The sequence below is a fragment of the Streptomyces viridiviolaceus genome, assembly GCF_014650995.1.
In the GTDB taxonomy this organism is placed as follows: domain Bacteria; phylum Actinomycetota; class Actinomycetes; order Streptomycetales; family Streptomycetaceae; genus Streptomyces; species Streptomyces viridiviolaceus.
In genome coordinates this window covers 170,516-227,768 of the sequence record NZ_BMWA01000014.1, presented here as the reverse complement: position 1 = coordinate 227,768, position 57,253 = coordinate 170,516, and the positions used below count along the sequence as shown (strand labels likewise).

The following is a 57,253-nucleotide window of genomic DNA, read 5'->3' as shown; positions in this document are numbered from 1 at the left end:
GCAGCCGGACCGTGCGCCCGTCGTCGGCGAGTGTCGCCGAGCGAACGGTGAGGCGCTCCTCGGCGATCTTCGGTCCGCCGTAGTCCGACGTCGGGGTGTAGCGCCACTGTTCGGCCTGGTAGCGGGAGGCCAGTTGCTCAGCGGTGGCCTGCGACAGCGGTTGGGTGTACTCCAGATCGAATCCGCCGGGTACGGCCCGCATCTGGTGGATGTCGAAGGTGTTGCCGCCGTTGGGGGTCAGCTTCTGCAGACCGAACTTCAGCTTTCCTTCCTGGCCCCAGTTGCCGTCGGCACCGAGTCCGCCCGCATAGATCGCACCGTCAGGGCCCATGGTGATGCGGTTGACGCCGGCTTCGAGTCCCTGGGTGTAGCGGAACACGGCACCCTGGTACTGACCCTTCACCTTTTCCAGGTAGGCGCGTTGGAGTCCGCCGTAGGTGACGTCACCGATGAGCATCTGCCCGGCGAATCGGCCCTTGGTCAAGTAGAGCGGTGTGCTGGGAGAGTTGGCGATCTCGTTCTGGGGCAGCCACAGCACCGGCTGGGTGACCGGACGGTCGTCGAAGGGACCGGCGGGCTCCGTGTAGTGGTTGAAGAAGCGGTCCTGCTTGATCTGGACGAGCTTCGATGCGGGCAGCCAGCCTCCTTGGTTGTCGGTGGTGAAGATGTCGCCGCCGGGGCCCCAGCCGATGCCGTTCGGGGTGCGCAGTCCGCCCGCGACCGGGTGGATCTTGCCCGTCCGCTTGTTGATCTTGTACGTGGTGCCGCGGCCCGGCGCGGGTTGGGGAGTCGTGGTCGCCCCGCCGTAGTTGATCGCGACGGACAGGTTCACGTAGAAGTGGCCGTCGCGGTAGAGCAGCCCGAAGGCGAACTCGTGGAAGTTGCCGCCGTACGGCCACGTGGCGACCGTACGGTACTCGTCGGTGACGAGGTCCCGGTCCTTGTCGACCAGTTGGGTCAGCTCGTGCTTCTGTGAGACGTACAGCGAGCCGTCCACGTACTTGATGCCCATGGGTTCGCGCAGTCCGCTCGCCACCTTCTTCACCGTCACCTGCTGGCGACTGGTGTCTCCGGTCACGTTGTCCAGGACGTACACCTCGCCGGCCGTGTTCTGGGAGCCGCCCCAGGTGGTGATCGCCAGGCGTCCGTCGGGCAGCCAGTCCATGCCGCTGACCTGAGGCTCGAAGCCGTCCGGGCGCAGGTCGGTGAGGTCGAGATCGGGGCGTACGCCGGTCAGCGGAAGGCCGTCGCCCGGACTGTCCGAACCCCCCTCGCACTCCTTGCGTCCCGGGGCGGTGACCCGGACGACCCCGGCGTCGGTGCTCAGCGCCTCGCTCGGCACGACACCGAAGCCGTCCGCGCCCGGCGGTTTCCACTCCAGCACGAGGCGCTGCTCGCCGGTCCGCTCGAAGTAGTCGATGCGGAACGGGTGTGATCCGGCGGTGAGCTGGACGGTGCCGTCCTTCGGTTCGGCGGCGTGCAGTCCGTCGTGGTCGATGACCGTCCGGTCGTCGACGGTGAGCCGCGAGCCGTCATCGCTGGTGAGCCGGAAGGTGTACGTCCCTTCGCTGGGGACGACGAGGTATCCGGAGGCCTCGGCCACGAAGTTGTCGGCGAAGCCGCCGAAGTCCTCGGCCGCGGACCAGTCCACGGCCGGCATCAGCTTGTCGTGGTTGGGCGTCTGGCCCGGCTTGAGCGTGCACAGCTTGCTGAGCGGGACCTGGGTGTCGAAGACCCGCAGGGTGACGCCCGGTTCCTGGGGCGGGATGTCGTCGAGGGCGACGGCGGGTGGTGGCGCCGCCCACGCACCGCCGGTGAGGAAGGCTCCGACGAGCAGGGGGATGAGCCGTCTTCGGGCACGCTGGAACAGCCGTTGATGCATCGGTCCTCCAGAACGGGACCGGAGGCCGCCGGATCGCACTCCGGTCGAGCTACGCCCCTTCGCGGGTGCGCGCAGAGGCGGTACTCCTGCGGTTTCGCCGACACGCTAGGCGACTTCTCCCGAGTGCGTCCATACTTTGTCATCGATGAGTTCAAAGTCCGGTGGGCGGAGCCTCCGTCGGAACTCCGGCGCCTCCTGCGCTTCTTGCGCGCACCTGGCCACTCCCGCGAGGCGTCGCCGGCAGCGGCCGACCGGGCGGTGGCCGGCGTGAAGCACGCGGCCGGAGCGAACGTGACATCCTCCGGGTCACGGGCCGAGTCGGGTCAGCGCGGCCAGTACGGGAGCCGCTCCGTCCTCGGTGGCGAGGCGGTCGGCGATCCGGCCGGTACGAGCCCGGTAGGACGGGTCGCCGACGGCGCGGCGCAGTGCGTCGGCCAGGAGGGGAGCGGTCAGCCGCTGGTGCGGGACACAGGTGGGCGCGCTTCCCATGGCGACGAGCCGGTCGGCCCAGAAGTACTGGTCGAGCTGGCCGGGCACGGGTACGGCCGGCACTCCCGCACGCAGGCCGGCTGCGGTGGTGCCCGCGCCCGCGTGGTGCACAACGGCGGCCGTGCGAGGAAGGATCCAGTCGTGCGGCACCTCGGAGACGGTGAGGATGTCGTCGCCCTCGACGTGCAGCCCGCTCCAGCCCGATTGCACGATGCCGCGCATCCCCGCGGTGCGCAGGGCCTCGGCGACCAGAGCACTCAGTTCCGTCGCCTCCGCGCCGGCGAAGCTGCCGAAACTGATGAACACCGGCGCGGGGCCCGCCCGCAGGAAGTCGACGATCCGGCTGTCGGGACGCCATCCGGTGGGCCTCGGTGGCCACCAGTAGCCGCACACCTGCAGTTCCGCGGGCCAGTCACGCGGTCGCGGCACCACCACGGGGCTGAAGCCGTGGTAGATCACCTTGCTGCGCGGGGCACGGCCGGTGGCGCCCCGGTGCCGCAGCGGCAGGTCCAGCTGCCGGCGCAGCCTGGTCACGGCGGGTGCAAAGGCATGGCTGGTGAGCGAGCGCAGGGCGTGGGCGGCGAGCAGGTTGCCCCGTGGCCCGAGGGAGCGGCAGCCGCTCAGGGCAAGCGGTGCGAACGCCCCGGTGGGTGCCGTCGGCTGGAGGTAGGCACCCAGGCAGGGCACGCGCAGGGCCTCGGCGACGGGTCTGCACAGGGGGTCGGCGAGGGACGAGGCCAGCAGGACGTCCGCGCCCTGCCGCACCGCTTCCAGGACCCCGTCCGTCAGGCGGGGCAGGAACGACTGGAAGTGCCGCAGCGCCCGGCCCAGCTTCACCGGTGCGGTCGCGGCGCGTGCGAGTCGCCTGCCGTGGGGTGACCTGATCTCATGCCAGGGATCGGCCGGGAGGGGGTGGTGGTGCAGCCCGTGCGTCAGGACGGCTTCGGCGAACCGGAGATGGGTGGTCAGGGCCACCTCGTGACCGGCTGCCTGCAGCCGCAGTCCCAGACCGAGGTAGGGAGCCACATCGCCCCAGGTCCCCACCGTGACAATCAGTACGCGCATGGAACGGAGTATGTCGACGCGGCGGCCTTCCTCGGTGTTGCCGCGTCGACACGAACGCCCGGGAATGCACCGGACAGCCCGACGCGTGCCGTCGAATCCGGGCGGGGCGCGCCGTAGAGGGTCCTGATGACGCCGACGCTTCCCTCACGCGTTCGGATGATGAACCCGCTCGGCCCTCCTCCTCGCCGGAAGCGAGAGGAGGGCATGGCTCCTGCCGCGCGCCCCGTATGTCCCTTATCGTCGACTTCGACATGGAGCCATCGCGGACGGGACGGAGTTGGGGCTGTGGCGTTCGCGGAGTCCGCCGACAGCGGTGAGTCCGACCCTTCTCCCGAGCCCGAGCCGCGGTCCTGGGCGCCGCTGCTGGCGGTGTGCGCCGGGTATTTCATGGTGATCCTGGATGTGACGGTCATCAACGTCGCCGTGCCGGTGATCGGCCGGGAGCTGTCGGCCTCGCTCACCGGCATCCAGTGGATCACCGACGGCTACACCCTTGTCTTCGCCGGGTTCCTGCTGACCGGCGGCGCGCTGGGCGACCGGCTGGGAAACCGGCGAGTCTTCTGCTCGGGCGTGGCGGTGTTCACGGTTTCCTCGGCCGCGTGCGCGCTCGCACCGAGCGCCGCCTTCCTCGTCGCGGCCCGACTGGTGGAAGGGCTGGGGGCGGCACTGATCGTGCCCGGTTCGCTGGCCCTGCTCCAACAGGCCTACCCGGCGCAGGCCGCACGCTCGCGGGCCTTCGGGCTCTGGGGTTCGATGGCGGGCGTCGCGGCTTCCGCCGGGCCGCTCCTGGGCGGGCTGCTCGTCTCCACGGTGGGCTGGCGCTGGGTGTTCCTCATCAACCTGCCCGTCGGTGCGGCCTGCATGGCGCTGACGTTGCGGCACGTCGCGCGCTCGCCCCGGCGCGCCGACCGGGCCCTGGACTGGCCCGCGCAGTGCGCGGTCGTGGCTGCGGTGGCGCTGCTGACCGCGGCGCTCAACGAGGCCGGACGGCGAGGCTGGTCCGATCCGGCCGTCCTCTCCGGGCTGGGCCTGGCCGTGCTGGCCGCCGTGGCGTTCACGGTGCGCGAGCGGCTGGCCCGGTCTCCCGCGCTTCCGCTGAGCCTGCTGCGGTCTCGCGCGATGAGCGGCGGAGCCGCCATCGGCCTGCTGTTCAACTTCGGTTTCTACGGCATGGTGTTCACCGCCAGCCTGAACTTCCAGCACCAGCGCGGGTTCAGCGCCCTCGACACCGGTCTGGCGCTGTTCCCGGCGGTGGCGATGACCATGTTCGCCTCCGCCCTGTCCGGGCGACTGACCCGTCGCACCGGCGATCGCCCCCTGGTGACCTCCGGCATGGTGCTGGCGGCGCTGGGACTGGCCGGCTGGGCCGCGGCGGGAGCCGACCCCGCCTACTCGCTGCTGGTGGCCCCGATGGCGGCCGCCGGGTTCGGCACCTCCTTCGCCCTCACCGGGTCGACCGCCTCCGTGATGGGCGCCGCTCCCCCGGCGTACTCAGGGGCCGCCTCCGCGCTGTTCAACACCACCCGGCAGATCGGCAGCGCCGCCGGCGTGGCGCTCGGCGGCAGCCTGCTGGCCACAGCCACCGACTACAGCACCGGGCTGCGCACCAGCATGGCCATCGGCGCACTCGCCTACCTGACCGCCGCGGTGCTCGCGTGGCTGTGCGTGCCGGCGAAGCCCCGCAGGACATAGGGCGGCGTGCCGGTGCTCCAGGCCGGCCGTGACGACGTGTCCGGTCACAGGGCGACCGGAGAGCGTTGGCCAGAGTAAAGGCATCAGGGTCGAGAGGTCTAGACCCCATACCCCTTACACCTCCAGGCCACAGCCCGCATCATCTTCGGAACAAGGCGACTTATTGGTCCAGACCATGATGGGAGGGCTCATGGGAAGATGCGCGAGAATCGCCCTGACGGCCGGCGTATGCTTCGCACTAGCAAGCACTGTGACGCTGGAGGCGCGACCGGCGGCCGCCGTCGCGGACACCGTTCCCCGCGCGGCGTCCGCGCCGCCGCCGGTCTCACCGACCCCGCAGTCCCTCGCCCGCGCAGGCCGCGACGCCGTCGTGACCGGCCGGGTGATCGTCGTGGCCGACGAGGACACGGACGCCGGTGCCCGCGCCCGCCTCGTCCGGGAGTTGACGGCACACGGGGCCCACCGGGTGGACGTCGTCGCCCCCGGACAGGTCCCCCGGGCAGCGGCCGGCCTGCTTACCGTACGGCTCGGCCCGGCCACGCGTCCCGACGTCGAGGCCGCACTCGGAGACACAGCGGTACCGGACCACGCCGAGGGCTACGCCCTGCGCGTCTCGGGCGACAGGCCGGGCGCGCAGATCGTCCTCGGTGGCAAGGACGCCGCGGGCCAGTTCTACGCGGTGCAGACCCTGCGTCAGCTCTTCGTCCGTGACGGTCGCCAGGGCTGGAAGGCGGCGGGCGTGCGAGTCAGCGACTTCCCGTCGATGCCGCTGCGGGGCACCATCGAAGGCTTCTACGGACAACCGTGGACGCACGCCGAACGCCTCGACCAGATGGACTTCTACGGAGACGTCAAGGCCAACACCTACATCTACGCGCCCAAGGACGACCCGTACCACCGGAGCAAGTGGCGTGAGCCCTACCCGGCGGACAAACAGGCAGAGCTGGGCGAGCTGGTCCGGCGGGCCACGGCGAACCATGTCCGCTTCACCTTCGCCGTCTCCCCCGGGGAGTCGATCTGCTACTCCGACGCCGCCGACCGCAAGGCGCTCAAGGCCAAGCTCCAGGCCCTGTACGACCTGGGGACCCGCGCCTTCTCCATCCCGCTCGACGACATCAGCTACACGCGCTGGAACTGCGAGGCCGACAGGGCCGCGTTCGGCGAGCCCGGCCGTGGAGCGGCCGCGAGGGCACAGGTCGACCTGCTCAACGACGTGCAGCGCACCTTCATCGCCACGCACGAGGGTTCGCAGCCGTTGCAGATGGTGCCCACCGAGTACGGTGACCTCACCGACACGGCCTACAAGCAGACACTGCGGGAGACCTTGGACCCGGCGGTCGAGGTGATGTGGACCGGCACGGACGTCGTGCCGCCGAAGATCACCAATGAGGAGGCCGACAAGGCGTCGGGGCTCTTCGGCCGCAAGGTCTTCGTGTGGGACAACTACCCGGTCAACGACTTCGGCAACACCAGCGGACGGCTGCTGCTCGCGCCGTACGACAAGCGTGAGGCCGGCCTGTCCGCCCACCTCTCCGGCATCGTGGCCAACCCCATGAACCAGCCGTACGCCAGCAAGGTCGCCGTGTTCGGCGTCGCGGACTTCACCTGGAACGACCGCGCGTACGACGCGGGGAGGAGCTGGCCCCGTGCCATGGCCCACCTCGCCGGCGGCGACCGCGAGGCCACCGACGCCCTGCTCGTCCTCGGGGACCTCGAACACCTGGCCCCGACCTTCGGCGCCACGCCCTGGCAGCCCCAGGCACCCGACCTCACCCGGAGGGTGGAGCGCTTCTGGGAGGCGTGGGACGACGGGAGCCGCACCGAGGCGGTCGAGGCCCTGCGCGCTCACGCGACCGCCGTCGAGCAGGCTCCGGCCACCATCCGCGGCGGATCCGTGCAGGAGGGATTCGTGAACGACGCGGGTCCCTGGCTGGACGCCACCGAACTGTGGGGCAAGGCGATGGTGACGATGCTCGACGCGCTCGCGGCGCGGCAGGCGGGGGACAGGGAAGCCTCGGACCGACTGCGGGCCGAATCGAACGACCTGCAGCAGCGGGCCCGTGCCGTGCGGGTCGATCCGCCGCGCAACTCCTGGGGCAGGGTTCAACCCAAGGTCGGTGACGGGGTGCTCGACTCCTTCCTCGTACAGGCCGATGTCCGGCTGGAGCTGTGGGATGCCGCGGGCGGCGGCGAGAACCTGGCCCTGAGGGGGACGGCGACGGCGTCCAGCGTGGAGCAGAACCTCGACAGGCTGGCACCCCGGTATGTCAACGACGGCCGCATGGGCACCCGTTGGGCATCGGGCTATTCGGACGACGAGTGGGTGCAGGTGAAGCTCGCCGCCCCGGCGAAGGTCGCGGCCGTGACGCTGGCCTGGGAGAACGCCTGCGCGACGGAGTACACCGTCCAGACCTCCCAGGACGGGGTGAACTGGAGGACGGCGTCGACCCAGCGCCCCGACGGCTGCGGCAACGACGTCATCCGGCTCACCGCCGGGGAGACGGTGCAGTACGTCCGCATGCAGGGCGTCTCACGGAAGACCACCTGGGGCTACTCCCTCTACGAGATGGGCGTTTACGGAGCACCCGCGTCCTGACGGACGGGGTGTGCAGCCGTCCTCGGGTCCACAGGGCGCCGGCCCCTCCTCGAAGCTTCTCGGGGACGGGGCCGGCTTCCCCGTGCGGGCTCACCGCGTCGGCGTCGAGGCACCGGCCAAGGCCCGCCGGAGGGCGACGGCGGGGAAGGGGGTGCGTTTGCTGTGCGTGAGCAGTCGATGATGGAAGTCATCCAGGATGACCGCGTGCGGAGCGTGCCGGTCGATGATCGCGCTGATGTCGGGCGGAACGCCGTCAGGTCGGTGGCCGTCGGTCCATGCCCGCAGGAAGGTCCCGAGTTCGGTGCCACCGCGCACGCCGTCGGGCAGGTGATGGCGCAACAGGTGGCTCGGCGCGTAGGAGCGGTCGTACACGAGGTGATCGGTGAGGAAGGCGTCCTCCTCCGCCGATAGGTCGAAGGCGCGGCTCAGCGCGAGCCCGAAGTCCGCGAAGTAGATGCGGCGGCCGTCGGTGAGGACGTTGGCGAAGTGCGCGTCGAAGTGGACCAGTCCGCGGGCACTCATGAACTCCGTCCCCCGCAGCAGCGCTTCGTCGGCCCATCGGTAGGCCGACTCGCCCCTTACGTCCGCACGGGCCGTGCAGCGGGCGTCGCTGAGCCAGGCGGCGAGCGTCCGAGGCACATGTTCCAGGAAGAGTACGAGGCTGGAGGAAGACCTCCCGATCGCCTCCAGCCGGCGGCGCACGGCCGGCGAGCCCTCCCAGTGCGCGACGGCTTGTCCGACGCCTCCGAACACGTCGACGAAGCCGGTGGGAGCACGGTCCGGCAAGACCCGCCAGTGGTACAGCAGCGGGAAGCCCTCGTACTCGTTCTCCAGTACCCAGCCCGTGGCCATGATGTGCGCGGCCAGCTCACGCCAGGCGCCGAATCCCGTCGACCCCACACCGTACTGGTAGAAGAGGGGAAGGCCGAACAGGTTGGCTGTCGACCGCACATGCTCCGGTTGCAGCTCGAGGTCCGTCAGCGGAACCCGCTTGACGAAGACGCGGACCCCCTCGACTTCCATCTCCGCCGACCTGCCGCCCATGCCGGACCCCAGGCTCGGCGCGGCCGCCACAGCCCGCGCGAGCCTGCGGTCGCTGAGCAGGGACAGCCGTGCCCCTACGGCGGCATGCGCGGACACCCTCTCGGCATGTCCCGATCCGGTCACGTCCATCGGCGGCTCCAGCCTGTCGTCTCGAAGCCCGGCCGCCATCGATCATGTCAGGGATCCGAGCGCGGCTCCAGAAGCCGGCGTCGAGGGCGCCCGAGGAGCCGCGTGTGCCCGGCTCACCCGCCCGGGGCGACGACCGCTCAGCTCCGAGGGCGGTGAGGACCCTCGCTTCCGGTGCCGGCGTCCCGGTTGGTTCCGGGGAGGCTGACGGGTGGTGCGAACAGTGACCGGACGTCGGCCAGCTCCAGGAGCCGTTCGACGGCCGGGCCGGCGGCACGGATCGTGACGGTCTTGCCGCACTGGTGTGCCCGCCGCCGCAGTGTGAGGAGGACGTTCAGTCCGGAGCAGTCCATGAAGGCGACGTCCTCGAGATCCAGGTCGACGCCTCGTCCGGCATGCCGCAGGAGATCGCCCAGGGCGCGCTCGAGTATCTGCTCGGCGTCCCGGTCGATCTCGCCCCGCAGCGTGGCGACGGTGGTGTCCACCTCATGACGGACGCCGAGGCTCAGGGCATAGGGCAGCTCCGCGCCGAGACTGATCGTTGCGTCGACCTGCTCCAGCCGTGCGTGTGGGGTCGGCTCCGGCACCGCGGCATCCCTCCCAGGCATGCGTCAGCCCTCCTCACAGGTCGACCCCTCACGAGAACGCGTCATAAGATACAGGAAAAGTATGTCGTGTTTATAGCCCTCTCCAGGCGCCCCGGGTAAAGTCACTCGTCATGGAAGGAGCACCCGAGCCCCACAGTGGATGGACGTTCATCACCAATCACGCCCGCGTGCTGGCCGCCGTCGCCGACGACTCCCACGCACGTATCCGGGACATCGCCGCCCATTGCAGGCTCACCGAGCGCGCGGTGCAGCGGATCATCGCCGATCTGGAGCAGGACGGCTACCTCTCGCGGAGCCGAGAAGGGCGCACGAACATCTACCGCATCGAACCGGACAAAGTGCTGCGGCATCCCGCCGAAGCCGGGTTGTCCGTCGCTTCCCTGCTTTCCCTCCTCGTGAAGGACGAAGCCGACCGCGGCAAGCAAACACCTGCCGCGGCCACCGGTACGGAGCCGTAAGCCGTCGGCCACGTCCGGCGACCGCACCGCTGTCCGGCGGACCCGTTCACCTGCTCACGGCCTGCGCGCGGCCATGGCGAAGAGGCCCTCCGGGTCGTACACGGCCCGGGTGCGCTCCAGTCGTTCCTCGTGCGGGCCGAAGACCGCGCCCCGCAACTCGCCCGCGTCCTCGCCGAGCCCGGCGAAGTTGACGTACGTCCCGCCGCTGGAGAACGGCTTCATGGCGTCCCACGCCGAGCGAGCCCACCCGATCGCGGTCTCGTCCAGGGCCGGATCCCGCCAGCCCGCGTCGATGCTCACGTTGTAGCGCGCGGACCGATACGCGAACGCGCTGTCCTCGGGGCCGACGCGCGCCACGGCGCCGCCCAGGGTGCGGACGACGATCAGGCTTTCCGGAGTCGGTCGCCGGGAGTACCAGTCGACCAGCGTCCGGATGGCCTCGTCGCTCAGCTCGTCCGCGAAGTGCGACTTCATGAAGTAGCGTTCGCCGTCGGGAAACCGCCAGGTATTGGCGCTCTGCAACGCGACGTAGGGCAGGGTCCCGCTCAGGTCGACGAGCGGCGGCCCCAGTTCGCGTTGCGGGGCCAGCGCGGAGACGGCACCGTCTCCCGTCGGCCCCCCGTACACCGCGCCGATCATCACGCAGTTCGACCGGTGCAGTTCCTGAGGGATCGCGGGATCCGCGGGCACGCTCCACAGCAGGAGTTCCGGCGTGACCGTGTCCGGCGCGGTGTACGTCGCGTCGCGCCAAGCCCGCATCACCTCCTCGGCACGCTCGTACGGGTGGAGGGCCAACACGCCTGCCACCTCGGGGCCGAGCCGGTGGAGACCGAACTCGAAGGACGTGACGACTCCGAGTCCCCGGCCGCCGCCGCGAGCCGCCCAGAAGAGTTCGGGCTCCTCCTCCCGGCTCACCGTGCGGACGACACCGTCCGCGGTCACGATCTCGAGTGAGCGGACGCTGTCGCAACTCAGACCGAACGTCCGCATCACGAAGCCGAATCCGCCGCCGAGCGTGAGGCCCGCGATCCCGGTGGCCGAGATCTCGCCGCCCGGTGTGGCCAGTCCGAACAACTGGGTCTCGGCATCGAGCTCGCCCCAGGTCACACCGGCCTGGGCGCGCGCGGTGCGGGCGGCAGGGTCCACGTGCACGCCCTTCATCCGCGACAGGTCGATCACCAGACCGTCGTCGCAGACCGCGCTGCCCGCCACCTGGTGCCCGCCACCGCGGATGCTGACCGCCGGACGGTACTCGCGCGCGACCCGCACCGCTTGCACCACGTCCGCCGTGCCGGCGCACCGGGCGACGAGAGCGGGCCGGCGGTCGATCAGGCCGTTCCAGACGGCCCTGGCTTCGTCGTAGCGGGGGTGCCCGCGGTCGATCACCTCGCCCCGGAGCCAGCTGCGAAGCTCGTCCGCCATCGCCTGTTCCGTGGCGACTGTCAGTGGGGCGCCCTGCTCTGCCGGCATTGGCGTCACCTTCCCCGGTGCACGCTGATGGCTGCCATCCTCTCTCCACGCTAGTCCGTGGTCGTCGCGCCCGCATGCGGGCGCGGGTGCCGCTGGTGGGCGGCGTCGACGAAGCGGGCCCTCGCCCTCGCTTCGCATCCCTCTTCCGGCTGACGGGAGTGGCCCGGTCGGCGTCACTGGGGCACCTTCCAGGACTGCGCTCGGATACAAGGAATGCCGATCATCTCACTGAGGGGAAGGAAAGTTCATGTGCTGTCGCGCTGTTGCCGTGGCCGCTTGCACCACCGCCCTGCTCGCGGTCCTCGCCCCTGGCGCCTCGGCCCACGCCGACGCCGACGGGCCCGACGACCGGCGCAGCAACGTGCAGCAGAACGTGGCGGGCTCTCGGTGCGGCGCGTTGCCCGACCTCGTCACCAGTCCCGTCGGCTTGCCGGCACCGAAGCTGTGCGAATGAGCAGGGGTTGTGCGTGACGCATCAATGCTTCGCCACGGCTTCCGGGCGTCGGAAACACCGGCCGGTGTGCTCGCCCCTGACGCGGGCTTCCGGTCGGACGGCTGCGTGGACCGGATGAGGGCGCGGCCGCAGCGGACCGGCGCCGGTCGCGCAGGACGACAGGAGTTCGCCGTAATGGTCGAACGGGCGTCGGGCGTCGTCCCGGACCGCACCGGGGAGGGCCTGTGAGGACGGTGTCGGGACCGACCGACCATGTCGTCGTCGTGGGCGCCGGACTGTCCGGCCTCGCCTGTGCCCTGCATCTGCTGGGCGCAGGCAGACAGGTCACGGTCGTCGAACGGGACGCCGGCCCGGGCGGACGAGCCGGCCGGACGGAACTGGGCGGGTACCAGGTGGACACCGGTCCCACGGTGCTGACCATGCCGCACTTGGCCGACGAGGCGTTCGCAGCCGTCGGCGAGAGCCTCGCCGACCGGGTCGAGCTGGTGGCCCTGCACCCGGCCTACCGGGCGTGCTTCGCGGACGGGACCCGGCTCGACGTCCACACCGACGGCGAGGCGATGGAGGCGGAGGTGCGGAGGTTCGCCGGAGTGGCGGAGGCCGCGGGCTACCGGGCGCTGCGGGAGTGGCTGGAGCGGCTGTACCGGGCACAGATGCGACGCTTCATCGACACGAACTTCGACTCGCCCTTCCAGCTCCTGCACCCTGATCTGGCTCGGCTGGCGGCGCTGGGCGGTTTCGGCCGACTGCACCACCGGATCGGCCGTTTCCTGTCCGACGCCCGCCTGCGCCGGGTGTTCTCGTTCCAGGCCCTGTACGCGGGAGTGACCCCCGCCCGCGCTCTCGCGGCCTACGCGGTGATCGCCTACATGGACACCGTGGCCGGAGTCTGGTTCCCGAAGGGCGGCATGCACGCACTGCCCCGCGCGATGGCCGACGCAGCCGCCGGCGCGGGTGCCGACTTCCGGTGGTCGCAGGCCGCGAGCGCGCTGGAACGGTCGACCGGACGGGTACGGGCCGTACACCTGGCGTCGGGCGAGCGGATCCCTTGCGACGCGGTCGTGCTGAGCTGTGAACTGTCCGCCGCCCACCGTCTCCTGGGCCGCGCCCCCCGTCGTCCGGCGCGGCTGCGTCACTCCCCGTCCGCCGTGGTCCTCCATGCGGGGACCGACCGCACCTGGCCGGACCTCGCCCACCACACTCTCTCCTTCGGTGCGGCATGGGAGCGCACCTTCGACGAACTGACCCACGAGGGCCGGCTGATGAGCGACCCGTCCCTGCTGATCACGCGACCGACGACGCACGATCCCGCCCTGGCGCCACCGGGCCGGCACCTCCACTACGTGCTGGCTCCCTGCCCGAACACCACCGTCGGCCCCTCCGCCGCCGCCTGGCGGGACCTCGGTCCGCGCTACCGCGACAGCCTGGCCGCCGAACTCGAACGGCGGGGCCTCGACGGGTTCCGAAGCAGCGTCCAGGAGGAGCTTCTGGTGACCCCGCTGGACTGGACGGAGCAAGGACATGAGGCGGGCACCCCCTTCTCGGTCTCCCACACATTCGCCCAGACCGGTCCGTTCCGTCCGCGCAACCTGGTGGGCTGGTTGGACAACGTCGTGCTGGCCGGGTGCGGGACCACGCCCGGGGTCGGCGTGCCGACCGTGCTCATCAGCGGCAAACTCGCGGCCGCCCGCATCACCGGCGGCACCGGAGGCCGTTTCCCGCGCACCCGGCCCGTTCCTTCGGCCGCGGGTGCCGCGTCCTCTTCGACCCCGGCGGACGCCCATGACCCGTCGTGAACTGGACGCTGCCGGGATCACCGACCCCGCGCTGCGCGCCGCCTACGCCCGCTGCCGGCGACTCAACGCCCGCCACGGCAGAACCTACTTCCTGGCCACCCGCCTGCTGCCGGTGGAGCGCCGCTCCGCCGTGCACGCGCTGTACGGCTTCGCCCGCTGGGCGGACGACATCGTGGACGACCTCGACCGGCACCGCACACCCGACGAGCGTGACCGGCTCCTGCGGTGCCTGGCGAACGATCTCGCACACGCGCTGCGCAGCGGTTCCGGCGGCGATCCCGTGGTCCGGGCCGTGGCCGACACCGCCGGCCGGTACGACATCGAGCACGCACTGTTCGCCGACTTCCTGGCCTCGATGCGCGCCGACCTGACCGTGACGGACTATCCGACCTACGCCGACCTGCGGGCCTACATGCACGGCTCGGCCGCGGTGATCGGACTGCAGATGCTGCCGGTGCTGGGCACGGTCGTGCCCCGAGAGGAGGCCGCACCGCACGCGGCGGCCCTCGGTGTGGCCTTCCAGCTCACCAACTTCCTGCGGGACGTCGGCGAGGACCTGGACCGCGGCCGCGTCTACCTGCCGACGGACCTGCTGGCCGCCCACGGTGTGGACCGGCCGCTGCTGGAGTGGAGCCGCCGCACGGGGCGCCGGGACCCGCGGATCCGCGCGGCGCTCGTCGCCGCCGAGGCCATGACGCGGGACGTCTACCGGGCGGCGGAACCGGGAATCGGCATGCTCGACCCACGGGTACGCCCTTGCATCCGCACCGCCTTCACCCTGTACGGCGGCATCCTCGACGCGATCGCCGACCAGGACTACACCGTGCTGCACCACCGTGCGGTGGTGTCACGCGGCCGTCGTGCGGCTGCCGCCGCGGCCGGAGCCGCGCACGTCATCGGCGCGCGGTGCCGCGCCCGCATCATGGGCCCGGCGCCGTCGGGAGGCGGCGCCGCGTCCCAGTGGAGAGGACCCGTGCTGTGACCGACCGACCGGACGGGGCCCGCTGGACGCCGCCCTTGCGGCGACGTCGCCGCCCGGACTGGGCGGCGCAGGCCCCCACTTGGCGTGAGGCTCGGCCTGCGCTGATCGCCGAGGCGCTGAAGCGTGCCTCGGCACGTCCCTCCGGCAACTGGTTCGTGGTGGGCGCCTCCCGGGACGTGCGCGCCGGTGGCCCTCCGTACGGCAGGACGGTCGGCGGCGTCGAAGTCGTGGTGTGGCGCTCGGACACGGGCGGCCTGCACGCCGGTCCGGGTGCCTGCCCGCACCTCGGTGCGCCCCTCCGGGACAGCCGCGTGGTGTGCGGCACGCTGGTGTGCCACTGGCACGGACTGTCCCTGGACGGTGCTCCGTTCGCCGGCTGGGAACCGTATCCCGTCCATGACGACGGGGTCCTGGTGTGGGTCCGGCTGGACGCGGTCGGCGGCGAGGAACCCTCCGAGCGTCCGGTGGTGCCGAGGCGTCCCGCGGCGGACAGTGGGGTGGACGCCGTGTTCACGGCCGTGGGGCGGTGCGAGCCGCAGGACGTGGTCGCCAACCGGCTCGACCCGTGGCACGGATCGTGGTTCCATCCGTACTCGTTCGTCGACCTGACCGTGGCGCGGTCCCCGAAGGGCGAGAGCGACGACGCGTTCGTCGTCGACGTGTCCTTCCGGGTCGGCGGTCGCCTGGTGGTGCCCGTCCGGGCGGAGTTCACCGCGCCGGAGCCACGTACGGTCGTCATGCGCATCACCGAGGGCGAGGGAGCCGGATCCGTGGTGGAGACCCATGCCACGCCCCTCAGCGATGCGGCCGGCGAACGACCTCGGACCGCCGTGATCGAAGCGGTCGTCGCCGCTTCTGACCGGAGGGGTTTCGCACTGGCACGGGCCGCCGGCCCGGTGCTGCGCCCCCTGATGCGCCGGACGGCCGGCCGTCTGTGGCGGGACGACCTGGCCTACGCCGAACGACGCTGGGAACTGCGCAGCACGGGGCGGCTCCCGGGGTGAGCCCGCCGCCTCGGTGCGGAGCACGGAGTTCAGCGTCCCGCGTGTGCGGCGATCGCCCGCAGCCCCCGGCATCGTCCCGCCCGGGGCACCGTCCACAGCACCTGCCCGCGGACGCCCCAGGCGGCGAGCAGGGCGTTGGCAGCGAGAAAGCCGGTCGTGGCGGCCCGTTCCATCAGCGCCACGGGAAGGTCGCTGCGGATGGCGTCGCCCGCCAGCGTCAGCCACGGGTGCGCGGTCCGCACGGTGGGACGCCGGTGGTGGGAACCGACCGAGAAGAGCGGGCAGTCGGAGTGCCACTCGTGCCGGGCGTCGACGATCCGTGCCTGGCGGGTCTCGGGGTACACCTGGCGCATCCGGTCGATGATCTCTGCCTGCGTCCTCTGCGTTTCCGCGCCGTCGGCGACGGCGTATGCGTGCAGTTCGACCACCGAGCCCCCGGTCCGGGCGGCCCAGCGGGCGGCCTCGCCCTCGTAGCGTTCGAGGACACTGATGTTGTCCAGTCCGCCGTACCCGCTGGTGCCGAGGAAACCGGGGCGGTCGGCGCGCACCGGCCGGTCCAGCCAGAGCCGGGACACGAGGAACCGCGGTGCGGTACGCAGGGCGGCGATGTCGTCGCGCCAGGCGGCGGTGCCCAGACCCGGTGACGCGGCGACGACCTGGCGCAGGGCTCCGGGGTCGAGAGCGAGAACCGCCGCCTCGTGGCGGTCCACGCCGGTGTCGGTCCGCACCTCCACTCCCCCACCGTCGCGGGGCTGAACGCCGTACACGGGTGTGCCGGTGCGGACGTTCGCCCCGAGGCGCTGGAGATAGTCGCCCAGCGGCTCCCAGAGCGCCTGTGGAAAGGGGTCGTCCGGCACGTCGAAGAGCAGGCCCTCGGCGGAACCGAGGAAATAGATGTGGAACATCAGCAGCAGCTCCGCGGCGGACAGTTCGCGCGGGTCCGCGAAGAAGCTGCGTGAGAAGACCTCGAAAGCCAGGTGGTGCGCGGCCTCGGGAAAGCGGACCCGCTCCAGGAACGATGTGGCGCCGATGCCGTCGAACCGTTCGTAGACCTCGGGCACCCGGACGTCGAGGAGCGGCAGCGCCGCCCTGGCATCCATGCCGGCGAGGTCCCGCCAGCCGAAGGTCGGGCTCAGGGCGACGAACCCGAGCGCGCTGAACGGCGGTGTCCGCGGGACACGGGCGAAGCTGTCGGTGAGTCCGCCGCTGTGCCGCAGCGGGTAGTCGGGCAGGGGCGTGAGCCTGGTGAGGGCAGGGTCGGTGCGCCGCAGCAGGCCGCGCAGGTTGTAGTACTGGCGGAAGAAGGCATGGAATCCGCGGCTCATGGTCACCACGGAGCCGTCGGCCAGGCGGGTGCGGCGGCCGGCGAGACGGCCACCGAGTGAATCGTCCCGCTCGTAAAGGGTCACACGGACGCCGCGTTCGGCCAGCAGGGTGGCTGCGGCCAGACCGGCGATTCCACCGCCGATCACGGCGGCGCCCGGCGCGTCCGCCCGCTCGAACCGGTCCCGGCCCGGTACGGGCATCAGGACCTCGGCCTTGCGGTCCCGGCCCCGTCGCGCGGCTCGCTGCGGGCCGCTCACCGGGGGGACACCACCGTTGCGCCGGCGTCCTTGCGGGCGAGGAAGGTGTGCACGATGCCCGTCTGCCACCCGGCGACGGGGACCGCGCGTACACCCGTGAAGCCCGTACGCGTCAGACGGTCCGTGAAGGCGGGCGCGGTGTCGAAGGCCAGGACGCTGCGCCACAGGTGACGGTAGAGGGCACGATCGCCGCTGAGCGTACCGGCCGGAATGATCACCCCTCGGCACACGGCCGTCCACAGGGCACGGTGGACGGCCGAGCCGCTGAGGCTGTAGTCGTGCACGACCAGGCGCCCGCCCGGTCGCAGCAGGGTACGGACCGCTTCCAGGACCCGGTCGGGGTCGGTGACGTTGCGCAGCAGATAGGCGGCGAAGACCGCGTCGAAGGGGCCCTCGCCGGCCGTCGTGAACTCCTCCGCTGTCAGATGCAGGAAGCGCACCCGCGCCGGCCACGGCTTGGCCAGCGCGCGCCGCAGCATCCCGGACGAGGCGTCGACGCCGGTGATGCGGGCACGGGGTGCGGCCCGCAGCAGGGCCCGGGTGGAGGCGCCGGTGCCGCAGCCGAGGTCGAGGACGTGCAGGCCGGCTCCGCCCTCGGGCAGTCGGAGCCGGCGCGCGGAGCGGAGCAGGTCGCTGCGGTGGCCGGGGTTCAGGGCCGTCAGGCAGTCGTACGTGTGCGAGGCGTGGTCGAAGGCGCGTGCCAGGTCGTGGTCGCGCAGCAGTGTCATCGCGGGCTCTCTCGGTAGCGGGGTCGGGTGCCGTCCGCTCGGCGGGTGCGGCGGGGCAGGAAGGGGATCTCGACGGCGGTCCGTAGCATCGGGCCGACGGGGGTGCGCAGGCCGATGCCCCACTCCTCCCACAGCGTGGTGGCACCGTCCAGGAAGCGCAGCAGCCGTTCCGGGGGCGTGCGGCGGAACAGGTCGGTGAAGAATGCGGGGCCGTCGATCCGCCCGGTGTCCAGTGCGCGCAGGAGCACCGCGTCCATGGCCAGCGCCCGCCGTCCGTGCGGTGGGGGCACGACCGCGCCCCCGTCACGCAGCGCGGCGGCGATGGCCCGGCTCTGCCGCTGCACGGCGGCGAAGGTGTAGCCGGTCGCCGGGCGGGTGGCGCCGCCGGCGGTGCCGATACGGAAGACGGCGGGCCCGATCCGGCGGGGGAAGCGGGCATCGGTCATGGGGATGGCTCCCTGTTCCGCCGCTTCCACGGAGAACGTGCCGAGGCGGAGGATGTCCCGGCTGTAGTGGCCCAGTGCCGCCTCGTACGCCGAGGTCGTCAGCGGCGTACGGGAGAACTCGGTGTACTCGATCAGCGCCCGGTCCGGTGCCAGGGGCAGGACGTAGCCGAAGGCGAGACCGTGGCGTGGCTGTGGCACCCGGAAGTCCATCAGCTCCGCGACCGTGGGGTCGAACCGGTCGACGGCGGTGCGCAGGTACCAGCCGCGGAAGTGCTGCAGCAGCAGTGTCCGGGCCGGTGGCAGGGCGGGCAGGGGCCGGGAGTCGAACACGTGGCGGGCCCGCAGGGTCAGCTCCCGGCCGTCCGCTGTCGAGCAGCGGACTTCCGCGCCGTCGGCCACGTCCCGCACGGTGCCTGCCGTCGCGCGCAGGACGCGCGCCGCGGAGGAGCGGGCCAGCCGGGAGTGCACCCATCGCTCGAACTGCGCCGAGCGCAGCATGTGGTAGCGCAGCGGCTCAGGGTCGACGGTGACCTCACGGGCGTCGGCGCCGTGCACGCGCAGCCGGGGCCAGGAGGCGCTGATCACCTCCTCGAGGTCCCCCGTCGCCCGGTCCCAGTAGCACCAGGTGCGTTCGGGCGGTCGCGCCGGTCCGTCCGGCGGCTCCACGACGGTCACGGTGCGGCTTGTGGTTCGCGTCAGCCGGTCCGCCAGGCTGAGTCCGGCTGCGCCGCCGCCCACGATGACGACGTCGGACGTCTCGTCGGGGCCTGTGGCACGCCGGATCACGTGGTCCGCCGGTGAACGGTCATGCTCCTCCTCCATCGACGCGATCACCTGTATCGCGGGGGTGGCGAGCGCGTCCTCCGGCTCGCCCAAGGGCGCCTCGTGGCCCACCCGACTCGCCGTAGCGCGGAGGGTCGTCGGCGGCTCGTCCGGCGTGACGGCGTCGAGGCGCGGAGTCGCTCGGTCGTTGCCCCGGCCACCGGCGTGCTCGGACACGCGTGCGGCGAGCAGGCAGCAACGCCTGCGGAATGAGCCGGGGCGCGGAGGGCGTTTCCTCCGACATGACGACCGATCAGCGCACGATCACCAATCCGGCCGGCCTCCACGACCCGGTACCGTTCGGTTACAGCCATGCCGTCTCCGCGCCCGGCGAACTCGTCTTCATCGGCGGTCAGTACGCCTCGGACGACACCGGCGCCGCCGTGCCCGCGGATTTCGCCACCCAGGTGGATCTGGCCTTCGACCGGTTGCGGCTGGCACTGGAGGCGGTCGGGCTCGGATACGAGCACGTGGTCCGTCTGGGAACCTTCGTCGTCGATCACGACCTGGGGAAGCTGGAGATCCTCGGCAAGGCGCTGCACGCCCGGTTCGGCGACCGGCTGCCCGCCCAGACGCTCAGCGGCGTGGCATCTCTCGCGCTGCCGGACATGCTGTTCGAGGTGGATGCGGTGGCAGTACGGCCGTAGCGGCTGCGGCCGCAGTCTGTTCTTGACGACCGGTTCCCCGCGTACGGGAAGTGGCGGAGCGCCGGTCCGGTCGACGTCGGACCTGACACGGCCGGGTCCGGGCGTTCGGAGTCCGGCGGGCGGGTGCCGTCGTCGCCGTGCGGGGTCCCTCGCTGGTCTACTTTCCGACCACCGTCACCCGCAGCGGTGCCCGGAAGGACAGCAGGCCCAGCATGGGCTGCTGTCCGTCCCCCTCGGCCGGCCGGACCTCCGGCAGCCCACGAGCCGCCGCCCGCAGGGCCACCGCCGCCTCCGTACGCGCCAACGACGCCCCGGGACAGCGGTGGCGGCCGGCACCGAAGGCCAGGTGGTGGCGGATGTCAGGCCGGTACGGGCACATCCGCTCCGGCTCGGCGAACACCTCCGGGTCCGAACCACTGCCCTGAAGCATGAGCAGCAGTTCCGCGCCCGCGGGCAGCTCCGCCCCGCCCAGTTCCACCCGGCGCGCCGTGACCCGCCGCCAGGTGGTGACCGGCGGCTCGCGCCGCAGCACCTCCTCCACCCACGCCTCCGCCAGACCCGCCCGCTGCGCGAGATCCGGCCACGGCACGGGGTCGGCGAGCGCCCGGCGCAGCACGGTGGCGATCAGCTGTCCGGTGGTGGACTGTCCGGCGATGAAGACGAAGAAGCACGCGCTGACCGCCGTCCTGGGGTCCAACGGCGTACCGTCCGGAAGACGATGTCGGGCGAGTGCGCCCACGAAGGATTCCGGGGCAGCCGCTCCGGCCCGCACGGTCGCGCTCAGCCACTGGTGGAACTCGCCGACCAGCTCAGCCAGTTCCAGCTGCCGGTCCGGAGTCGGCCTGCCCCAGAACAGCTCCAACGAGGCGTCGCTCCAGCGGATCAGCGTGGCCGGATCGACGTCCTCGATGCCCAGCAGCTCCATCAGCACCCGGCAGGGGAGGACCTGGGCGAACGCTGCGAACAGATCGCTTTCGCCGTGGGCGTCGATGTGCGCGCGGGTCGCGGCGATCAGTTCGCCGGCGATGCGCTCGATCACGGGCACAGCGGCTGCGATGCGCTGGGCGTTGAAGAACCGGGTGACGACCCTGCGCAGGCCCGAGTGGCTGGGGGCGCCGTTGTTGGCCAGAGCGGGCGGGAGCTGGAAGCCCGCGCGGGCGAGCACCCGCAGCACGGCCATGGGCAGCCGGGTGACGGCCTGCTGAGCATTGTCCGGACGAAAGGCGGCCGGGTCGAGCAGCACCCGACGGATGTCCCGGTGCCGGCTGATCAACCACAGTCCGGTCCTGGGGTCGTGGTGCACGGGGGCCTGGGCGCGCAGGGTGTCCAGCCAGGGGTAGGGGTCGCGGACGAAGCCGTCGCCGAACAGATCGAGCAGCGCGAGTGGGTCGGGGGCGTCCGGCGACAGGGGTCCGGTGAGGGGGCCGCGAGGGCCGACGGTACGGACTCCGCCAGCCGATGCAGGCGCTTCCAGGGCCGGTTCGATCACCCGCGGACGCTAACACGCGACCGCCACGGCCACCGTGGGCATGTGCGCGGCATCACTACGGTGGCCGGAAGGCCACGTGCCCGAGGCCCGGTGAGACTTCGTGACCGGCGAACGCGACATCCCTCGACGGCACCGGGCCACTGGGCCGGGACGAGTTCCTGGCCCGGGTGCTCCACCGCCGCCATCGCCCTGGTGCCGTCAGGGCGGCGGGCCGTCGGCACGCCGTCAAAGACTCAGCGTGATGGCCGCCCCGATACCGCCGAGACCGAGGGCGAACGCGGCCGAGGCCCAGCCACCCCTGCCCCAGCGGAAGAACCGGTCGACGGCGAGCCGGCCCGGGCCGATCGCCGCGATCGCCAGGGCGACGACGGCGATGCAGACGTTGTACTCCACACCGCCGTCCACCACCCACAGACCGTGGGCCCCACCGACGGTCGCCATGGCATTGATCATGACTCCGATCAGTGCGGCAGCGGCCAGCGGGGTCAGGAAACCCAGGGCCAGGCCGAGGCCGCCGAGGACTTCCGACAGGCCGCCGATCACCGCGAAGACCTCTCCTGGGTGGTAGCCCAAGGCGTCGAACCCCTTGCCGGTCGCCGCCAGCCCGTCACCGCCGAAGAGACCGAACAACTTCTGGGCCCCGTGCCCGGCCATGAGCAGTCCGAACGTCAGTCTGATGAGCAGAAGTCCCCAGTCGGCAGCCGGTGTCCACGCGGCGGTGGGGTGCGCTGTCGGTTCTGCCGGGGCCGACAGCCGGTGCAGAAACTGTTTCGCAGCCATGTGAATGCTCCGGAAAGGAAGCCATACGAGCGCGGCCCGAGCCCGGCAGGAACCACACCCGGGTCACCGGTCCGCGGCGAGGCCTCCGCGGCACCGCAGAGCGCCTGCCGCTTCCTCCTACGCTTCCGCAGCGGCGGTGAGCGTGCATCCGGGGGGCCCGGATGCCGTACGAACGTCTCAAGGCGGGCGCTGAAGGCCGACGGCCATACCCTCTGTCAGCTTCGGGGCCTTGCCGCCCGGGCCGTGCGGAGCAGGGCTGCGCCGGCCAGGAAGACGGCCAGGGCTCCGGCCGGCAGCCCCAGCAGGCCGTGGTCGGCCGGTCCGGCGAAGGCCACACCGAGCAGACCGAGCACGGTGGCGGCGTAGCCGACGGCGGTCACGGTGGCGCGCGACCGGGGCCGGCCGAGCGCCCTCGGCGTCCACCGACTGCGCGAGGCCACGGGGTCGAGCCACCGGCCGCCGCCCCGTGGACCGCGCCTCTCGACCCGGCCGAAGACCGCCAGGAACGCGCCGAGCACGGCGAAGAGCGCGACCAGCCACGGCAGCTTCCACAGCAGCCACTCCCCCGTGGCCCCGGGCGGCCGGGGCAGGGGGAACAGCCCGGTGGCGTACACGGCCACCGCCACGACCACGAACGCGCTCATGTGCCACAGCAGGACAGTCATGATCACCGAGTTGACGGCGATCACGGCCGTCCACGGACCGAGCCGTTGCAACCGCCGCTCTCCGGCGTCGCGCAGCAGCAGCACCAGCCCGAGCTGAGCCGTGGCCAACGCGAGCAGCGCGAGGGTCGGCGGCGAGAGGTTGCGAAACGACGTGCCAGGGACGTCGACCATGCTGGTCGGGTAGGGACCGGCCACCGTGAGCAGCACTGCCGATGCGGCCCCGCCCGCCAGCAGCGGCACGGCCACCCCGGGCCGGACCGGCAGCGTTCCGTCCTGCCACGCGAAGCCGATCTGGTGCACCGCCAGCCAGGCGAACAGGTAGTTCCCCAGCTGCAACGTCGACGCGTCGAAAGCCAGCCGCATGACGTCGCCGGCGGCGACCAGCGCCACCAGTACGAGCGGTACGGCCAGCCCCGCCCGCCGGTGGAGGGCGTGCATCAGCGGCGTGAGGAAGACCATCAGGAGGTAGACGAGCAGGAACCACAGCGGGATCGCGGACAGCCACACCGCACGGCCCACCTGAACGGGGTCCACTCCGGCCGACCGGGCGACCAGCGCGGAGGCGGCGAGGGTCACCAGGAGCACGGTCGTGGGCCGCACGAGACGTGCGCTGCGGTCGAGCAGCCAGTCTCCGACGCCGCCGCCCCGACGGGTGTGCGAGGTCAGCGAGGCGGCGTTGGCGAACCCGCCCACGAAGAAGAACACCGGCATCACCTGGAACAGCCAGGTGACCGGACGGCCCCAGGGCAGCACCTCCAGGGCGCTGAACCCGTCCACGCCGTCGTCTCCGCCGATGACCACGATGACCATCCAGTGGCCGAGCACCACGATGACGATGGCGAGCGCCCGCAGCAGGTCGACATACCGTTCCCGCTGTGGCGGTGTGCGCTCCGCGAGCTCGCGCAGACCGGGCATCCGAACATCATACGAACGCCGGCCGCCGAAGGCGGCGCACGAGGCCGACCGCCGTGCTCCTGGACGGGTTCCTGCTGCGGCGGAGCTCAGGCGCGGCCTTAGAGACGCTGTTCCGACCAGATCGTCTTGCCCTGGCGGCTGTGGCGAACGCCCCAGCGGGAGCTGAGGTGCATGACGATGTGGAGACCTCGGCCCCCCTCGTCGCTCTCCCGGGCCCGGCGCACATGCGGCGCGGCGCTGCCGGCGTCGGTGACCTCCGACAGCAGGCGGCCCTGGTCGAGGATCAGGCGGAGCCGGATCGGGCCCTCGCCGTAGCGGATGGCGTTGGTGACCAGCTCGCTGACGATCAGCTCGCTGTCGAAGGACGCCTCCGACAGGTTCCAGACGGTGAGCTGCTGGGCCACCAGGCGCCGGGCCGTCGCCACCACGGAGTCCTCGCTCGGCAGGGTCCACACGGAGACGTTCTCCGGTGGCAGTGCGCGGGTGCGCGCGAGCAGGAGCACGGCGTCGTCCTCGCGGGACGGCGCCAGCGTGTACACCGCGGTGTCGGTGAGTTCGTCCAGCGGCCGTCCGGTGGGCGCGAGAAGCTCCTCGAGGCGGTGCCGGGGCGCGACAGTGTCGTCTTCGTACGTGGCCATGAGCCCGCTGGTGTACAGGGCGACGAGGCTGCCCGGGGCCAGCTGTACCGAGGCCGGTGTGTACGCGCGTCCGCCCCCCTTGCCGAGACGGGGTCCGTCGGGTACGTCCACCGTGACGGGAGCACCGTCCGGGTCCAGGACCACGGGCGTCGGGTGGCCCGCCCGGGCGAAGGTGCACAGGCATGAGACCGGGTCGTACACCGCGATGGCGCACGTCGCGACGTGGTCGTCGGCGCCCGCCGACCTTTCGGCGACGATCGCCGCGACCTCGTCCAGGTGGGTGAACAGCTCGTCCGTCTCCAGGTCCTGCAGCGCCAGCGTGCGCAGCGCGATGCGCAGCTGACCCATGGTGGCGGCCGCGTCGATGCCGTGGCCGGCGACGTCGCCGACGACGAGTGCCACGCGGGCCCCCGACAGCGGGATCACGTCGAACCAGTCGCCACCCGCGCTCTCCGGCAGGTAGACGTTGGCCGTCTCGACGGCGGACAGCGTGGGGCTCGGCTCGGGCTGAAGCCGGCGCTGGAGGGTGGTGGCGATGGTGTGCTCGCGTCGGTACGTGCACGCGTTGCCGAGGTGGGCGGAAGCGGCCAGGGCAGCCTGCCGGACGAGGTCCAGGTCCGCTTCGTCGAAGGGATCGGGGCGCGTGGTCCGGTACAGCGTGAGCAGTCCGAGCAGGTCGTCCCGGACCGTGAGCGGTGCGACGATCATCGAGTGGACACCCGCTTCGACGAGCGGCGCGAACTGACCGGGGTCCGCCTTCAGCCACGGTGTGTCGCCCGACAGTGACAGCACGCGGGCCCGCAGGTCGTTGAGGACCTGGGTGAACGGCGTGGGGTAGGGGAAGGGGCGGGCGGCGCCCTCTTCCGGCCCGTCCGGCTGGGCGGAGCCCGGTGCGGAGGCGATCCGGCGCAGAGGGGTGTCCGCCTGCAGCGGCCCCGGCCGCGGCGCGCTCCCGTCCGCGACGGCCTCCAGCAGGTGCACGGTAGCGGCGTCGGCGAACTCGGGAACCAGGGCCTCGACCAGGTCTTCGGCGGTGGAGCACTCGTCCAGCGTGGCGCCGACGGCCCGGTGCACGTTGCTCAGCACGGCCAGCCGATCCGCCGCGGCCTGCCGTTCGGTCACGTCCTCGACCATGCCCACGAGCCCCAGGGTGTCGCCCTGCGGCCCGTTCAGACGGAAGAGGGACAACTCGACCGCCAGTGTCCTGCCCGGTTCCGAGGGGGAAGGGCCCCGCAGGAGATGGCACCGCAGCGGCTCACCCGTGGCGAGAACCCTCCGGGCCAGGTCCTTGAACTCGGGCGATCGGAAGCCGGGGGCGAAATCCTCGACCTGATGGCCGATGACCTCGTCGGCCGGCAAGCCCCGCATTCCGCGTCCGGACGGGTTGTAACGCACGACGCGCAGTTCGGCGTCGAAGACGAACAGGCCCTGGGGTGACTGGCTGAACAGGGAGTTCAGGACCGTCGAGTCGTCAGCCTTCGAAGCCTCCACGCGACGCTCCTCTCACACCGCACCCGCACCCACGCCCACACCCACCCTCGCGGACCACGGCGCCGCCGCAACCGGGACGGGTCGAACGTGGATGATGCCGGGGCACCTCCGGCGGTATCGGGCCCGCGCGCCCACCTCCTCGGCCGCACCCTCTGTGCCACCGGCGACGAGCGCCCTGAGGCGACCGCTCCGGCGACGGGGCGCGTCTGGTGCCGCGGGAAGTTCCGGGTGGGGTCCGTCAACGGCGTCGACGGGTGTTGAGCCGGGCGGCCTGGCGCGTCAGGTGGTCGCGCTCGGCGAGGTCGTGGGCCTTGCGGGCCGCCTCGGCGTACAGCCGTGCCGCCGTCGCCAGGTCGCCGTCGCGCTCGTGGAGGTACGCCGCCACCGCGGTGTGGCGGGGCAGTGAGTCGTCCAGCGCCGAGAGTGCCGCCAGGCCGGCGCGCGGTCCGTCGGCCTCGCCGACGGCCACCGCGCGGTTGAGACGGACGACCGGGCTGTCGGTCAGGCCCGTGAGCTCGTCGTACCACTCGACGATCTGCACCCAGTCGGTCTCCTCGGCGGTGGGCGCGTCGGCGTGGAGTGCCGCGATGGCCGCCTGGGCCTGGAACTCGCCCAGGCGGTCGCGGGCGAGCGCCGCCTGCAGGATCTCCACGCCCTCGGCGATGGACCCCGTGTCCCACCGGCCGCGGTCCTGCTCGGCGAGCGGCACCAGACTGCCGTCGGGCGCGGTCCGGGAGGCGCGCCGGGCGTGGTGGAGCAGCATGAGGGCGAGCAGCCCCGCCACCTCGGGGTGATCGATCGCGGCGGCGAGCCGGCGGGTGAGCCGGATGGCCTCGGCGGCGAGGTCGACGTCGCCGGAGTAGCCCTCGTTGAAGACCAGGTAGAGGACCCGCAGCACGGTGGCGACGTCGCCGGGCTGGTCGAAGCGCACGCCGGAGACGGTGCGTTTGGCCCGGCTGATCCGCTGCGCCATGGTCGCCTCGGGCACCAGGTAGGCCTGGGCGATCTGGCGCGTGGTCAGCCCGCCGACGGCGCGCAGTGTGAGCGCCACCGCGGACGACGGCGTCAGCGACGGGTGAGCGCACAGGAAGTACAGCTGCAGCGTGTCGTCCACCGAGGGCACGGGCCCGGGCGCCGGCTCCTCGTCGACGAGGTCCTCACGCCGGCGGCGGGCGGCTTCCGCCCGGGTCGCGTCGAGGAACCGGCGCCACGCCACGGTGACCAGCCAGCCCTTCGCGTCCCGCGGCGGGTCGGCCGGCCAGACGCGAACCGCCTCGACCAGCGCGTCCTGCACGGCGTCCTCGGCCGCCGCGAAGTCGGCTCCGCGGCGGACGAGGATGGCGAGCACGCTCGGCGTGAGGCTCCTCAGCAGGGCCTCGTTCATCGGTGAGGTCATTCCGTGATGGTGGGCGGCGCGGCCAGGAACGGGCGCACCTCGAGCCACTCGTGGATCGGCTTCCCGCCCGCACCGGGGGCGGCCGACAGCTCTCCGGCCAGTTCGACGGCGCGCTCGTAGCTGTCGACGTCGATCACCATCCAGCCGGCGATGAGGTCCTTGGTCTCGGCGAACGGACCGTCGGTGACCGGCGGGCGGCCCTCGCCGTCGTACCGGACGAACGTCCCCTCGGGGGCGAGCGCCTGACCGTCGACGAACTCGCCGGTCTTCTCCAGACGGGCCGCGAAGTCGTGCATGTACTGCATGTGGGCCGAGATCTCCTCCGGCGTCCACTGGTCCATGGGCACGTCGTTGACCGGGGCCGGGGCGCCGCGGTAGTGCTTGAGCAGCAGGTACTTGGCCATCGTGTCTCTCCTCGGTGCTGGTGCGACCCATTGTGGTCGCGTTCACTGCGGGGACGGAGCCGGTCACGGATTCTCGACATCGCCGTCCGAGTTTTTTCGGACGAGTTCGGCGCCCCGAGCTTCTGCGCAGCTCGGGCCGTTCGGGCGGTATTCCCGGGAGTCCATCGGGCTCCCGATGGCAGACATGGAATTCCTCATTGGAAGCCCTCTGGGGTGCGGGGCTACGTTCGAGGACATCGCCGCACCGACGATCTGCGTCCGGAGCCTCAGCGCTCGCGGAGCGCCGGAGTGCGCGATCACGATCCCCCGGGCCCGGACGGGTCCCGCACCCCTCGGAGACACTCCATGTCCAAGATCCTCTTCGTGATGACCGGCGTCGACCACTGGACCCTGGCCGACGGCACCCGGCACCCCACCGGTTTCTGGGCCGAGGAGGCCGTCGTCCCGTACGAGGCGTTCAAGGCCGCGGGCCACGAGATCGTCGTGGCCACTCCCGGCGGCGTCGTCCCGACCGTGGACAAGGGCAGCCTGGCGCCCGAGGTCAACGGCGGCCAGGAGGGTGCCGACAAGGTCGCCGCAGCCCTCGACTCCATGACCGAGATCGGCGACCCGATCCGGCTGGAGGACGTGCACCTCGACGACTACGCGGCCGTCTTCTATCCCGGCGGCCACGGCCCCATGGAGGACCTCGCAGTCGATGCCACCTCCGGCAAGCTGCTCGTCGACGCCCTCGACTCCGGCAAGCCGCTCGGTGTGGTCTGCCACGCCCCGGCCGCACTCCTCGCCGCTCGGCGGAGCGATGGCTCCAACGCCTTCGCCGGCTACGAGGTCGCCGCTTTCACCAACGCCGAGGAGGCCCAGGCCGGCTTCGCCGACAGGGCGAAGTGGCTGCTGCAGGACCGCCTCACGGAGGCCGGAGTCCAGGTCCGGGTGGGCGAGCCGTGGGCGCCGAAGGTCGTCGTCGACCGCGACCTCGTCACCGGGCAGAACCCCTCCTCCTCCGCGCCGGTCGCGGCCGAGCTGCTGAAGAAGCTGGCCTGACGGGGACCGCCGGCCGGCTCGGCGGGGTCCTGGAGGCCCCTACGCCTGCCTCACGAGGTATGGCGTAGGGCGCACCCCTCGGACGCCCCGTACGCCGAGAGGTTCCGGGGCGTCCTGGCCGCCGGACTCGATCTCGTGATCGAGTCCGGCGGCGATCAGTGCACCTGCCGCTCCTGCCCCTCCCAGTACGGCTTCCGCAGCCTGAACTTCTGCAGCTTCCCGGTCGCCGTACGCGGCAGGCTCTCGGCGAACTCGATGCGCTTGGGGCACTTGTATCCGGCCAGCCGGCCACGGCAATGGGCGATCAGTTCGTCGGCGGCCACTGCGTCGGGACCGGTCACGACGACGATCGCGGTGACGAGTTCACCCCACTTCTCGTCGGGCACACCGATGACCGCTGCCTCACGAACCGCGGGGTGGGCGCAGAGTGCGTCCTCCACCTCGATGGAGGACACGTTCTCGCCGCCCGAGATGATCACGTCCTTCTTGCGGTCCGAGATGACGAGGTAGCCGTCCTCGTCCAGGTAGCCGCCGTCACCGGTGTGGAACCAGCCGCCCGCCTGGGCGGCGGTGGTCTCCTCGGTCTGCTGCCAGTAGCCGTGCAGGGCGTGGTTGGTGGCGGCGAGTACCTCGCCGTCGGTGTCGAGCGCGATCCGGACCCCCAGGGCGGGCGCGCCCGCCCGGCCGAGCTTGCGGGCACGCTCGGCCGGCGGCAGGTCGTCCCACTCCGCGCGCGACCGGTTGAAGGTGAGCAGCGGAGAGGTCTCCGTCAGACCGTACAGCTGCTGGAACTCCCAGCCGAGTTCCTCGGCGACCCGCTCGATGGTGCGCGTCGGCGGCGGGGCACCCGCGCAGATCACACGGACCCGGTCACGGCCGGGAACGTCCCCCTTCCAGTCGGCGGCTGCGTCGAGCACGGTGTTGATCACGGCCGGTGCACAGCACAGCACGGTCACCCCGTGCTCGTCGACCCGTCGCAGGATCTCGGGGCCGTCCACCTGGCGCAGCACGATGTGCCGGCCGCCGAGACCGGTGACGCCGTAGGGCATGCCCCAGCCGTTGACATGGAACATCGGCAAGGTGTGGAGATAGACGTCCCGGTCACCGATTCCGGCGTGCAGGGCCAGGACGGTGGCGTTGAGCCACAGACTGCGATGGGTGAGCTCGACGCCCTTGGGACGCGCGGTCGTACCCGAGGTGTAGTTGACGGTGGCGGTCGCGGCCTCGTCGGGCTCGGACCACGGGCGCGGCTCGACCCCCGGCCGGTACAGGCCGTCGTCGTCGCCCAGGACGAAGCGGTGCGGTACGTCGAGACCGTTCAGCAGGCCGGCGCACGAGGGGTCGGCGTAGACCACGGACGCGCCGCTGTGGCGGACGATGTAGTCGACCTCCGGTGCGGAGAGGCGGAAGTTGACGGGTACCAGAATGCGGCCCCAGCCGGAGACGCCGAAGAACGAGGTGAGCAGTCGGGCGGAGTTCTGCGAGATCACAGCCACGCGTCCGCCGACTGGTACACCGAGCTGGTCCAGCCGCGCGGCCTGGGCGCGGGCCAGCTTCCCGACCTGACCGTAGGTCAGTTTTCCGAGGCTGGAGGCGGGTTGATCCGGCTCGTCGACGACACCGATGCGGTCCGGGTAGACCTGCTCGGCCCGGTCGAGGAAGTCTCGTACGGTCAAAGGAAAGTGCATCGCGGCTCCTGCGGCTCTTGGGACGCATCCGGCGAGTCGATTTCAGCGAACGCAGCTCGCGGACACCACCTCCATTCAGGGCTACCCGGAGCGGTGTCGGAGCAGTCGGTGTCCGCCGGCGCGCAGAACCGCCCGGACGACCGCGTCGAGGTCGCTCACGCGCCCGCCGCCTCCCGGTGGATCTGGTCGAACTGCGCGCCCATGGCCTCGGACAGCGCTTTCGCGGCGGACAGCGGCCGGACCATGACGGTGAAGTCGTCGATCCTGCCGTCCTCGTCGAAGTGGAGGAAGTCACAGCCCTGGAGCTGCCGGCCGCCGACGGTGGCCGTGAAGACGAAGGCGTGGTCGCGGCCGTCGGGGTTCGCGATCTCGCGCACGTAGGTGAAGTCCTCGAAGACGCGCATGACGCCGCGCAGGATCGCAGCGGTGATCGCCTTGCCGGCGTACGGCTTGAAGGCCACCGGACTGGTGAAGACGACGTTCTCGGCCAGCAGCGCCTCCAAGGCGTCCTGATCACGGTTCTCGACCGCCGTGCGGAACGGATGCATCAGCCACGCCCCTACTCAATAAGTTGTATAGACGATTCGGAGACTATGACGGCGCCGGTGCGAGTGTCCAGGTCTCCGGGGAAGAGAGATGGACAACTTGTTCACTACTCAAGAGAGTGACAAGGTGGGCGAATGGCATTGCGTGACGCGGTGATGGCCGCGCTCCTGGAGGGGGAGGCGTCCGGCTACGACCTGGCCAAGGGCTTCGACGCCTCGGTGGCGAACTTCTGGACGGCCACCCCTCAGCAGCTCTACCGGGAACTCGACCGCATGGAGCAGCAGGGACTGGTCGCCGCGAGGGTGATCCGGCAGGAGCGGCGGCCCGACAAGCGGCTCTTCTCGCTCACCGAGGCAGGTCACGCGGCGCTGCGCGCCTACACCGCCGAGCCGATCGGCCGGCCCACTGCGATCCGGGACGGCCTCCTGGTGAAGGTGCAGTGCGCCGATGTCGGTGACATCGCCGCCGTACGCGCGGACATCTCCGAGCACATGGAGCGGGCGCGGGCCAAGCTGTCCCGCTACGAGCGACTGCGGGCCCGGCTGCTCGAGGGCCGCACCGAGGACGAGTACCTGGCCCACGCGGAGAGGGTGGGGCCCTACCTCACCCTTCTGCGGGGTATCGCCTTCGAGGAGGAGAACCTCCGCTGGGGCGAGACGGCGCTGCGCGTCCTGGCCGCACGCACCGCGGCCGCCGCACCCTGACGGGCGCAGCCGTTCCGGCACCTGTTCGCGCGAGCGCGTACGACGGCGCTGTACCCGGACGCCTCCCTTGCCCGTCCCTGAGAAGTCCCCCATCTGTCCCCTCGACGTGTCAGGAATCTGCCTGCCGCCCCCACGAGCCGGCCTGATGCGAAGGCGGCGCCGGCGCAGGTCTTCGACGCCTGCGCCGGCGTGGGCACCTGGCCCGTGGGGCAGGGCGGACACGGCCGGCGCGCACGGCCGGTGACGTGGTGTGCGTCAGCGCGAGGTCCCGTCGTCCGGGGCCACGGCCGGTCGGGGCGTGCCCGCGGCGTCGGCGTAGCGCGCGGCGAGTTCGGCGAACGCACTGGACAGTTGGGGCGGACCGACGACCCGGATGTCGGTGTCGAAGCGGCCGATGGCGGCGGCGAGGCCGGTCCACGACCAGGAGCCGAGGGTGAGGCGGCAGCGGTCGGGACCGAGTTCCTCGACGATTCCGTCCTGTGCGAAGGGGGCCACGGCCTGCGCGGGGAGACCGAGGACGACTTGGCCGCGGCAGGGCCAGTCGGTGGTGGAGCCGGCAGTTCCGCGGAAGCGGCCGGTGATGAACGCGGCCACGTCGTCGCCGGGCAGTCGGCGCGGGGTGAAGCGCGGGCCGGTGGGGGTGCGGGGGCGGATGCGGTCGACGCGGAAGGTACGCCAGTCGTCACGGTCGAGGTCCCAGGCGATCAGGTACCAGTGGCCGCGCCGGGTGACGAGGTGGTGGGGCTGCGTCCGGCGGGCCGGGCCGGCGGGGTCCCGTTGGTAGTCGAAGCGCAGCTCCTCACGGGCGTCGATGACACGGCTCAGCTCCATGAGCAGCTGCGTACCGACCGGCGAGGCGGCGCCGGACTCGGGTGGCTCGACGGCAGTGACCTGGAGCATGTCGATGCGGTGGCGCAGACGGGACGGCATGACCTGGCGAACGGTGGCCAGGGCCCGGGCCGCGTCTTCGCCGATGGTGGCGCTGGTGGCTGCGGTCTGCAGGGCGAGGGCCAGGGCGACGGCTTGGCCGTCGTCGAACAGCAGTGGGGGCAGGTGCGATCCGGCGTCCAGGCGGTAGCCGCCGGAGGGTCCCTTGAAAGCGAGGACCGGGTATCCCAGTTCCCGTAGACGGTCGATGTCACGGCGCACCGTGCGCGGGGTGACGTCGAGCCGCTCGGCGAGGTCGTCACCGGACCAGTCGCGATGCGTCTGCAGCAGCGAGAGCAGTGCGAGCAGCCGCGAGGACGTTGTCTGCATGCTCAGCATTCTGCCTGCGGTACAGGACACGACCTGTCCGCTACCGGTGGAACGGTGGACATCGACATCCGCCAGGGAGGCCACAGCCCCTGGCCACGAGGTCGCTGCCCGCAAGGCTTCGTCGCTGCGGCGGTGCACCTCGCCGGAACGCGAGCAAGGAGAACGCCATGTCTGTCACGACCACCACCCACCTGAACTTCCGGGGCGAGGCACGGGCAGCGCTGGACCACTACCTGTCCGTCTTCGGCGGACGCATCACCTCCGTCACGTACCAGGACGTGGGCAACGTGCGCGACGAGAACGAGGCGGACTGGGTGGTGTGGGGGGAGGTCGTGGGCGACAACGGCTTCCACGTCATGGCCTACGACGTGCCTTCCTCGCTGCCCTGGGACCAGGGCAGCAACCCGTTCTTCGTCTCCGTGCGCGGTGACGACACCGACGAGATCAGTGCGCTGTGGCAGAAGCTGGCGGAGGGCTCGACGGTGGTCCAGCCCCTGGAACCGTCGCCGTGGGCACCGCTGTACGGCATGCTCACCGACCGCTTCGGCGTGACCTGGGTCCTGGACGTGGCCGCCCCGTACAACGGCTGATCCCACCCGAAGGGCGCACGACCGACCGGCCCGCCGTGCGCGCTGCGCGGCGGCCGGCCCCGCACCGGGCCCCATCCCCTTACGCCTTGGCAGCTGGTTCGATGCGCTCGGTCGGTCCGGCGAAGGCCAGGAACGTGGAACGCCTGTCGAGAAGCCACCGGCGATCGGCCCTGCGGAAGCTGTCCTCGTAATGTTCCACGTGGGCAGTCAGCCGTGGGGGCGGCATGCCTCCGGAATGACCGTCGACCCGGTACGCCGCGGCGTGACCTGTTCCCCGGCTTCCGCTTTCGGCGACGACCTGGCCGAGGGCCACCACCAGTACTGGGCGAAGTCGTAGTGGCCCTCGGTGAAACCGGGTGCCGGGCTCGGCGGCGACGGGTGCCGAGCTGGAAGGGACGGCGTCCCGGTGTGCACTCAGCCAACGGTCAGGCCGGCCCGCCCGCAACCGCGGTGGGCCATCCGTGGCCCATCGCCCGGCGGGCGCTGGGCCTGTGGCGGGCAGACGCCGACTCGGGCTTCTGCTACGGTCGTTGCCATGAAGCGCGCTGGTATGACGACGACGCCGGAAAGAGTCCCGGCGCGCTGACAGATGCCTTTGTCCAAGCCCCGGGGCGAGTGCCCCGGGGCTTCGTCTTGTGGTCGCTCGCCCGATGTCCGCGAGGAGACCGCCATGCACGACCACCGCAAGCTCGGACGCGAGCTGGGCCTGTTCGACACCGATCCTCTGATCGGCGCGGGGCTGCCGTACTGGCTGCCCGGCGGCGCGGCCGTACGCCACGCCCTGGAGGAGTACGTCCGCACCGCCGAGCGCCGGGCGGGCTACCAGCACGTGTACTCGCCGGTGCTCGGCAAACGGGAGCTGTATGAGATCTCCGGGCACTGGTCCCACTACAGCGACGACATGTTCCCTCCGATGGACCTCGGTGGTGAACAGGTCGTCCTGCGGCCGAGCCTGTGTCCCCATCACGCGGTGATCTACCGCTCCCGCCCCCACAGCCACCGCGAGTTGCCTCTGCGCATGGCCGAGCTGGGCGGCATGTACCGCTCCGAGCTCTCGGGCGTGCTCGGCGGGCTGACCCGTGTCCGGTCCATCCACCTCAACGACGCGCACGTCTTCTGCACCATCGACCAGGTCGCCGACGAGGTACAGGCCGCCCTGGAGATGATCCGCCGCGCCTACGGTGCGCTCGGCATCAGCCCGGCCCGCTACCGGCTGTCGCTCCCGGGCGCTGGAGGGAAGTACGTTGCCGCCCCCGAGCTCTGGCAGCGGTCCACCGCCCTGCTGGGCGCGGCCCTGGACCGCTCCGGCCTTCCCTACGAGGCGGTCGAGGGAGAGGCCGCGTTCTACGGCCCCAAGATCGACGTCCAGGTCACCGACGGCGCCGGTCGGGAGTCCACCCTGTCCACCGTCCAGATCGACTTCCACCAGCCGGAGCAGTTCGACCTGCGTTACATCGGCGCGGACGGCGGGAAGCACCGGCCGGTGATGGTGCACCGGAGCATCATCGGCAGCATGGAGCGGGCCGTCGCTCACCTCATCGAACAACACGGCGGCGCCTTTCCCGCCTGGCTCGCCCCCACCCAACTGGCGATCCTCCCGATCTCCGACGCCGAACTGCCGCACGCCGCGGTGCTCGCCCGGCGGTGCGCCGGCCTGGGGCTGCGGGCCGGGGTCGCCGGGCCGGAACAGGGCAGTCTGGGCTCCCGCGTCCGGAACTCCCGCCGCGTGCCCTACCAGGCGGTGATCGGTGCGAGGGAGGCCGCCACCGGCCAGGTCGCGCTGCGCCTGCGCGACGGACGCCGCCTGGACGCCCTCCCCGCAGAAGAGGCCCTGAGCCGCATCAGCGCTCTCGTCGGCGCTCATCGAACCGAGCTGTGGGACTCCGACGTCCACGTGTAGAGAGGAACAAGGGGCAGCGGGCGGCTGCTGCCGGATGCCGTCCCGTTGCTCAGAACGTCCATCGCGTATGGGTGTAGACCCCGTCCTCCCGGCCGAAGCCGTACGCCGTGGTCGGGGTCACCGCGAACACCACGTCGTCCCCGTTCCGGAGGGCATCGCCCATGCCGTGAAAGGTGCCCTCCGGCGAAGTGATGTGCGGGCCGTACTTCGCCTCGTACGCCGCGATCACCTCCTCCAGCACCCCCGGATCGGCAACCGGCTTCGCCGTGCCCTCCACTACGAGGTCCAGCCCTTCGGTGAGCGAGTTCCCCCCGGTGGTCAGCGCGCAGTGCCCGTCATGGGCGAGGTTCTTCGCCTTCTGCTCCCCCGTGCCGGTGGAGAAGTACAGCACCCCGTCGTGCCAGGCGGCGATCACGGGGGTGACGTGCAGCCGGCCGTCGGGCCGGACCGTCGACACCCAGAAGATCTCGGCGGCCTCCAACTGCCGCTGTGCCTCGGACCACTCGGTGGCGGTGACGTCCGCGGCACCCGGGCGGGGATTGAGCGCGGAGCTGTAGCGGGCGTCGAGCTCTGTCGTCGGTTGCTTCACGGGTTCCTGTGTCGACATGGCAAATCTCCTTCCTCTCCCCCGCGACGACCGGCTGCCCCCGCCGACATCATCGCCACGCCCGTTGGTGTCGGCTCCAGACCCCGGCCAAGAGGTGGCGAAGGGCAGTGCGGGGCTCCCCCGGCCACGCTACTTCCGATCAGCGTGCCGGGCCGGTCGGTCTCGTCCCCCGTCGGCGGCTGCCGACGCGGTGCAGCCGTTCCACGTGGTTGGCGTGGCGGGCAGGCGAATCAATCAGAGGTCGCCTCCCGGACCTCCCCCTCCTCGGGCTCGGCACCGGCGGTCCGGTCACCCGCGAGAAGGCCCCTGCAGTGGGCCAGGAACCCCTCGAGCGTCAGGCCGAAGGCCCGGTCGGCACGGGCCGGTCCCGTGGCCGCCTGCGCCGCAGCGAGGCGCGGGGCCTCCGCTTCCCCTCCGACCACCCACATCACCTCGGGGGCCGACATGTCCAGGGCCGAGCCGAGGACGATGTTGTCCAGGCCGGTGATGACCGGCATGACCGCCTCCGGCGCGAAACCCGCGTCCAGCAGCAGGCCGGCCACCCGCTCGTACTGCTCGATCACCCGCGGCGCCCGCACCGGCGAGGTCATCAGCATGGGGATCGACCGAGGGTGAGCGGCGAAAGCCGCCCGGTAGGAGCGCGCCCACGCCTCCAGGGCGACGTCCCAGGGTCGTTCGTCGAGCGTTCCGGGGTCGAGTTCGTCGACCACCTGCTCCCGCAGCAGCTCGATCACCCCGGCCCTGCCGTCCACATGGTGATACACGGAGGCGGTCTGCACCCCGAGTCGGCGCGCGACCTCGGGGACGGTGAAGTCGCCCGTCTCGTCGACGAGTTCGAGTGCCGTCCGGCCGATACGCCGCCGGTCGAGCAGAGCCTTCCGCGGCCGCCCCATGTTCCGTTCTCCTCACGTGAGGTCTTCCCGAATCGTACGGCGGCCGTCTACATTGCCTAAACCGAAACGGTTTAGGTTTTGCTGCGGCCTCGTCGGCGTCCCCACCCCCGGAAGCTCCGTGCCGCCGCCCACCCCTCTCCTCCGACGAAGAAGGGCCGAGCGTCATGGCCGTAGAGTCCGCACCCCGCCAGGGAGCACCCGAAGGTGCCGCGTCGCAGCGCCGGGGCGCAGCCGAGACCGACGAGTCCCCCGGGCTGCGCCGGGCCGGTCTCGGCGTCGCCGACATCGCGTTCTTCGTCGTCTCCGCCGCCGCACCCCTGACCGTCATGGCCGGTGTGGCTCCTCTGGCCATCGGTGTCGGCGGCGTCGGGGCCCCGGTCGGTTATCTGCTCGCCGGGGCCGCGCTCGCCCTCTTCGCCGTCGGCTTCACCGCGCTGACCCGTCATGTCCGCAGCAGCGGCGGCTTCTACGCCTTCATCACCCGCGGGCTCGGCCGCCCGGCAGGATTCGGCGCCGCCACGGTCGCCCTCCTCGCCTACAACGGCATGCAGATCGGTGTGTACGGTCTGCTCGCCACCGGCACCCAGGACGCCCTCGAGGCCCTGTGGGGCATCCATGTGCCCTGGCCCGCGATCGCGATCACCGGCGTCTTCGTGATCTGGTTCCTGGGCTACCGCAGCATCGAGTTCGGCGCGAAGGTCCTCGGCGTTCTGCTGCTCGCCGAGACCGGCATCCTGGTGCTGCTCGCAGGCGGAGTACTCCTCGACGGCGGCGCCGAGGGCCTCGCCCTGGACTCCTTCACACCGGACAACGTGCTCGTGCCCGGAACCGGCGCGGTACTCGCCTTCGCGTTCGCCGCCTTCACCGGCTTCGAGTCCACCGCCATCTACCGCCGCGAGGCACGCGACCCCGGCCGCACCATCCCCCGGGCCACCTACATCGCCGTCGGCTTCCTCGGCCTGTTCTACGCCTTCTGCGTCTGGATCGTCATCCAGGCCTTCGGCAGCTCGCAGATCATGAAGGCCGTCACCACCGACCCCATGGGCCTGTTCTTCACCGCGACCACGCAGTACGTCGGCGGCTGGGCCGCCGACCTCATGCACGTCTTCATCGTCACCAGCATCATCGCCTCGCAACTGGCCTTCCACAACGCGATCAACCGTTACGGGCTCTCGCTCGCCCAGGAGGGCGTCCTGCCCCAGGCGCTCGGCAAGGTCCACCCCCGACACCGTTCGCCGTACGTGGCGGGCATCGCCCAGAGCATCCTCGCGCTGCTCTTCGTCACGGGCTTCGCCCTGGCGGGCGCCGACCCGTACCAGCAGCTCCTGCTGTGGATGAACACCCCGGGCGGAATCGGACTGATGGCCCTGCAGGCGCTCACCGCCGTCGCCGTGTTCCGCTACTTCCGGCGCATCCGGCACGACGAGGGCCGCTGGCGCACCCTGATCGCGCCGCTGGCCGCCGCCGTGCTGATGGCCGGCGCGATGTGGCTGGTCGTCAGCAAGATCGGCCTGATGACGGGGGCGCCGTTCACCACCAACGCCGTACTCGTGCTGCTGGTCCCCGCCGCCTTCGTCCTCGGCGTCCTCGTCTCGCTACGCGTCCGCCGCAGCAGGCCCGAGGTGTACGCGCACTTCGCGGACGAGCCGGACGTCGGGGAGGAGGTCGCGGGCTGACCGCGCCCGCCGAAGCCGCCGGCCCACCCGTACGACGGCACTCCCCAACCCGTACCCACGTAAGGAATCACACCTGTGTCGCACCCCGCAGAGCCCCTCTCCTACGTCGCCGACACCATCCTGACCGGCGCCCGGGTCCGCACCCTCGACCCCCACCGTCCGACGGCCGGTGCCGTCGCGGTCAAGGACGGCCACATCGTCGCCGTCGGTGACGAGTCAGACGTACGGGGCTGGCGGGGCGCGGACACCGAGATCGTCGATCTGGCCGGGTCCACCCTCACGCCCGGTCTGGTCGACGGCCACAGCCACCCCTACCTTGGGGTCAGGATGGCCACAGGACTGGACCTGTCCGGCTGCCAGGACCTGGACGCGCTGCGGGCCGCACTGACCGGCGCCGCCCGCGCGGCGGGCCCCGGCGACTGGGTCCTCGGCTACGGACTGGACCACAACACCTTCGGCGGCCGACCCGTCCACCACGACCTGATCGACGCGGCCCTCGGCGGTGTGCCCGCCTTCATCCGGCTCTACGACGGCCACTCCGCTCTGGTCAGCGGCCCCGCTCTGGCCGCCGCGGGCATCGACGGGCCGCGCCGCTTCGAGCAGCGGGCGCAGGTCGTCTGCGCCCCGGACGGACGGCCCACCGGACATCTCGTCGAGTTCGCGGCGATGAGCCTGATGGACCCCGTCCTGCCGGGTGAGGCCGTGGCCGTGCGCCGGGAGCGGCTCCTCGGCCTGCTGCGCGACATGGCCGCGACCGGGCTCACGGGCGCCCACGTCATGGACCTGCAGGAACCCGATCTCCTCGGCCTCCTTGCCACCATGGAGGAGGACGGCGAGCTGCCGGTACGGCTGCGGATCGCCCCCTGGTGCATGCCCGGTACGGACCAGGACGGCCTCGACCACCTCGTCGAACTGCAACGCTCACGCGGACGGCGCTGGCGGGTCGGCGGCGTGAAGTTCTTCATGGACGGCACCGTCGAGGGCGGCACGGCCTGGCTGGAGCACCCCGACTGCCACGGTCAGGGCACCGAGGCGTTCTGGCCGGACCCCGCCGCCTACACCCGGGCCGTCCACCATCTCGCCCGCGCCGGAGTACGCACGGCCACCCACGCCATCGGGGACGCGGCCGTACGGCACGTCCTGGACACCGTGGAACTCCTGGACGACCCCGGGCAACGCTCCCTGCACCGGATCGAGCACATCGAGACGGTGCCGGGCAGCCAGCTGCCCCGCTTCGCCCGGCTGGGCGTGGCCGCCTCCATGCAGCCCACCCACATCGCGTACACCCGCGCCGACCACTCCGACGAGTGGTCGCAACGGGTCGGCGAGGAGCGCGCCGCCCGTGCCTGGCGCTGCCGCGACCTGCGGGACGCGGGCGCGATACTGGTCCTCGGTTCGGACTGGCCCATCGCGCACTACGATCCGCGCGAGGTGCTCGCCACCGCCCGCCTGCGCCGGCTGCCCGGGCAGCCGGACGTCGAACCGGTCACGGCGCGGCAGGCCCTCACCGGTCTGATGGCGCTCGAGGGATACACCTCGCACTCCGCCCTCGCCGTCGGCGAACAGGATGTGGCGGGTCGGATCGCGCCGGGATACCGGGCCGACCTGACGGCGTTCGCCGTCGACCCCGTCACCGCGCCCGCCGACGAGCTGGGCACGGCACCCGTCACTCTGACCATGACCGGCGGGACGGTAGTGCACCGGGGCTGAGACGAGCGAGCGCAGAAGTTCCGACGGGGGCCACCCGGATCCGACCGGCGACATCGGTGTCAGGCCCACCACACCGGTGGTGGTGCTCCGTATCATGCGGGGCCATGGCCAGACACGGAGAGCTCATAGCCCGCACCAACACTGCGTGGGACACCATCGAGGCGTGGATGGAACGCCATGCGCCGCAATCCCACGGCTACTTGCGGGCCGGCGCGACGGAGGAGCAGATCAGCGTCGCGGAGGGGGAGTTGGGGTGCCGACTCCCCCTCGTGATGCGTACCCTCTACCTGCGTCACGACGGGCAGCTCGGCTGTCATCAGGACGACTTCGGCGGCCATCCGCACGCAGACGGCCCCCTGCCGAAGGCGCCGGACGACCGGTCAGACGCCTGGGAGGGCAAGTGGAAGGCGGCCGGGTTCATGGGGCCCGGCGGCATCCACTGGGGCTACAACTGGCTCCGCCTCGACGAGGCCGTGGGCTGCGCGTGGCAGATCCACGGAGACACGGTCCCCGGCGGTGATCCTCTGCGACGATACGTCCCGTTCATGGCAGACGCCCTCGACGCCGGCATGTTCGGCGTATTCGTCGACGCCAACGACGGCCCCACACACGGTCACCTCGGCACCTGGGGTGACGCGGAAATGCCCGAGGTCACCGACACCCACCTCGTCGACCACCTCGAGGACCTCGCCCGCGCCCTCACCACCCGCACGGCGCTGCGGCACGGAGAGGTGCCGTGCCTGCGCGGCGGCGCCTTGACGTGGATCGCCCCGAGCGAGATGGACGAAGAGCAGTGGGAGGGGTTCGTGCCCGTCGGCCGAGCCCTGACGTAGACGCCGGAGGTCTTGGCCCTAGCCGAGCCTGCGGTCGAGGTTGAAGGCCGCGCTGATGAGGGCCAGGTGGGTGAAGGCCTGGGGGAAGTTCCCGCGCTGCTCCCCGGTGTGGCCGATCTCCTCGGCGTACAGCCCGAGGTGGTTGGCATACGTGAGCATCTTCTCGAAGGCGAGTCGGGCTTCGTCCAGGCGGCCGGCGCGGGTCAGCGCCTCGACGTACCAGAACGAACAGATCGAGAACGTGCCCTCCTCGCCCCGTAGCCCGTCGGGGCTGGCCTGCGGGTCGTAGCGGTAGACCAGCGAGTCGGACACCAGGTCCTCGCCCAGGGCGTCCAGCGTGGCGAGCCACTTCGGGTCGGTGGGCGAGATGAACTTCGACAGCGGCATCATCAGCAAGGACGCGTCGAGCACCTGGCCGTCCTCGTACTGGACGAAGGCGTGCCGTTCGGCGGACCAGCCACGGCTCATGATCCTCCGGTAGATCGCGTCCCGGGCCCGCGCCCACCGCAACGTGTCGGCCGGCAGTCCGCGATGCTGGGCCAGCCGCATGGCCCGTTCGATCGCCACCCAGCACATCAGGCGCGAGTAGAGGAAGTTCTTGCGTCCGCCCCGGGTCTCCCAGATGCCTTCGTCGGGCTGGTCCCAGTGGTCGCACAGCCAGTCGACCAGCACACTGACGTCGTCCCAGTGACCGCTGGAGATGGGCTGTCCCCACTTGTCGTAGAGATAGATCGCGTCGAGGAGCGCCCCGTAGATGTCCAGCTGCAGCTGATGAACGGCGTCATTGCCGACCCGGACGGGCGCCGAGCCCTGGTGTCCCCCGAGATGGGACAGCTCGCGCTCGGGCAGCTCACGGCGCCCGTCGATGCCGTACATGATCTGCAGGGGGCCGGTGAGGCCGGTCTCCTCGGTCGTCCGGAGGCAGACGTGCTCGGAGAGGAACCCCATGAAGGCCTCCGCCTCGTGAGTGAACCCGAGCCTGAGCAGCGCGTACACGCAGAACGCGGCGTCACGGATCCACACGTAGCGGTAGTCCCAGTTGCGCTCGCCGCCGAGCTGTTCGGGCAGGCTGGTGGTCGGGGCGGCGACGATGGCGCCGGTCGGCGCGTAGGTGAGCAGCTTGAGGGTGAGGGCGGAGCGGTGCACGGTCTCCCGCCAGCGGCCTCGGTACCGCGACTGGGACAGCCACCGGCGCCAGTACCCCACGGTGGCGTTGAACTGCTCCTCCGCCTCGGACAGCGGGCAGAAGCGGGGTGACACGTCTGCGCCGACCCTGTCGAGGGCGAAGACGGCGGACTCGCCCTCGTGCAGCTTGAACAGCGACCACACGTCGGAGCCGGCCACCTCGATCGGCACGCTGGATGTCAGTGCGAGAGTGAGGGAGGGCGATTCGAAGAACGCCTGGCCGTGCTGCACCTGGACGGCGTGCGGCTGCGCCCCGTACTCGAAGCGGGGGGCCACCCGGGCGCGGAACGGCAGTGCCCCTCGCACGCACACCACGCGGCGGATCAGCCGGTGCCGGTCGGCCTCACGCGAGTCGTCGACGACCGGCATGAAGTCCTGGACCTCGCCGACCCCGTCGTCCGCGAAGAAGCGGGTGATCAGCACGTTGGTGTCGGGGAAGTAGAACTGCTTCGTGTGCGTCGACGCATCCGGGCCGAGCTCGAAGGACCCACCGCGGTCGGCGTCCAGGATCGAGGCGAACACGCTGGGCGCGTCGAAGCGCCCGCAGCAGTACCAGTCGATGGTGCCGTTGCTGTCCACCAGCGCCGCGCTGCGCAGATCGCCGATCAGGCCGTGCTCCGCGACCGGCATGTGACGGGGCCGGGCCGCGCCACTGCCGCGGGATCCACCTGCTGCGCTCATCGCGCCGACGATCGCTTTGGCCTCTTTGGTCATGTCAGACCTCCCTGAGCCGCCGCTCCACTCTTCAGGCTAACCATTCGCAGAAGTGCGGGGAGATCCGAAGCGGCGATCAACCGCGTCGAACAGACCCGGGCCGCGCCACCGGCTACGGCCACAGCAGTCGGTCCGGACATGATCGGCCGATCAAGCGGAAAGTCGTCGTCGCCCGAGTCCGTCTCGGGCCGGTTCGTCGGGGTACGGCGGCCTTCCTCCCGGCGTCGATCACGGCCGCGGCCGGCCGGACCCCGGGCAGCGGGCTGTCGCGTGGCACCGTTGCCCGGACGAACCGGGCCCCAGCCGGTCCGGATGGACCCGGCAGGGCTCCGCGCGGACCGCGGGAGCCTCCGGCGACCCTCATGGTTACCACAGGTAACCCATCAGCCTCAGACAGCTGTTTGCGAAAAACAAGCCATTTACCGCGCCGGAGGAAGGCAGCGGTCGCTCTCGTCACTAGCGTGAATTCGGTCATGGACATGGCGTCTCTCGGGGGAGTGCGCCTGCCCCGAGCGACGTGACACGTCACTCGGCAGGAGGACGTCATCGTGCAACACCGAACGCACCGCAGGTTCTTGACCGCGCTCGGCGCGATCGGCCTATCGGTTCTGTTAAGTACACCGGTCAGCGCGGCCGAGCCACCCGTCACCGGGGCTGCGCCCGCGGCCCCCGACCGGGTGGCCGCCAGTTCCGCCGCCGGTCAGCGCACCACCACCGAGTTCGCCTTCGTCAGCCGCGACCCCGCCCCGCGCGACAGCCGGGCATCCTCGTTCGCCCCTGAGAACCGCCGGGCCGGCAAAGCCCTACCGCAGGAGAGCGCCGAGGACATGGCGGAGCGTGTGAAGGCTTCGCGCAAATTGCGCGAAGGATCGGACGAGGGACCGAGCACCAAACGGCAGACCCCGGACATCAACGTCTGCATGGAGAACAGCAGAACGTACCGCGAGTACGGGTGGACGATCGACCACTTCTTCCACTGCCAGGGCACTCGGCAGACCCTGTACAAGCGCCAGTGCCGGCTGTTCTGGTGCTGGAACGTCGGGTCCTTCAGCTTCCGCGCGACCACCATCGGGCAGGGCTACGACAACCAGCGCCGGATCTACTACGGCACTCTCCTGGACCAGATCGAGGTGCGTGGCGACGTCTCCGGTCTGAGCATGCGCCACGAGATCCACTGCCGGGCGCTCGGCGACGACCCCGCGTGCGAGGCCGAGTTCGGCAACGGGCGCACCGCCCCGCTCACCGACTGGCTGCGGGACCGCGGCTCGTACCACTTCTTCCGGTCGGCCCACGGCGGTGACGCACCCGACCTGAAGGCGTACTACGACATCACTCAGGAGTTCACCGCCATCTACCAGGACGGACGGACCAGGTCCATCACCACCGGTCGCGGCGGCCACCGGTGCGACTCGGCGAGCTACATACCCGGGCGCAGCAGCGCCTGCGTCTTCGATGTCGTCATCCCCGTGATGAGCAGCATCAGCATCCGGGATCCCGAGGTGCGGCAGACCGCGCGGAACATACGTGACGCGCAGTACCGCCCCGAGCGCACGGTGCCGGCCTATGCCGCCAAGGAGGTTCCGGGTGCCCCTGACAGCGGTCAGCCGCTGACGCGGAACTACTACGACCGTGCCCAGCAGGACCGCAGCCGCACCCGGGTGCGCGCGGTCTGCCAGCAGTACTGGCCGGGGTACGCCGGGCGCGGCCTGGAGTGCGACGAGTACCCCTTCGCCTCGACCGACCAGAGCGCGGGAGCCAATCCGCCGCACCAGAACTTCGTGGCCAAGGCCATTCCGGCGGCGGACAACGGCAAGGGCGGCGAGAAGATCAACACCTTCTACAAGGAGGACCGTATCCTCGACTCCGATCCCTTCTATGTCCGGATCACGAGCTGACCGAAGGGCGGGAGTGCCGACCGGCAGCCCGTCGCGCGGAGCGGGAAGGAGGTGAGCGGACCGGTGTCCGTCGAGGTGCGTGAAGAGCGCACGGCTTGGCCGCGGATCTCCTACTTCACCTTCTTCCTGCGAGGTCTGGAAGACGGCGCCGACCCGCAGTCGGCGAGTTCCGGCGTGAGCGCGCGCCGGCGCTGGACGGTCCTGGCCGGGCCGGGCGGAGCGGTCTTCAAATGCGGCACGACCGACCACTGCCCGGAGGTACGGATCCAGTACTGGAGCGGTGAACCGCCGGCGCTCGATGGCCAGTGGGACACCGTCGACAGCGTGCGGTTCGAGCTGCACACCGAGGGCAGGGTGCAGCTGAACGAGTCGGACGGCTTTCCGGCGGGCGACGTGCTGGACCTCGGAGGGCCGGGTACGTACCGGCTGCGCGCCGCGAGCCGGGGCCGCGCCCGGGCGCAGCAACGGCACGCGGCCGGCGAGCTGTTCTTCCGCGGAACGGAGGAATGGCTGCTTCAGCTCTGGTCCGGCTGACGGCGGTGATCGGCCGCACAGGCCGGAGCGGGGAGCCCCCTGGCACGAGGTCCAGGGGGCTCGTCCGCGTGAGGCTCGCTCCTGAGCCCGGCGTCCAACGGCCCGACCGGTTCGTCAGTGCGTCGAGCAGATCGATTTACATGTCCACCTCAGATGGTTCGGCGTCCGACACGCCGGCCTCGGCTGGATCGTGTGCGCCGCCCCGGCACCCCTCGGCTGACGGTGCTCACGCCGGCGGCCATGCGGGTGAACGGCAGGAGCGATCCAAGCAACTGCGTAGCCTCAGCGGCTGCGGTCACCCCGCCCGAGATGCGCGGCACGGCCGCCGTGGTGCGACGGCGTGCGGAAGCGCGTCGCCACGGCCTCGGCCGTGGCGACGCGCTCGCCGTGGTGCCCGGGGCACCTGGTGCAGCTCCGGGAAGGACCTATGCGGTCGCCGCCCTGCGGCCGCCGATGCGGACCGCGAGGTCGAACGCGTTCTGGATGGAACCCGTGTGGGCGATGCCCTTGCCGACGACGTCGAACGCCGTGCCGTGGGCCGGAGTGCAGATGGGAACCGGGAGTCCGCCGGCGATCGTGACACCGCCGTCGAAGCCCATCAGCTTCATCGCTATCTGTCCCTGGTCGTGGTACATGGTCAGGACGCCGTCGAACTCACCCGCCCTGGCCCTCAGGAAGATCGTGTCGGAGGGGAACGGCCCCTTGGCGTCGATGCCTTCGCCCTTCAGGCCGGCGACCGCCGGCGCGATGACGTCCAGTTCGTGGCGGCCGAACCTGCCGTTCTCCCCGGCGTGGGGATTCAGCGCGCAGACACCGATCCGGGGCGCCTGCAGGCCGGACTCGCGCAGCACCTGGTCCAGCAGGCGGCCGGCCCTGACGACGTTCTCGTGGGTGATGCCCGCGTCGACCTCCGCGAGGGAGACGTGCGAGGTGACGCGCGCGGTCCACAGCCCGGGCAGGACGTTGAGCTCCGAGGTGAAGCCCTCCACGCCCAGCACGTCCTCGAACCAGCGCAGTTCGTCGTTCTCCGTCATGCCCGCCAGGTGCAGGGACGTCTTGTTGAGCGGTGCGAAGAGGATGGCGTCCGCCTCGCCTCGCTTGACCATGCCCAGGGCGATCCGGAGGTTGTCCAGGGCCCAGCGCCCGCCGGCCTCGGTGGGCTCCCGGCGGGTGAACACCTCCACGGGCCGGCCCGCGCTGTTGTCGTGCAGGACGGGAACGCCCGCCGCGGGGTCGGAGGCGTAGGCAACGGCCACACCGGCGTCCTCGCCGGCGGCTTTCAGTTCGGTCTCGTCGGAGATGAGGACGATGTCGGCGGCCGCCGTGTTCTCCGGGCGGGAGAGCAGTTTCGCGATCAGTTCGGGGCCCACGCCCGCCGGATCACCGAGGGTGACGGCGATGCGGGGGCGGTTCGTGGCGGTGCTCATGGCTGCCTTTCCTGGGACGGGGTGCGATCGGGGTTCGGGGTGTCGAGGGAGGATTCGTTCGGCGACGCGGCGACGGCCGACGCCACGACGTCCGAGGCCGTTGCGTCCGTGGCACCGTCGGCCGTCACGGGGACCCTTTCGTCCCCGGTGCTCTCCGAAGCGTCCCGTCCGCGCACCGCCTTGACGAGCACGGGCCCGACGACGAGCAGCAGCGCCAGGCAGAGAATGCCGAGCGCGACGTTGCTGCCGGTGATCTGCGGGAGCACGGCGCCCTCACCGAGGGCGGACGTCTGGACCAGAGCCTTCTCGAAGAGGGGGCCGATGACCAGGCCCAGCACCAGGGGGGCGACGGGCAGGCCGAGCCGCTTCATGCCGTAGCCCACCAGACCGAAGACGATCACGATCCAGACGCTGAGCATGCTGTTCTTCACCGAGTACGCGCCGATCAGGCTGGTGACGATGATCAACGGGTAGAGGATCGCGTACCGGATGCGCAGCAGTTGGGCGAAGAGCGGGGCGAGCGGCAGGTTCAGCAGCAGCAGGATGACGTTGCCGATGAAGAAGGAGGCGAGCAGGCCCCACACCAGCGTGGGCTGGTTCTCGAACAGCAGCGGTCCGGGCTGGATGCCGTAGATCAGGAAGGCCCCGAGCAGGACCGCGGTGGTCGCGCCGCCCGGGACGCCGAGGACCAGTGTCGGTACGAAGTTGGCGTTGGACGCCGCGTTGGTGGCGGCGTCGGGAGCGACGACACCCTCGATGGCGCCGGTGCCGAGCTTCTTGCGGTTCCTGGAGAAGCGCTTCTCCGCTCCGTACGCCATGAAGGAGGCCAGGGTGGTGCCGGCGCCGGGAAGGCAGCCGAGCAGGAATCCGACCACGGTACCGCGGGCGGTCGCGGGGGTCGCCCGCTTGATGTCCTCCTTGGTGAGGAGCAGGTCGCGGAAGCGCGCCCTGATGGGCTCGGCCATGCCGAGGTGCAGTTGGTTCAGGAGCTCACCGACCGCGAAGAGCCCGATCATCACCTCGACGTAGGGCACGCCGCCGAACAGGTCGATCTGGCCGAAGGTGTAGCGGGGTGTGCCGGAGCCGACGTCGATGCCGATGCATGCGATGAGGATGCCGGCGAGGCCCAGGCCCATGCCGAGCGGCAGGTTCCGGCCGGAGAACACCACGATGGTGCACAGACCGAGGATCATCACGGCCAGCATTTCGGGCGGGCCGAAGTCCAGGGCGAGCCGGGCGAAGAAGGGTGCGACGGAGGCGAGGGCGAAGAGCGAGACCATCGCCGAGACGAACGCGCCGAGCGCGGAGATGGCCAGGGCCGGCCCCGCCCTGCCCTGCCGGGCCATCCGGTAGCCGTCGAGCGTGGAGACGACGGAGGACGCCTCGCCCGGGGTGGCGATGAGGATGGCGGTGATCGTGGCTCCGAACTGGGAGCCGTGGTAGATGCCGGCGAGCATGATCAGCGCGGTCAGCGGGTCGAAGGTGAGGGTGATCGGGATGAGGATGGCCACGCCGGTGGCCGAGCCGAGGCCCGGCAGGATGCCGATGACGGTGCCCAGCAGGACCCCGACGAAGCACCACAGCAGGTTCTCGGCGCTCAGGGCCGCACCGAAGCCGGTGACGATGTGGTCGATCACGGGCTGCTCCACAGGGCGGGGTCGAGGAGACCGAACGGCAGCGGCACCCGAAGCACCACGATGAACAGGAGGTAGGAGACGACCAGGACGCCCACCGAGGTGGCGAGGGCGGCCGGCCACCGCATCCGCTCGACGACGGCGGTCAGGAAGAGCGTCATCACGGCGAGGGCAGGCAGCATGCCGAGTACGGGGATCAGCAGGGCGGTCACGACCATGGCGGCCGTCACCACGACGAGCTTGCGGCGGGTCGCACGTCGTTCCCCGTCGCTCTGTCCGACGCTCTCCTCGACGTGTCCGTCGCCTTCGAGGACGGAGCCGGCGCGCAGTTCCTGCCACACCAGGCCGAGTCCGATGAGCAGCAGGAGCAGACCGGCGACGCGCGGCAGGGCCCCGGCGCCGATCGTGCCGTCCTCCGGGTTGGTCCACGGGTAGGCGAAGGAACCCGCGAAGAACAGGCCGCCGAACGCGGCGAGCACGCAGTGCGCGGCGAGGACGGGCCGTCTGGCGCGGGCGGGCGCGACGGGAGCACTTCCGGCGCCGCTCACGAGAGCGCCTCCTTCATCTGCCGGTCGTAGGTGTCGAGGTACTTCTCGAAGTCGTCACCTGCGACATCGGCGGGAATGAGCAGGTCGCTCGCGATGTAGTCCCGGTAGGTGCCGGACCGCATGGCCCGGTGGATGGCGTCGATCCAGTAGCGGCGCTGGACCTCGTCCACCCCGCCGGGGGCCAGTACGCCGCGCCAGATGGTCACTTCGGCGTCCAGGCCCTGCTCGCGGGCGGTGGGGACCTTCTTGAGCACCGGGTCGTCGTAGCGCTTGGCGGTGAGGGTGCACAGCGCCTTGAAGTCGCCGCTCTCCAGGTAGGGTTTGGCGGCGGCGGCACTGGCGGGAGCGACGTCGATCCGGCCGCCGAGCAGGCCGGTGAGGACCTCTCCGGTGGAGCCGTACGGGACGACGGAGAACCGGCCGCCGTTCTTCTTGAACTCGGCGACGACCAGGGAGTCGGCTCCGGTCTTTCCGCTGGAGCCCGTCTTGACGGGCTTCTTTCTCCCCGCCTCGACGAGTTCCTTGCAGCTGTCGTACGGGGAGTCCTTGCCCGCGACGACCATGCGGGAGTCCCGGGCGAACATCACCAGCGGGGTGAAGTCACGGTAGGTGAACGGCACGTCGTAGACGATCGGCAGGGTGTTCAGCGCGCTTTCGGCCACCAGCAGGGCGTTGCCGTTGCCCTTCTCCGCCATGAAGGTGGCCCAGCCAACGGCACCGGAGCCGCCTTCCTTGTTCTCGACGTTGACGTCGAAGCCCGCCTCCAGTTCGTTGAGGCTCTGGGCGATGACCCGCGCCGAGCGGTCGCTGCCGCCTCCCGGCGCGAAGGCGACCAGGGCGGACACCGAACCACGGGGTGTCCAGTCGTCGGGCACCGGAGGGCTCGCGTTCAGGGTTGAGCATCCGGAGAGCAATGTGATGGCGCTCGTGACGGCCAGCGCCATGCGCAGAGGTGGCTTCATCGGCAGCCTTCTCGCGTACGGGGGAGGAAGTTCTCCGTGTCGCCGTCCCCGCGACATCAGAGATCCTATTGGATATGCGGATGAAGCTAGGGCGTGCCGGAAGCCTTGGCAAGAGTCCGGACGAAAAGAACCGGACAGGGAAACGGCCGCGGGGAGCGGGGTGTCCACCCCTGCTCCCCGCGGCCGGACGGGACGGAGGTGGCGGTGTCAGCCGTCGGCCGACACCCGGCGGGCCACGGCGGCGAGGTGGTCCCGCATGGCGGCACGCGGTCGCTCCGGATCGCGGGTCTCGAAGGCGGCCAGGATCGCGGCGTGTTCGTCGATGGCCTGCTCCAGGTCCATCGTGCCGTGGTCCACGGTCTGCCGGAGCCGGTGCACGTGGGTGCCGAGCGACTCGACGGACTGGGACAGGAAACGGTTGCCGGCGGCCCGGATGATCGTGAGGTGGAACTCCCAGTCCGCGGCGAAGTACTCCCGCAGATCGGCGAAGTCGGTCGGCTGGCCCTCCGCACCGCGCAACTTGCGCACCCGGTGGGCGGCGAGCACGTGCCGGGCGTGCGCCGCCCGGAGTTCCGGCAGCAGGTCGTCGGTGTGGGCCACCGCCCGTTCGACCGCGGCCACCTCCAGGATGCCGCGCATGTCGAAGAGTTCCGCGAGCTGCTCCGGCGACAGCGGCGGCGCGACGCGGTAGCCCTTCAGCGCCGTCCGCGTCACCAGGCCGGTGTGCTCGAGCTGGACCAGCGCCTCGCGCACGGGGGTCGGCGACACCTCGAGCTCGCGCGCCAGGGAGTCGATGCCGAGCGAACTGCCGGGCGGCGCGGAGCCGTCGAGGAGCTTCTCCAGAATCGCGTCGTACACGCCGTCACGCAGGGCACGGCGCGGCACCACGGGGGTGCGGGAGCGCTGCCGTCCGCTGCCGGCGCTGGTCTCTTTGCTGGTCATCTCGTCGCCAATCCTAGCGCGGCGGCAGGTCACGCCAAGGAGTCGCACCAGACTCCTACCGAAAAGATCCTATAGGGTCTACGATCCAAGCTCCCGGCCGATACGGGGCCACGCTCAGGCCACGTCGCCGTGGACATCCCGCGAACCCGCCCGCGCTCGCACGGCTGCCCAGCCCCCCAACGACCCGGAGGCGACATGCCCCACACCGCGCAGGACTGGCCGATCGGTGCCGCACTCCTGCAGTTCCCCGACACCACCGCCGACGGTCGCCCCGTCCAGGAAGCGCCTCCCGCCGAGTGGGCCGCCGTCCTCCACGAGGTCGCCACCGAGGGCTTCCGGCACGTGGATCTCACGGACAGCTGGCTGCGCCCCGGCGACCTCTCCCCCGAGCGGCTGTGCGAACTCGCCCGTGTGCTCAAGGAGCACGCGCTCGGCGTCTCCGCGATCTCGGTGACCCGCCGCAGCGTGATCGACCCGGACCCCGCCGTCGCCGCGGCCAACCTCGCCTACCTGCTGCGCACCGTCGACGCCGCCGCCGAACTCGGCACCACCGTGGTGTGCGCCGGACTGCACCGGCCGCTCACCGAGGCACAGCGGCGGGCGGTCTGGTTCTGGCACGAGCCCGGGGGCAGCGACCCCGAGGACGACCCCCGCACCTGGTCCCTGGCGGTCGAACGGCTGCGCACCGCCGGTGAGCGCGCGGCCCGCCACGGACTGCGCCTGTCCCTGGAGATGTACGAGGACACCTATCTCGGCGACCCCGCAACCGCCGTACGGCTCGTCCGGGACATCGGCCTGGCGAACGTCGGCATCAACCCGGACATCGGCAACCTGGTCCGGCTGCACCGCCCGGTACCGCACTGGGAGGAGCTGCTCCGCCCGGTCCTGCCCCACGTCAACTACTGGCACGTCAAGAACTACCACCGCGACTTCGACCCGGCTACCGGCGCCTACTTCGCGGTGCCCGCGCCGCTCCAGGGCGGTGTCATCGACTACCGCCGGGCCCTCGACCTCGCCCTGCGGGCCGGCTTCGACGGGCCGATCTGCACCGAGCACTACGGCGGCGACGGCCTCGGCGTCTCCGCCGGCAACCGCGACTACCTGCGCCGCCTGCTGGCCGCGAAGCTCCCCGCGATCGAGGCCGCGCGACGGGAGGACGCCTCATGACCCTGCTCGTCAACGACCCCCGGGCCTTCGCCGACGAGGCCCTCGCCGGTTTCGCGGCCGCCCACCCCGACGAGGTACGCGCCCTCCACGGCGGTGTGGTCCGGGCGTCCGCCACGCCTCCCGGACAGGTCGCCGTCGTCCTGGGCGGCGGCACCGGCCACTACCCCGCCTTCGCCGGCTGGGTCGGACCCGGCTTCGCCCACGGTGCCGCGTGCGGCAACATCTTCGCCTCCCCTTCCGCCTCTCAGATCTGCTCGGTGGCGCGAGCCGCCGAGAACGGCGGCGGGGTGGTCTTCGGTTTCGGGAACTACGCCGGTGACGTCCTCCACTTCGGGCAGGCGGCGGAACAGCTCCGTGCGGAGGGCATCGACGTCCGCGTCCTCGCCGTCACGGACGACATCGCCTCCGCACCGGCCGGCCGGCCCGACATGCGCAGGGGCATCGGTGGCGACCTGCCGGTCCTGAAGATGCTGTGCGCGGCGGCCGAGGAAGGGCGCCCCCTGGACGAGGTGGAACGGGCAGGGCGCAGGGCGAACGCCGCCACCCGCTCCCTCGGCCTCGCCTTCGACGGCTGCACGCTCCCGGGGTCCGACCGCCCCCTGTTCACCGTCGCCGGCGGACACATGGGCGTGGGACTGGGCATCCACGGTGAACCCGGCATCGAGGAACGACCGCTGCCGACGGGCGACGAGGTCGCCGACCTGCTGGTGGACAGGGTCCTCGCCGAACGCGCGGACGCCGCGGGCGCGGTCGGGGGCTCGGACCGGATCGCCCTCCTCCTCAACGGACTCGGTGCCACCAAGTACGAGGAGCTGTACGTGGTGCACCGGCGCGTCGCCGAGCGGCTGGCGGCGGAGGGTCTGACGGTGGTCGCCCCGGTCGTCGGCGAACAGGTCACCAGCCTGGGCATGGCGGGGCTCTCGCTGTCCGTGACCTTCCTCGACGCGGATCTGGAGACACTGTGGCGGGCCCCGGCGGTCACCCCGGCGTTCCGCCGCGGGCACCTCGCCCGCCGCCCGGACCGCACGGACGACCTCACGGCCGCCGGCCGCGTGCCGGCGGTCGTCCCCGCGGACGCCGGCTCCCGGGCGCTCGGTACCCGGATCGCCGAGGCGCTCAGGACCGTACGCGACACGGTCGTCGCGCACGAACAGCGGCTCGGCGACATCGACGCCGTCGCCGGGGACGGCGACCACGGCCTCGGCATGCGCCGCGGCGCCGAGGCCGCGGCGGCGGCCGCCGAGGAGGCGGTCCGCCTCGGCGGCGGTGCCCGTACGGTGCTGGCCCGGGCCGGGGCCGCCTGGGCGGAGCGCGGCGGTGGCACGTCCGGTGCCCTGTGGGGCGCCGCGCTGACCGCGTTCGGCTCGGTGCTCGGGGATTCGGGCGCCACCGACGGAGCGCGGCTCGCGGCGGGCGTACGGGCCGCGGTGGACGCGGTGCGCCGGCTGGGCGGGGCCGGACCGGGGGACAAGACCCTCGTCGACGCGGCCCTTCCCTTCGCGGACCGCCTGGAGGAGGTGCTCGGCGACAACGGGTTCGCCGCCGCCTGGGCGGACGCCGCGCGGGTCGCCGAGCGGGCCGCGCAGGCCACGTCGACGATCCCCGCCCGCAGGGGCCGCGCCCGCACCCACGGCGACCGCAGCCTCGGCACCCCCGATGCCGGTGCCGTCTCCCTCGCCCTGATCCTCACCGCCCTCACCCCCTACTTCCGGCAGGAGAACCGCTGATGCGCATCGTCGTCGGCTCGGACAGCGCGGGCTTCGACTACAAGGAGGCCCTCCGGAGGGACCTCGCCGCCCACACCGCCGTCTCCGAGGTCATCGACGTCGGTGTCGCCTCGGGCCAGGACACCGACTATCCCCACGTGGCGGTCGAGGCGGCACGCAAGGTGGCCGAGGGCGAGGCCGACCGCGCGCTGCTGGTCTGCGGCACCGGTCTGGGCGTGGCCATCGCCGCCAACAAGGTCGCCGGCGTGCGTGCGGTCACCGCGCACGACTCCTTCTCCGTGGAGCGCTCCGTCCTCTCCAACGACGCCCAGGTGCTGTGCCTCGGGCAGCGCGTCATCGGACTGGAACTTGCCCGCAGGCTGGTCCGGGAGTGGTTGACGTACACCTTCGACACCTCCTCGCCGTCGGCGGCGAAGGTGGCGGCGCTGTGCGCCTACGAACCCTCGGCCGGGGACCGGTGACCTGCCCCGTGCTGTGGATCGGAACCAGCTTCAAGATGACCAAGACCCGGGCGCAGGCGGTCGCGTACGCCACCCGCCTGCGCTCGGCGCTCGGCGGGGGTGTCCCCGGCGTCCAGCCGTTCGTCGTCCCTTCGGCCACCGCCCTGGCCGAGGTGTCGGCGGTCTTCGGCGACGATCCACGGGTGCTGACCGGCGCGCAGAACGCCCACTGGGCGGACGAGGGCGCGTGGACCGGGGAGATCTCGGTGGTGCAGGCCGCGGACGCCGGGGCGCGGATCATCGAGATCGGCCACTCGGAGCGGCGCGAGCACTTCGGGGAGACCGACACGACCGTGGCCCTGAAGGTGGCGACCGCCCTGAGACACGGGCTGACCCCGCTGGTGTGCTGCGGTGAGAGCGCCGACGTCCTCGCACGGGGTGGCTCGGCGCAGTACGTGCTGGATCAGGTGGCCGCCGCCTTCGACGGTCTGGCCGACACCTCGCGGGCCTTGATCGCCTACGAGCCGGTGTGGGCGATCGGCGAGCACGGCCGCGAGCCGGACCCGAGGGAGATCGCCGACGTGCACCTGGCGCTGGCGGCCGAGTGGGGCGACCGGGTCGCGGGTGTGCTCTACGGCGGTTCCGTCAACCCGCGCAACGCGTCGCGGCTTCTCTGCGTCCCGGGCGTCGGCGGGCTGTTCGTGGGCAGGGCCGCCTGGCACGTCGACGGCTATCTGGCGCTCGTGGAGACGGCACGACGCCATGTGGAGGCCGCCGCATGACCGGGCTCGTCTCGGGCGACCGCGTCGACCACGTCGCCTACGCGGTGCGGGACATCGACGCCGCGCTGCCGTGGTGGACGAAGGTCCTCGGACTGCCGCTGGTCCACGACGAGGTGGCCGAGGAGCCCGGGTCCCGCCTCGCCTACCTGCTCGCCGGCGGCCTGTACGTCCAGCTCGTGCAACCGGTTCGCCACAACGCCGTGCAGGACTTCCTCGACACCCACGGCGAGGGTCTGCACCACATCGCGTTCCGCGTCACCTCCCTCCCCCGCACCCTGGCACGACTCGATGACCCCGCCCCCGTGTTCGCGGGCGGCCGGGGGTGCGACGCATGTTTCCTGACCACCGCCCCCGAGGGCACGCACGTCGAACTCGTACAGGCCCACGCCGGGCCGCCCGCGCGGCCCCGGCGACCGTGACGCGGACCGAGCGGCGACCCACCAGTGGGGCCGACCCGGTCCGCCTCCGCCGTGTGCGCCGGTGAACGCAAGTTGCTGAAGAGGTTTCAGGGCCCCGGCGCCACCGGCTCGGAGACCAGGTCGACGAGCATCGGCAGGTAGGTGACGGCCAGCTCCTCGGGGGCCAGCTGGTCCGGTTCGACGAGGCTTTGCGCCAGGGAGCCCTCGTGGACGGCTGTGGTCAGGCGGGCCAGCGAATCCAGGTCGACCGTGGGTCTGCGACCGAGGCGGTCGAAGAGGCCGGCCAGGAGGCGGACGATCTCCTCGCGCAGGCGACGGTCGTGTTCGGCCAGGGTGCGGGCCGTGTCGGGGTGCCTGATGGCGTGCAGAGTGAACTCGGTGGACAGCAGGTACCAGCGTCGTTCGGTCTCGTCCAGGGCGCCCATCCGGGTGAGCACCGTCCGCAGCGGGTCCTCGGCCGTGTCCAGTTCGTCGACCGCCTGTGTCAGGCGGTCGACCACGCGTTGCCCGTGCAGGTCGAACAGCGCGAAGAACAGATCTTCCTTGGTACGGAAGTTGGAGTAGAACGCCCCGCGGGTCAGTCCCGCCCGCTCGCAGATCACCTCGATGGAAGAGCCGTAGAAGCCGCGCTCGGCGAACGTCTCCTGTGCCGCTTCCAGCAGCCGTGCCGTGGTCTGCGGACGGCGCTTGGTGGGTCCCTTCGGCAAGTCGTTCCTCCCCGGCCATTGACACCTTGGCGTGCCCCCCTCACGATACAACACCGTATGGGATACAGGCCTGTATCCCATACGGGTTCGTATTCGTACGGGGCTGCCTCTGACGCGGGCCGTGCTCCGTACCGGCGCATCCCCTTCGGCTCTCACCAGGAGGCCCTCGTTGGAGACGTTCACCGCTGCACCGCACATCGGCATCGGACCCGTGCCGCCGGGTTTCCAGGCGATGCTCCCGCCCCGGTTCGACTCGGTGGAGCAGGAGCGGCTGCACCGCAAACAGGAACTGGCGGCCGCGTTCCGCCTCTTCGGCAGATTCGGGTTCGCCGAGGGCGTGGCCGGCCACATCACGGCGCGGGACCCCGGGAACCCCGAGTGGTTCTGGGTCAATCCCTTCGGGATGAGCTTCAGCCGGATCCGGGTCTCCGACCTGGTCCTGGTCGACCATGCCGGCAACGTCGTCGAAGGCAGCCACCCGGTCAACCGCGCCGCCTTCTGCATCCATTCCGAGGTGCACAAGGCCCGCCCGGACGCCGTCGCCGCGGCCCACGCCCACTCCGTGCACGGCAAGGCCTTCTCCGCACTGCGCCGGCGGCTGGACCCCATCACCCAGGACGCCTGCGCGTTCTTCGAGGACCACGGGCTCTACGAGGACTTCCGCGGCGTCGTCAACGACACGGAGGAGGGCCGGCGGATCGGCGCGGCGCTCGGCCCCCACAAGGCCGTGATCCTCGCCAACCACGGCCTGCTGACGGTGGGGCAGAGCGTGGCCGAGGCCGCCTGGTGGTTCATCACCATGGAGCGCTCCTGCCAGGCGCAGCTGCTGGCCATGGCGGCCGGTACCCCGTACGCCATCGACCGGGAGACCGCACTTCAGGTGCGCGAACAGATCGGCAGCCCGCTGTCGGGGTGGTTCCAGTTGCGACCGCTGTGGGAGCAGATCACCGAGGATCAGCCGGACCTCTTCGACTGACCGACGGCCGTCACAACGGCCGTGCGGGCCGTGGCCACTCACCGCCGCCCGGACGGCCATGACCTTCGCCGCCGCGTGC

Annotated in this window: 48 protein-coding genes and 1 pseudogene (1 of these 49 only partly in view); 23 read left to right on the top strand and 26 right to left on the bottom strand. The window is 71.6% G+C overall.

Annotated elements, in window-relative coordinates; all coding sequences use genetic code 11:
* Both IE260_RS22195 and IE260_RS22190 read right to left on the bottom strand, forming a co-directional pair.
* Positions 1-1,882: the 5' portion of a 3-keto-alpha-glucoside-1,2-lyase-like domain-containing protein gene (locus IE260_RS22195; RefSeq protein WP_189874527.1), read on the bottom strand. It extends 1,127 nt beyond the left edge of the window; 1,882 of the gene's 3,009 nt are visible here — the first part of the coding sequence; the start codon lies at positions 1,880-1,882; its stop codon lies off the left edge, out of view.
* 306 nt (positions 1,883-2,188) lie between these two features.
* Positions 2,189-3,436: a glycosyltransferase gene (locus IE260_RS22190; RefSeq protein WP_189874525.1), complete on the bottom strand. Its 1,248-nt coding sequence runs from the start codon at positions 3,434-3,436 to the stop codon at positions 2,189-2,191.
* A gap of 285 nt (positions 3,437-3,721) precedes the next feature.
* On the opposite strand from IE260_RS22190, the gene IE260_RS22185 reads away from it, so the two are divergent.
* Both IE260_RS22185 and IE260_RS22180 read left to right on the top strand, forming a co-directional pair.
* The gene (locus IE260_RS22185) at positions 3,722-5,128 is read left to right on the top strand and encodes an MFS transporter (protein WP_189874523.1); all 1,407 of its coding nucleotides are present in this window, start codon (positions 3,722-3,724) and stop codon (positions 5,126-5,128) included.
* Between the two features lie 178 nt (positions 5,129-5,306).
* A complete protein-coding gene (locus tag IE260_RS22180; RefSeq protein WP_373303383.1) occupies positions 5,307-7,724 on the top strand; it encodes a glycoside hydrolase family 84 protein in 2,418 nt (805 codons plus the stop codon).
* A 90-nt stretch (positions 7,725-7,814) separates the two neighbouring features.
* Here IE260_RS22180 and IE260_RS22175 read toward each other — a convergent pair whose 3' ends face one another.
* Together IE260_RS22175 and IE260_RS22170 are read right to left on the bottom strand one after the other, a co-directional pair.
* Positions 7,815-8,897 (bottom strand): protein kinase family protein, encoded by a 1,083-nt coding sequence (locus tag IE260_RS22175; protein ID WP_189874521.1) that lies wholly within the window; start codon positions 8,895-8,897, stop codon positions 7,815-7,817.
* Positions 8,898-9,034: 137 nt separating this feature from the next.
* A complete protein-coding gene (locus IE260_RS22170; RefSeq protein WP_189874519.1) occupies positions 9,035-9,502 on the bottom strand; it encodes an STAS domain-containing protein in 468 nt (155 codons plus the stop codon).
* Between the two features lie 110 nt (positions 9,503-9,612).
* Here IE260_RS22170 and IE260_RS22165 point away from each other — a divergent pair, with 110 nt between their 5' ends.
* The gene (locus IE260_RS22165) at positions 9,613-9,960 is read left to right on the top strand and encodes a helix-turn-helix transcriptional regulator (RefSeq protein WP_189874516.1); all 348 of its coding nucleotides are present in this window, start codon (positions 9,613-9,615) and stop codon (positions 9,958-9,960) included.
* Between the two features lie 54 nt (positions 9,961-10,014).
* Here IE260_RS22165 and IE260_RS22160 read toward each other — a convergent pair whose 3' ends face one another.
* Complete coding sequence (locus tag IE260_RS22160; protein ID WP_229881038.1) at positions 10,015-11,430, bottom strand: FAD-binding oxidoreductase; 1,416 nt, start codon at positions 11,428-11,430, stop codon at positions 10,015-10,017.
* A gap of 268 nt (positions 11,431-11,698) precedes the next feature.
* Between IE260_RS22160 and IE260_RS22155 the strand changes: the two genes are divergently transcribed.
* The 4 genes from IE260_RS22155 to IE260_RS22140 all read left to right on the top strand — a co-directional run bounded on the left by IE260_RS22155 (position 11,699) and on the right by IE260_RS22140 (position 15,666).
* Positions 11,699-11,884: a hypothetical protein gene (locus IE260_RS22155; RefSeq protein ID WP_189874514.1), complete on the top strand. Its 186-nt coding sequence runs from the start codon at positions 11,699-11,701 to the stop codon at positions 11,882-11,884.
* A gap of 224 nt (positions 11,885-12,108) precedes the next feature.
* Positions 12,109-13,680: a phytoene desaturase family protein gene (gene crtI, locus IE260_RS22150; RefSeq protein WP_189874512.1), complete on the top strand. Its 1,572-nt coding sequence runs from the start codon at positions 12,109-12,111 to the stop codon at positions 13,678-13,680.
* Complete coding sequence (locus tag IE260_RS22145; RefSeq protein WP_189874510.1) at positions 13,667-14,662, top strand: phytoene/squalene synthase family protein; 996 nt, start codon at positions 13,667-13,669, stop codon at positions 14,660-14,662. Before crtI ends, IE260_RS22145 begins: the two co-directional genes overlap by 14 nt.
* Complete coding sequence (locus IE260_RS22140; protein WP_229881036.1) at positions 14,659-15,666, top strand: DUF5914 domain-containing protein; 1,008 nt, start codon at positions 14,659-14,661, stop codon at positions 15,664-15,666. Before IE260_RS22145 ends, IE260_RS22140 begins: the two co-directional genes overlap by 4 nt.
* Positions 15,667-15,695: 29 nt before the next feature.
* Here IE260_RS22140 and IE260_RS22135 read toward each other — a convergent pair whose 3' ends face one another.
* Genes IE260_RS22135 through IE260_RS22125 form a run of 3 tightly spaced genes read right to left on the bottom strand, consistent with a single transcriptional unit; the run spans position 15,696 to position 19,209 of the window.
* On the bottom strand, positions 15,696-17,192 hold the full coding sequence (locus IE260_RS22135) for an FAD-dependent oxidoreductase (RefSeq protein ID WP_189874607.1): 1,497 nt from the start codon (positions 17,190-17,192) through the stop codon (positions 15,696-15,698).
* Positions 17,193-17,245: 53 nt separating this feature from the next.
* Positions 17,246-17,977: a methyltransferase domain-containing protein gene (locus IE260_RS22130; protein WP_189874509.1), complete on the bottom strand. Its 732-nt coding sequence runs from the start codon at positions 17,975-17,977 to the stop codon at positions 17,246-17,248.
* Positions 17,974-19,209 (bottom strand): lycopene cyclase family protein, encoded by a 1,236-nt coding sequence (locus IE260_RS22125; RefSeq protein ID WP_373303382.1) that lies wholly within the window; start codon positions 19,207-19,209, stop codon positions 17,974-17,976. Before IE260_RS22125 ends, IE260_RS22130 begins: the two co-directional genes overlap by 4 nt.
* Before the next feature lie 278 nt (positions 19,210-19,487).
* Between IE260_RS22125 and IE260_RS22120 the strand changes: the two genes are divergently transcribed.
* On the top strand, positions 19,488-19,892 hold the full coding sequence (locus IE260_RS22120) for a RidA family protein (protein ID WP_189874507.1): 405 nt from the start codon (positions 19,488-19,490) through the stop codon (positions 19,890-19,892).
* Positions 19,893-20,049: 157 nt separating this feature from the next.
* Here IE260_RS22120 and IE260_RS22115 read toward each other — a convergent pair whose 3' ends face one another.
* From IE260_RS22115 to IE260_RS22090, 6 genes are all read right to left on the bottom strand, one after another.
* Complete coding sequence (locus IE260_RS22115) at positions 20,050-21,381, bottom strand: cytochrome P450 (RefSeq protein WP_189874505.1); 1,332 nt, start codon at positions 21,379-21,381, stop codon at positions 20,050-20,052.
* A 225-nt stretch (positions 21,382-21,606) separates the two neighbouring features.
* Positions 21,607-22,161: a DoxX family protein gene (locus tag IE260_RS22110; RefSeq protein WP_189874503.1), complete on the bottom strand. Its 555-nt coding sequence runs from the start codon at positions 22,159-22,161 to the stop codon at positions 21,607-21,609.
* A gap of 215 nt (positions 22,162-22,376) precedes the next feature.
* Entirely contained in the window at positions 22,377-23,741 is a 1,365-nt protein-coding gene (locus tag IE260_RS22105; RefSeq protein WP_189874501.1) for an acyltransferase family protein, read from the bottom strand.
* A 98-nt stretch (positions 23,742-23,839) separates the two neighbouring features.
* Complete coding sequence (locus IE260_RS22100) at positions 23,840-25,870, bottom strand: SpoIIE family protein phosphatase (protein ID WP_189874499.1); 2,031 nt, start codon at positions 25,868-25,870, stop codon at positions 23,840-23,842.
* 238 nt (positions 25,871-26,108) lie between these two features.
* On the bottom strand, positions 26,109-27,254 hold the full coding sequence (locus IE260_RS22095; RefSeq protein ID WP_189874604.1) for an RNA polymerase sigma factor: 1,146 nt from the start codon (positions 27,252-27,254) through the stop codon (positions 26,109-26,111).
* 8 nt (positions 27,255-27,262) lie between these two features.
* Positions 27,263-27,670, bottom strand: a complete 408-nt coding sequence (locus IE260_RS22090) for a YciI family protein (protein WP_189874497.1) — start codon at positions 27,668-27,670, stop codon at positions 27,263-27,265.
* A 345-nt stretch (positions 27,671-28,015) separates the two neighbouring features.
* On the opposite strand from IE260_RS22090, the gene IE260_RS22085 reads away from it, so the two are divergent.
* Complete coding sequence (locus IE260_RS22085; protein WP_189874495.1) at positions 28,016-28,711, top strand: type 1 glutamine amidotransferase domain-containing protein; 696 nt, start codon at positions 28,016-28,018, stop codon at positions 28,709-28,711.
* Between the two features lie 155 nt (positions 28,712-28,866).
* Here IE260_RS22085 and IE260_RS22080 read toward each other — a convergent pair whose 3' ends face one another.
* The gene (locus tag IE260_RS22080; RefSeq protein ID WP_189874493.1) at positions 28,867-30,399 is read right to left on the bottom strand and encodes an AMP-binding protein; all 1,533 of its coding nucleotides are present in this window, start codon (positions 30,397-30,399) and stop codon (positions 28,867-28,869) included.
* A gap of 155 nt (positions 30,400-30,554) precedes the next feature.
* A complete protein-coding gene (locus tag IE260_RS22075) occupies positions 30,555-30,947 on the bottom strand; it encodes a nuclear transport factor 2 family protein (RefSeq protein ID WP_189874491.1) in 393 nt (130 codons plus the stop codon).
* A gap of 132 nt (positions 30,948-31,079) precedes the next feature.
* Here IE260_RS22075 and IE260_RS22070 point away from each other — a divergent pair, with 132 nt between their 5' ends.
* Positions 31,080-31,649, top strand: a complete 570-nt coding sequence (locus tag IE260_RS22070) for a PadR family transcriptional regulator (RefSeq protein WP_189874489.1) — start codon at positions 31,080-31,082, stop codon at positions 31,647-31,649.
* Positions 31,650-31,904: 255 nt separating this feature from the next.
* Here IE260_RS22070 and IE260_RS22065 read toward each other — a convergent pair whose 3' ends face one another.
* A complete protein-coding gene (locus tag IE260_RS22065; protein WP_189874487.1) occupies positions 31,905-32,906 on the bottom strand; it encodes a helix-turn-helix transcriptional regulator in 1,002 nt (333 codons plus the stop codon).
* Between the two features lie 167 nt (positions 32,907-33,073).
* On the opposite strand from IE260_RS22065, the gene IE260_RS22060 reads away from it, so the two are divergent.
* Together IE260_RS22060 and thrS are read left to right on the top strand one after the other, a co-directional pair.
* Positions 33,074-33,496: a VOC family protein gene (locus tag IE260_RS22060; protein ID WP_189874485.1), complete on the top strand. Its 423-nt coding sequence runs from the start codon at positions 33,074-33,076 to the stop codon at positions 33,494-33,496.
* A 664-nt stretch (positions 33,497-34,160) separates the two neighbouring features.
* A pseudogene (gene thrS / locus IE260_RS22055) lies at positions 34,161-35,396 on the top strand (threonine--tRNA ligase); the annotation flags it as partial.
* A 49-nt stretch (positions 35,397-35,445) separates the two neighbouring features.
* Here thrS and IE260_RS22050 read toward each other — a convergent pair.
* Together IE260_RS22050 and IE260_RS22045 are read right to left on the bottom strand one after the other, a co-directional pair.
* On the bottom strand, positions 35,446-36,003 hold the full coding sequence (locus IE260_RS22050; protein WP_189874481.1) for a pyridoxamine 5'-phosphate oxidase family protein: 558 nt from the start codon (positions 36,001-36,003) through the stop codon (positions 35,446-35,448).
* Positions 36,004-36,233: 230 nt separating this feature from the next.
* Positions 36,234-36,896 carry a TetR/AcrR family transcriptional regulator gene (locus tag IE260_RS22045; protein ID WP_189874479.1) on the bottom strand — a complete coding sequence of 221 codons (663 nt, stop codon included), beginning with the start codon at positions 36,894-36,896 and terminating at the stop codon, positions 36,234-36,236.
* Positions 36,897-37,060: 164 nt separating this feature from the next.
* Between IE260_RS22045 and IE260_RS22040 the strand changes: the two genes are divergently transcribed.
* The 3 genes from IE260_RS22040 (at position 37,061) to IE260_RS22030 (ending at position 41,115) form a co-directional block, all read left to right on the top strand.
* Complete coding sequence (locus IE260_RS22040; protein ID WP_189874477.1) at positions 37,061-38,572, top strand: APC family permease; 1,512 nt, start codon at positions 37,061-37,063, stop codon at positions 38,570-38,572.
* Between the two features lie 75 nt (positions 38,573-38,647).
* The gene (locus IE260_RS22035) at positions 38,648-40,282 is read left to right on the top strand and encodes an amidohydrolase (protein WP_189874475.1); all 1,635 of its coding nucleotides are present in this window, start codon (positions 38,648-38,650) and stop codon (positions 40,280-40,282) included.
* A 104-nt stretch (positions 40,283-40,386) separates the two neighbouring features.
* The gene (locus IE260_RS22030; RefSeq protein ID WP_189874473.1) at positions 40,387-41,115 is read left to right on the top strand and encodes an SMI1/KNR4 family protein; all 729 of its coding nucleotides are present in this window, start codon (positions 40,387-40,389) and stop codon (positions 41,113-41,115) included.
* Between the two features lie 18 nt (positions 41,116-41,133).
* On the opposite strand, the gene IE260_RS22025 is transcribed toward IE260_RS22030, so the two are convergent.
* The gene (locus tag IE260_RS22025; RefSeq protein WP_189874603.1) at positions 41,134-42,981 is read right to left on the bottom strand and encodes a glycoside hydrolase family 15 protein; all 1,848 of its coding nucleotides are present in this window, start codon (positions 42,979-42,981) and stop codon (positions 41,134-41,136) included.
* A gap of 710 nt (positions 42,982-43,691) precedes the next feature.
* Here IE260_RS22025 and IE260_RS22020 point away from each other — a divergent pair.
* Both IE260_RS22020 and IE260_RS22015 read left to right on the top strand, forming a co-directional pair.
* Complete coding sequence (locus IE260_RS22020; RefSeq protein WP_189874471.1) at positions 43,692-44,909, top strand: NucA/NucB deoxyribonuclease domain-containing protein; 1,218 nt, start codon at positions 43,692-43,694, stop codon at positions 44,907-44,909.
* Positions 44,910-44,972: 63 nt separating this feature from the next.
* Positions 44,973-45,443: a hypothetical protein gene (locus IE260_RS22015; RefSeq protein ID WP_189874469.1), complete on the top strand. Its 471-nt coding sequence runs from the start codon at positions 44,973-44,975 to the stop codon at positions 45,441-45,443.
* A 425-nt stretch (positions 45,444-45,868) separates the two neighbouring features.
* Here IE260_RS22015 and IE260_RS22010 read toward each other — a convergent pair whose 3' ends face one another.
* From IE260_RS22010 to IE260_RS21990, 5 genes are all read right to left on the bottom strand, one after another.
* Positions 45,869-46,870, bottom strand: coding sequence for a 4-hydroxythreonine-4-phosphate dehydrogenase PdxA (locus IE260_RS22010; protein WP_189874467.1), 1,002 nt, complete (start codon positions 46,868-46,870; stop codon positions 45,869-45,871).
* Positions 46,867-48,507, bottom strand: coding sequence for a tripartite tricarboxylate transporter permease (locus tag IE260_RS22005; protein ID WP_189874465.1), 1,641 nt, complete (start codon positions 48,505-48,507; stop codon positions 46,867-46,869). The genes IE260_RS22010 and IE260_RS22005 overlap by 4 nt, the downstream gene beginning before the upstream one ends.
* Entirely contained in the window at positions 48,504-49,052 is a 549-nt protein-coding gene (locus IE260_RS22000; protein ID WP_189874463.1) for a tripartite tricarboxylate transporter TctB family protein, read from the bottom strand. Before IE260_RS22000 ends, IE260_RS22005 begins: the two co-directional genes overlap by 4 nt.
* On the bottom strand, positions 49,049-50,014 hold the full coding sequence (locus IE260_RS21995) for a tripartite tricarboxylate transporter substrate binding protein (RefSeq protein WP_229881031.1): 966 nt from the start codon (positions 50,012-50,014) through the stop codon (positions 49,049-49,051). The genes IE260_RS22000 and IE260_RS21995 overlap by 4 nt, the downstream gene beginning before the upstream one ends.
* A 207-nt stretch (positions 50,015-50,221) precedes the next feature.
* On the bottom strand, positions 50,222-50,956 hold the full coding sequence (locus IE260_RS21990) for a GntR family transcriptional regulator (RefSeq protein WP_189874461.1): 735 nt from the start codon (positions 50,954-50,956) through the stop codon (positions 50,222-50,224).
* Positions 50,957-51,151: 195 nt separating this feature from the next.
* Between IE260_RS21990 and IE260_RS21985 the strand changes: the two genes are divergently transcribed.
* The 5 genes from IE260_RS21985 to IE260_RS21965 are packed head-to-tail and all read left to right on the top strand — an operon-like array spanning position 51,152 to position 55,491.
* Positions 51,152-52,123, top strand: coding sequence for a sugar phosphate isomerase/epimerase family protein (locus IE260_RS21985; protein ID WP_189874459.1), 972 nt, complete (start codon positions 51,152-51,154; stop codon positions 52,121-52,123).
* Positions 52,120-53,850, top strand: coding sequence for a dihydroxyacetone kinase family protein (locus IE260_RS21980; RefSeq protein WP_189874457.1), 1,731 nt, complete (start codon positions 52,120-52,122; stop codon positions 53,848-53,850). The genes IE260_RS21985 and IE260_RS21980 overlap by 4 nt, the downstream gene beginning before the upstream one ends.
* Positions 53,850-54,311 (top strand): ribose-5-phosphate isomerase, encoded by a 462-nt coding sequence (locus IE260_RS21975; protein WP_189874455.1) that lies wholly within the window; start codon positions 53,850-53,852, stop codon positions 54,309-54,311. Before IE260_RS21980 ends, IE260_RS21975 begins: the two co-directional genes overlap by 1 nt.
* A complete protein-coding gene (locus IE260_RS21970; protein WP_229881029.1) occupies positions 54,278-55,072 on the top strand; it encodes a triose-phosphate isomerase in 795 nt (264 codons plus the stop codon). The genes IE260_RS21975 and IE260_RS21970 overlap by 34 nt, the downstream gene beginning before the upstream one ends.
* On the top strand, positions 55,069-55,491 hold the full coding sequence (locus tag IE260_RS21965; RefSeq protein ID WP_189874453.1) for a VOC family protein: 423 nt from the start codon (positions 55,069-55,071) through the stop codon (positions 55,489-55,491). Before IE260_RS21970 ends, IE260_RS21965 begins: the two co-directional genes overlap by 4 nt.
* Before the next feature lie 86 nt (positions 55,492-55,577).
* On the opposite strand, the gene IE260_RS21960 is transcribed toward IE260_RS21965, so the two are convergent.
* Positions 55,578-56,198 (bottom strand): TetR/AcrR family transcriptional regulator, encoded by a 621-nt coding sequence (locus IE260_RS21960; RefSeq protein ID WP_189874451.1) that lies wholly within the window; start codon positions 56,196-56,198, stop codon positions 55,578-55,580.
* Positions 56,199-56,430: 232 nt separating this feature from the next.
* Between IE260_RS21960 and IE260_RS21955 the strand changes: the two genes are divergently transcribed.
* On the top strand, positions 56,431-57,174 hold the full coding sequence (locus tag IE260_RS21955; protein WP_189874597.1) for a class II aldolase/adducin family protein: 744 nt from the start codon (positions 56,431-56,433) through the stop codon (positions 57,172-57,174).
* Positions 57,175-57,253: the final 79 nt, after the last annotated feature.

Excerpts from the sequence above, each read along its gene's own strand:
- IE260_RS22190 (WP_189874525.1), bottom strand. The coding sequence starts at position 3,436 with ATGCGCGTACTGATTGTCACGGTGGGGACCTGGGGCGATGTGGCTCCC.
- IE260_RS22180 (WP_373303383.1), top strand. The coding sequence starts at position 5,307 with ATGGGAGGGCTCATGGGAAGATGCGCGAGAATCGCCCTGACGGCCGGC.
- IE260_RS22175 (WP_189874521.1), bottom strand. The coding sequence starts at position 8,897 with ATGGACGTGACCGGATCGGGACATGCCGAGAGGGTGTCCGCGCATGCC.
- IE260_RS22170 (WP_189874519.1), bottom strand. The coding sequence starts at position 9,502 with ATGCCTGGGAGGGATGCCGCGGTGCCGGAGCCGACCCCACACGCACGG.
- IE260_RS22165 (WP_189874516.1), top strand. The coding sequence starts at position 9,613 with ATGGAAGGAGCACCCGAGCCCCACAGTGGATGGACGTTCATCACCAAT.
- IE260_RS22160 (WP_229881038.1), bottom strand. The coding sequence starts at position 11,430 with ATGCCGGCAGAGCAGGGCGCCCCACTGACAGTCGCCACGGAACAGGCG.
- IE260_RS22145 (WP_189874510.1), top strand. The coding sequence starts at position 13,667 with ATGACCCGTCGTGAACTGGACGCTGCCGGGATCACCGACCCCGCGCTG.
- IE260_RS22135 (WP_189874607.1), bottom strand. The coding sequence starts at position 17,192 with ATGCCCGTACCGGGCCGGGACCGGTTCGAGCGGGCGGACGCGCCGGGC.
- IE260_RS22130 (WP_189874509.1), bottom strand. The coding sequence starts at position 17,977 with ATGACACTGCTGCGCGACCACGACCTGGCACGCGCCTTCGACCACGCC.
- IE260_RS22120 (WP_189874507.1), top strand. The coding sequence starts at position 19,488 with ATGACGACCGATCAGCGCACGATCACCAATCCGGCCGGCCTCCACGAC.
- IE260_RS22110 (WP_189874503.1), bottom strand. The coding sequence starts at position 22,161 with ATGGCTGCGAAACAGTTTCTGCACCGGCTGTCGGCCCCGGCAGAACCG.
- IE260_RS22105 (WP_189874501.1), bottom strand. The coding sequence starts at position 23,741 with ATGCCCGGTCTGCGCGAGCTCGCGGAGCGCACACCGCCACAGCGGGAA.
- IE260_RS22095 (WP_189874604.1), bottom strand. The coding sequence starts at position 27,254 with ATGAACGAGGCCCTGCTGAGGAGCCTCACGCCGAGCGTGCTCGCCATC.
- IE260_RS22090 (WP_189874497.1), bottom strand. The coding sequence starts at position 27,670 with ATGGCCAAGTACCTGCTGCTCAAGCACTACCGCGGCGCCCCGGCCCCG.
- IE260_RS22085 (WP_189874495.1), top strand. The coding sequence starts at position 28,016 with ATGTCCAAGATCCTCTTCGTGATGACCGGCGTCGACCACTGGACCCTG.
- IE260_RS22080 (WP_189874493.1), bottom strand. The coding sequence starts at position 30,399 with ATGCACTTTCCTTTGACCGTACGAGACTTCCTCGACCGGGCCGAGCAG.
- IE260_RS22075 (WP_189874491.1), bottom strand. The coding sequence starts at position 30,947 with ATGCATCCGTTCCGCACGGCGGTCGAGAACCGTGATCAGGACGCCTTG.
- IE260_RS22070 (WP_189874489.1), top strand. The coding sequence starts at position 31,080 with ATGGCATTGCGTGACGCGGTGATGGCCGCGCTCCTGGAGGGGGAGGCG.
- IE260_RS22065 (WP_189874487.1), bottom strand. The coding sequence starts at position 32,906 with ATGCAGACAACGTCCTCGCGGCTGCTCGCACTGCTCTCGCTGCTGCAG.
- IE260_RS22060 (WP_189874485.1), top strand. The coding sequence starts at position 33,074 with ATGTCTGTCACGACCACCACCCACCTGAACTTCCGGGGCGAGGCACGG.
- IE260_RS22050 (WP_189874481.1), bottom strand. The coding sequence starts at position 36,003 with ATGTCGACACAGGAACCCGTGAAGCAACCGACGACAGAGCTCGACGCC.
- IE260_RS22045 (WP_189874479.1), bottom strand. The coding sequence starts at position 36,896 with ATGGGGCGGCCGCGGAAGGCTCTGCTCGACCGGCGGCGTATCGGCCGG.
- IE260_RS22040 (WP_189874477.1), top strand. The coding sequence starts at position 37,061 with ATGGCCGTAGAGTCCGCACCCCGCCAGGGAGCACCCGAAGGTGCCGCG.
- IE260_RS22030 (WP_189874473.1), top strand. The coding sequence starts at position 40,387 with ATGGCCAGACACGGAGAGCTCATAGCCCGCACCAACACTGCGTGGGAC.
- IE260_RS22025 (WP_189874603.1), bottom strand. The coding sequence starts at position 42,981 with ATGAGCGCAGCAGGTGGATCCCGCGGCAGTGGCGCGGCCCGGCCCCGT.
- IE260_RS22010 (WP_189874467.1), bottom strand. The coding sequence starts at position 46,870 with ATGAGCACCGCCACGAACCGCCCCCGCATCGCCGTCACCCTCGGTGAT.
- IE260_RS21995 (WP_229881031.1), bottom strand. The coding sequence starts at position 50,014 with ATGAAGCCACCTCTGCGCATGGCGCTGGCCGTCACGAGCGCCATCACA.
- IE260_RS21990 (WP_189874461.1), bottom strand. The coding sequence starts at position 50,956 with ATGACCAGCAAAGAGACCAGCGCCGGCAGCGGACGGCAGCGCTCCCGC.
- IE260_RS21985 (WP_189874459.1), top strand. The coding sequence starts at position 51,152 with ATGCCCCACACCGCGCAGGACTGGCCGATCGGTGCCGCACTCCTGCAG.
- IE260_RS21980 (WP_189874457.1), top strand. The coding sequence starts at position 52,120 with ATGACCCTGCTCGTCAACGACCCCCGGGCCTTCGCCGACGAGGCCCTC.
- IE260_RS21975 (WP_189874455.1), top strand. The coding sequence starts at position 53,850 with ATGCGCATCGTCGTCGGCTCGGACAGCGCGGGCTTCGACTACAAGGAG.
- IE260_RS21965 (WP_189874453.1), top strand. The coding sequence starts at position 55,069 with ATGACCGGGCTCGTCTCGGGCGACCGCGTCGACCACGTCGCCTACGCG.
- IE260_RS21955 (WP_189874597.1), top strand. The coding sequence starts at position 56,431 with ATGCTCCCGCCCCGGTTCGACTCGGTGGAGCAGGAGCGGCTGCACCGC.